This is a genomic window from Burkholderia aenigmatica (assembly GCF_048627025.1).
GTDB lineage: Bacteria > Pseudomonadota > Gammaproteobacteria > Burkholderiales > Burkholderiaceae > Burkholderia > Burkholderia aenigmatica.
The window spans coordinates 1,082,154-1,138,430 of the sequence record NZ_CP184470.1 but is presented as its reverse complement, the minus strand read 5'-3'; the positions used below and the strand labels follow the sequence as shown (position 1 = coordinate 1,138,430).

At 65.9% G+C, this 56,277-nt stretch carries 49 protein-coding genes (2 of these 49 running past the window's edge); 27 read left to right on the top strand and 22 right to left on the bottom strand.

Annotated features, from left to right (window positions below):
* A protein-coding gene (locus tag ACN8ZM_RS37480) for a LysR family transcriptional regulator (RefSeq protein ID WP_043185323.1) crosses the window boundary here: on the bottom strand, nt 1–825 show its 5' portion. 27 nt of this gene lie to the left of the window's left edge; only the first 825 of its 852 coding nucleotides appear in the window; the start codon lies at nt 823–825; its stop codon lies beyond the left edge, outside the window.
* Between the two features lie 110 nt (nt 826–935).
* On the opposite strand from ACN8ZM_RS37480, the gene ACN8ZM_RS37475 reads away from it, so the two are divergent.
* Entirely contained in the window at nt 936–1,583 is a 648-nt protein-coding gene (locus ACN8ZM_RS37475; RefSeq protein WP_089454607.1) for a LysE family translocator, read from the top strand.
* 43 nt (nt 1,584–1,626) lie between these two features.
* Here ACN8ZM_RS37475 and sfnG read toward each other — a convergent pair whose 3' ends face one another.
* Nucleotides 1,627–2,730, bottom strand: coding sequence for a dimethylsulfone monooxygenase SfnG (gene sfnG, locus ACN8ZM_RS37470; RefSeq protein WP_420212985.1), 1,104 nt, complete (start codon nt 2,728–2,730; stop codon nt 1,627–1,629).
* A gap of 36 nt (nt 2,731–2,766) precedes the next feature.
* On the bottom strand, nt 2,767–3,327 hold the full coding sequence (gene msuE / locus ACN8ZM_RS37465) for an FMN reductase (protein WP_420212984.1): 561 nt from the start codon (nt 3,325–3,327) through the stop codon (nt 2,767–2,769).
* Nucleotides 3,328–3,833: 506 nt separating this feature from the next.
* Between msuE and ACN8ZM_RS37460 the strand changes: the two genes are divergently transcribed.
* The 3 genes from ACN8ZM_RS37460 (at nt 3,834) to ACN8ZM_RS37450 (ending at nt 8,189) form a co-directional block, all read left to right on the top strand.
* Nucleotides 3,834–5,156, top strand: coding sequence for an acyl-CoA dehydrogenase family protein (locus tag ACN8ZM_RS37460; RefSeq protein ID WP_420212983.1), 1,323 nt, complete (start codon nt 3,834–3,836; stop codon nt 5,154–5,156).
* Complete coding sequence (locus ACN8ZM_RS37455) at nt 5,153–6,241, top strand: sigma-54 interaction domain-containing protein (protein WP_420212982.1); 1,089 nt, start codon at nt 5,153–5,155, stop codon at nt 6,239–6,241. Before ACN8ZM_RS37460 ends, ACN8ZM_RS37455 begins: the two co-directional genes overlap by 4 nt.
* Nucleotides 6,242–6,488: 247 nt before the next feature.
* Complete coding sequence (locus tag ACN8ZM_RS37450; protein WP_420212981.1) at nt 6,489–8,189, top strand: dihydroxyacetone kinase family protein; 1,701 nt, start codon at nt 6,489–6,491, stop codon at nt 8,187–8,189.
* Between the two features lie 143 nt (nt 8,190–8,332).
* Here ACN8ZM_RS37450 and ACN8ZM_RS37445 read toward each other — a convergent pair whose 3' ends face one another.
* From ACN8ZM_RS37445 to ACN8ZM_RS37435, 3 genes are all read right to left on the bottom strand, one after another.
* Entirely contained in the window at nt 8,333–8,794 is a 462-nt protein-coding gene (locus ACN8ZM_RS37445) for a hypothetical protein (RefSeq protein ID WP_143331234.1), read from the bottom strand.
* A gap of 58 nt (nt 8,795–8,852) precedes the next feature.
* Nucleotides 8,853–9,140, bottom strand: a complete 288-nt coding sequence (locus ACN8ZM_RS37440) for a DUF1330 domain-containing protein (protein ID WP_301767612.1) — start codon at nt 9,138–9,140, stop codon at nt 8,853–8,855.
* Nucleotides 9,141–9,336: 196 nt separating this feature from the next.
* Complete coding sequence (locus ACN8ZM_RS37435) at nt 9,337–10,197, bottom strand: FAS1-like dehydratase domain-containing protein (protein WP_420212980.1); 861 nt, start codon at nt 10,195–10,197, stop codon at nt 9,337–9,339.
* Nucleotides 10,198–10,495: 298 nt separating this feature from the next.
* On the opposite strand from ACN8ZM_RS37435, the gene ACN8ZM_RS37430 reads away from it, so the two are divergent.
* From ACN8ZM_RS37430 to ACN8ZM_RS37410, 5 genes are read left to right on the top strand one after another with little or no spacing between them, the layout of a single operon-like run.
* Nucleotides 10,496–10,975 carry a MarR family winged helix-turn-helix transcriptional regulator gene (locus ACN8ZM_RS37430; protein WP_420212979.1) on the top strand — a complete coding sequence of 160 codons (480 nt, stop codon included), beginning with the start codon at nt 10,496–10,498 and terminating at the stop codon, nt 10,973–10,975.
* Nucleotides 10,972–13,104: an FUSC family protein gene (locus ACN8ZM_RS37425; protein ID WP_420212978.1), complete on the top strand. Its 2,133-nt coding sequence runs from the start codon at nt 10,972–10,974 to the stop codon at nt 13,102–13,104. The genes ACN8ZM_RS37430 and ACN8ZM_RS37425 overlap by 4 nt, the downstream gene beginning before the upstream one ends.
* 34 nt (nt 13,105–13,138) lie before the next feature.
* Entirely contained in the window at nt 13,139–13,351 is a 213-nt protein-coding gene (locus ACN8ZM_RS37420; protein WP_039369242.1) for a DUF1656 domain-containing protein, read from the top strand.
* 1 nt (nt 13,352) lies between these two features.
* Nucleotides 13,353–14,348 (top strand): efflux RND transporter periplasmic adaptor subunit, encoded by a 996-nt coding sequence (locus tag ACN8ZM_RS37415; protein WP_420212977.1) that lies wholly within the window; start codon nt 13,353–13,355, stop codon nt 14,346–14,348.
* A complete protein-coding gene (locus tag ACN8ZM_RS37410) occupies nt 14,345–15,862 on the top strand; it encodes an efflux transporter outer membrane subunit (protein WP_420212976.1) in 1,518 nt (505 codons plus the stop codon). The genes ACN8ZM_RS37415 and ACN8ZM_RS37410 overlap by 4 nt, the downstream gene beginning before the upstream one ends.
* A gap of 15 nt (nt 15,863–15,877) precedes the next feature.
* On the opposite strand, the gene ACN8ZM_RS37405 is transcribed toward ACN8ZM_RS37410, so the two are convergent.
* The 7 genes from ACN8ZM_RS37405 to ACN8ZM_RS37375 form a co-directional block, all read right to left on the bottom strand.
* Nucleotides 15,878–16,969, bottom strand: coding sequence for a porin (locus ACN8ZM_RS37405; protein ID WP_420213327.1), 1,092 nt, complete (start codon nt 16,967–16,969; stop codon nt 15,878–15,880).
* 182 nt (nt 16,970–17,151) lie between these two features.
* The gene (gene dmpG, locus ACN8ZM_RS37400) at nt 17,152–18,174 is read right to left on the bottom strand and encodes a 4-hydroxy-2-oxovalerate aldolase (protein ID WP_420212975.1); all 1,023 of its coding nucleotides are present in this window, start codon (nt 18,172–18,174) and stop codon (nt 17,152–17,154) included.
* Between the two features lie 13 nt (nt 18,175–18,187).
* Nucleotides 18,188–19,135 (bottom strand): acetaldehyde dehydrogenase (acetylating), encoded by a 948-nt coding sequence (locus tag ACN8ZM_RS37395; protein WP_420212974.1) that lies wholly within the window; start codon nt 19,133–19,135, stop codon nt 18,188–18,190.
* A gap of 8 nt (nt 19,136–19,143) precedes the next feature.
* Nucleotides 19,144–19,932: a fumarylacetoacetate hydrolase family protein gene (locus ACN8ZM_RS37390; RefSeq protein WP_420212973.1), complete on the bottom strand. Its 789-nt coding sequence runs from the start codon at nt 19,930–19,932 to the stop codon at nt 19,144–19,146.
* 53 nt (nt 19,933–19,985) lie between these two features.
* Nucleotides 19,986–20,831 (bottom strand): alpha/beta fold hydrolase, encoded by an 846-nt coding sequence (locus ACN8ZM_RS37385; protein WP_420212972.1) that lies wholly within the window; start codon nt 20,829–20,831, stop codon nt 19,986–19,988.
* 69 nt (nt 20,832–20,900) lie between these two features.
* Nucleotides 20,901–21,803 carry a VOC family protein gene (locus tag ACN8ZM_RS37380; protein WP_420212971.1) on the bottom strand — a complete coding sequence of 301 codons (903 nt, stop codon included), beginning with the start codon at nt 21,801–21,803 and terminating at the stop codon, nt 20,901–20,903.
* Nucleotides 21,804–21,814: 11 nt separating this feature from the next.
* Complete coding sequence (locus tag ACN8ZM_RS37375) at nt 21,815–23,383, bottom strand: bifunctional 3-(3-hydroxy-phenyl)propionate/3-hydroxycinnamic acid hydroxylase (RefSeq protein WP_420212970.1); 1,569 nt, start codon at nt 23,381–23,383, stop codon at nt 21,815–21,817.
* Nucleotides 23,384–23,537: 154 nt separating this feature from the next.
* Here ACN8ZM_RS37375 and ACN8ZM_RS37370 point away from each other — a divergent pair, with 154 nt between their 5' ends.
* From ACN8ZM_RS37370 to ACN8ZM_RS37360, 3 genes are all read left to right on the top strand, one after another.
* Nucleotides 23,538–24,212, top strand: a complete 675-nt coding sequence (locus tag ACN8ZM_RS37370) for a TetR/AcrR family transcriptional regulator (protein WP_051890049.1) — start codon at nt 23,538–23,540, stop codon at nt 24,210–24,212.
* 303 nt (nt 24,213–24,515) lie between these two features.
* Complete coding sequence (locus ACN8ZM_RS37365; RefSeq protein ID WP_043185362.1) at nt 24,516–24,941, top strand: TOBE domain-containing protein; 426 nt, start codon at nt 24,516–24,518, stop codon at nt 24,939–24,941.
* Between the two features lie 84 nt (nt 24,942–25,025).
* Nucleotides 25,026–25,616, top strand: a complete 591-nt coding sequence (locus ACN8ZM_RS37360) for a nitrogen fixation protein NifQ (RefSeq protein ID WP_420212969.1) — start codon at nt 25,026–25,028, stop codon at nt 25,614–25,616.
* Between the two features lie 523 nt (nt 25,617–26,139).
* Here the strand turns inward: ACN8ZM_RS37360 and ACN8ZM_RS37355 are convergent.
* Nucleotides 26,140–27,201, bottom strand: a complete 1,062-nt coding sequence (locus ACN8ZM_RS37355; protein ID WP_043185367.1) for a DMT family transporter — start codon at nt 27,199–27,201, stop codon at nt 26,140–26,142.
* A 501-nt stretch (nt 27,202–27,702) separates the two neighbouring features.
* Complete coding sequence (locus ACN8ZM_RS37350; RefSeq protein WP_420213326.1) at nt 27,703–28,368, bottom strand: ProQ/FinO family protein; 666 nt, start codon at nt 28,366–28,368, stop codon at nt 27,703–27,705.
* Between the two features lie 753 nt (nt 28,369–29,121).
* Between ACN8ZM_RS37350 and ACN8ZM_RS37345 the strand changes: the two genes are divergently transcribed.
* Nucleotides 29,122–29,706, top strand: a complete 585-nt coding sequence (locus tag ACN8ZM_RS37345) for a DUF2889 domain-containing protein (RefSeq protein ID WP_043185373.1) — start codon at nt 29,122–29,124, stop codon at nt 29,704–29,706.
* Between the two features lie 130 nt (nt 29,707–29,836).
* On the opposite strand, the gene ACN8ZM_RS37340 is transcribed toward ACN8ZM_RS37345, so the two are convergent.
* Genes ACN8ZM_RS37340 through ACN8ZM_RS37330 form a run of 3 tightly spaced genes read right to left on the bottom strand, consistent with a single transcriptional unit; the run spans nt 29,837 to nt 31,176 of the window.
* The gene (locus ACN8ZM_RS37340) at nt 29,837–30,328 is read right to left on the bottom strand and encodes a flavodoxin family protein (RefSeq protein ID WP_085042978.1); all 492 of its coding nucleotides are present in this window, start codon (nt 30,326–30,328) and stop codon (nt 29,837–29,839) included.
* Between the two features lie 6 nt (nt 30,329–30,334).
* Nucleotides 30,335–30,481, bottom strand: coding sequence for a hypothetical protein (locus tag ACN8ZM_RS37335; RefSeq protein ID WP_420212968.1), 147 nt, complete (start codon nt 30,479–30,481; stop codon nt 30,335–30,337).
* Between the two features lie 41 nt (nt 30,482–30,522).
* On the bottom strand, nt 30,523–31,176 hold the full coding sequence (locus tag ACN8ZM_RS37330; RefSeq protein WP_089454631.1) for a TetR/AcrR family transcriptional regulator: 654 nt from the start codon (nt 31,174–31,176) through the stop codon (nt 30,523–30,525).
* 83 nt (nt 31,177–31,259) lie between these two features.
* Here ACN8ZM_RS37330 and ACN8ZM_RS37325 point away from each other — a divergent pair, with 83 nt between their 5' ends.
* From ACN8ZM_RS37325 to ACN8ZM_RS37305, 5 genes are all read left to right on the top strand, one after another.
* Nucleotides 31,260–32,384: an MBL fold metallo-hydrolase gene (locus tag ACN8ZM_RS37325; protein ID WP_420212967.1), complete on the top strand. Its 1,125-nt coding sequence runs from the start codon at nt 31,260–31,262 to the stop codon at nt 32,382–32,384.
* A gap of 123 nt (nt 32,385–32,507) precedes the next feature.
* Nucleotides 32,508–33,500, top strand: coding sequence for an AraC family transcriptional regulator (locus ACN8ZM_RS37320; RefSeq protein ID WP_205823799.1), 993 nt, complete (start codon nt 32,508–32,510; stop codon nt 33,498–33,500).
* Nucleotides 33,501–34,873: 1,373 nt separating this feature from the next.
* The gene (locus ACN8ZM_RS37315) at nt 34,874–35,332 is read left to right on the top strand and encodes a hypothetical protein (RefSeq protein WP_143331235.1); all 459 of its coding nucleotides are present in this window, start codon (nt 34,874–34,876) and stop codon (nt 35,330–35,332) included.
* Nucleotides 35,307–36,002: a ParA family protein gene (locus ACN8ZM_RS37310; RefSeq protein ID WP_011350423.1), complete on the top strand. Its 696-nt coding sequence runs from the start codon at nt 35,307–35,309 to the stop codon at nt 36,000–36,002. Before ACN8ZM_RS37315 ends, ACN8ZM_RS37310 begins: the two co-directional genes overlap by 26 nt.
* A complete protein-coding gene (locus ACN8ZM_RS37305) occupies nt 35,995–37,026 on the top strand; it encodes a ParB/RepB/Spo0J family partition protein (RefSeq protein WP_420212966.1) in 1,032 nt (343 codons plus the stop codon). Before ACN8ZM_RS37310 ends, ACN8ZM_RS37305 begins: the two co-directional genes overlap by 8 nt.
* 94 nt (nt 37,027–37,120) lie before the next feature.
* Here ACN8ZM_RS37305 and ACN8ZM_RS37300 read toward each other — a convergent pair whose 3' ends face one another.
* Nucleotides 37,121–38,437 (bottom strand): replication initiation protein, encoded by a 1,317-nt coding sequence (locus ACN8ZM_RS37300; RefSeq protein ID WP_043185389.1) that lies wholly within the window; start codon nt 38,435–38,437, stop codon nt 37,121–37,123.
* A gap of 2,573 nt (nt 38,438–41,010) precedes the next feature.
* On the opposite strand from ACN8ZM_RS37300, the gene ACN8ZM_RS37295 reads away from it, so the two are divergent.
* Nucleotides 41,011–41,319 carry a hypothetical protein gene (locus ACN8ZM_RS37295; protein WP_043185391.1) on the top strand — a complete coding sequence of 103 codons (309 nt, stop codon included), beginning with the start codon at nt 41,011–41,013 and terminating at the stop codon, nt 41,317–41,319.
* 178 nt (nt 41,320–41,497) lie between these two features.
* On the opposite strand, the gene gcvA is transcribed toward ACN8ZM_RS37295, so the two are convergent.
* Complete coding sequence (gene gcvA / locus ACN8ZM_RS37290) at nt 41,498–42,403, bottom strand: transcriptional regulator GcvA (RefSeq protein ID WP_420212965.1); 906 nt, start codon at nt 42,401–42,403, stop codon at nt 41,498–41,500.
* 140 nt (nt 42,404–42,543) lie between these two features.
* On the opposite strand from gcvA, the gene ACN8ZM_RS37285 reads away from it, so the two are divergent.
* The 3 genes from ACN8ZM_RS37285 (at nt 42,544) to ACN8ZM_RS37275 (ending at nt 46,321) form a co-directional block, all read left to right on the top strand.
* On the top strand, nt 42,544–43,842 hold the full coding sequence (locus ACN8ZM_RS37285) for an adenylosuccinate synthase (protein WP_301767629.1): 1,299 nt from the start codon (nt 42,544–42,546) through the stop codon (nt 43,840–43,842).
* Between the two features lie 299 nt (nt 43,843–44,141).
* The gene (locus tag ACN8ZM_RS37280) at nt 44,142–45,083 is read left to right on the top strand and encodes a LysR family transcriptional regulator (RefSeq protein WP_420212964.1); all 942 of its coding nucleotides are present in this window, start codon (nt 44,142–44,144) and stop codon (nt 45,081–45,083) included.
* Between the two features lie 266 nt (nt 45,084–45,349).
* Nucleotides 45,350–46,321, top strand: a complete 972-nt coding sequence (locus tag ACN8ZM_RS37275; protein WP_420212963.1) for a sulfonate ABC transporter substrate-binding protein — start codon at nt 45,350–45,352, stop codon at nt 46,319–46,321.
* Between the two features lie 261 nt (nt 46,322–46,582).
* On the opposite strand, the gene ACN8ZM_RS37270 is transcribed toward ACN8ZM_RS37275, so the two are convergent.
* Nucleotides 46,583–47,512: an AraC family transcriptional regulator gene (locus ACN8ZM_RS37270; protein ID WP_244912198.1), complete on the bottom strand. Its 930-nt coding sequence runs from the start codon at nt 47,510–47,512 to the stop codon at nt 46,583–46,585.
* Between the two features lie 623 nt (nt 47,513–48,135).
* Between ACN8ZM_RS37270 and ACN8ZM_RS37265 the strand changes: the two genes are divergently transcribed.
* The 4 genes from ACN8ZM_RS37265 (at nt 48,136) to ACN8ZM_RS37250 (ending at nt 55,271) form a co-directional block, all read left to right on the top strand.
* Nucleotides 48,136–49,020, top strand: coding sequence for a LysR family transcriptional regulator (locus ACN8ZM_RS37265; RefSeq protein WP_420212962.1), 885 nt, complete (start codon nt 48,136–48,138; stop codon nt 49,018–49,020).
* A 231-nt stretch (nt 49,021–49,251) separates the two neighbouring features.
* Nucleotides 49,252–50,529 (top strand): efflux RND transporter periplasmic adaptor subunit, encoded by a 1,278-nt coding sequence (locus ACN8ZM_RS37260; RefSeq protein ID WP_420212961.1) that lies wholly within the window; start codon nt 49,252–49,254, stop codon nt 50,527–50,529.
* 15 nt (nt 50,530–50,544) lie between these two features.
* Complete coding sequence (locus tag ACN8ZM_RS37255; RefSeq protein WP_420212960.1) at nt 50,545–53,736, top strand: efflux RND transporter permease subunit; 3,192 nt, start codon at nt 50,545–50,547, stop codon at nt 53,734–53,736.
* On the top strand, nt 53,736–55,271 hold the full coding sequence (locus tag ACN8ZM_RS37250; RefSeq protein ID WP_420212959.1) for an efflux transporter outer membrane subunit: 1,536 nt from the start codon (nt 53,736–53,738) through the stop codon (nt 55,269–55,271). Before ACN8ZM_RS37255 ends, ACN8ZM_RS37250 begins: the two co-directional genes overlap by 1 nt.
* A gap of 139 nt (nt 55,272–55,410) precedes the next feature.
* Here ACN8ZM_RS37250 and ACN8ZM_RS37245 read toward each other — a convergent pair whose 3' ends face one another.
* Nucleotides 55,411–56,124, bottom strand: coding sequence for a dienelactone hydrolase family protein (locus ACN8ZM_RS37245; RefSeq protein ID WP_301770819.1), 714 nt, complete (start codon nt 56,122–56,124; stop codon nt 55,411–55,413).
* On the opposite strand from ACN8ZM_RS37245, the gene ACN8ZM_RS37240 reads away from it, so the two are divergent.
* On the top strand, nt 56,123–56,277 hold the 5' portion of the coding sequence (locus ACN8ZM_RS37240; RefSeq protein ID WP_420212958.1) for a hypothetical protein. 85 nt of this gene lie beyond the right edge of the window; 155 of the gene's 240 nt are visible here — the first part of the coding sequence; its start codon is at nt 56,123–56,125; the stop codon falls past the right edge of the window. The genes ACN8ZM_RS37245 and ACN8ZM_RS37240 overlap by 2 nt on opposite strands.

Below are 56,277 nucleotides of genomic sequence, written 5' to 3'. Positions count from 1 at the left end.
CTCGGCCAGGTAGTCGCACGGCGGGCGCGCCGACTGCGCGCTGCGCGCGAGCACGACCTCGAGTTCGCCCAGCGGCGGCAGCCCGTGGCTTTCCGACAGCTGCACGAGATGATCGGGAATGCAGCAGCGCGCCAGCGGCGCGACCGCGAGCCCGGCCTCCACCATGCTGAGGAGGCCGAGGTGGCTCGGGCTTTCGTATGACATCCGGTACGGGATCTTCCGCCGGTTCAGCGCCTTGACCGCCCGATCGCGCGCCATGCTGCCGCCGTACGTGAAGAAGGCCACCGGCAGCGGCCGCTCTTCCCATACGTTCCGTTTCGACGACCCGGTCCAGACGAGCGGTTCGAGCCGGATCAGTTCGCCGGTCACGCCCTTGATCCGCGTGAGGCATGCGAGGTCGACCGTGTTGTCCTTCAGCATCGGCACCAGCGCGCTGCTCGGCTGGCCGATTACGCGCAGCTCCACGCGCGGATGCATCGCGGCGAACTTGCCGAGCACCTGCGGCAGCAGCGACGAAATGTAATCGTCGGGCACGCCGATCGTCACGCGGCCGCGAATCTCCGGGCGCACGACCGACGCCCATGCCTCGTCGCGCATCGCCAGCATCCGGCGGCCGTATTCGGCGAGCATCGTGCCGTCGTCGGTCGGCGTCACGTTGCGCGTGTCGCGGATGAAGAGCGGCTTGCCGAGCGCATCTTCCAGCGCCTTGATCTGCATGCTCACCGCCGACGGCGACCGGTGCACCACCTGCGCGCCCTGCGCGAACGATCCGGATTCGGCAACGGCCACCACCATCGCGAGCACATCGAGGTCGAGCTTTTTCATCGCATTCAGAAAAACTGATCAATCGATTCAGTTTATCCCGTTTTACTGTTCTTCTCCACGGTCGGACAATGAATCCCGTCAACCCTCACTCGTTGCAGGAATCAGCAGATATGCACACGTCCGGATCGCTCTACGGATTTCTCGTCATCGGCGGCATGCTCGCGGTCACGCCCGGGCCGAACATGGTCTACGTGATGTCGCGCTCGATTGCACAAGGACGCACGGCGGGGCTCATTTCACTCGGTGGCGTGATGATCGGCTACCTGTTCTACATGTTCGGCGCGGCGTTCGGCATCACGACGCTGTTCATGAGCGTGCCCTATGCGGGCAGCGGGCTGGCCGTGGTCGGTGCGGCGTACCTGTTGTATCTGGCGTGGCAGGCCGTCAGGCCCGGCGGCCGTTCGCCGTTCGAAGTGCAGGCGTTGCCCAGCGAGCGGCCGCTTCGACTGCTGGCGATGGGCGCGACGACCAGCGTGCTGAATCCGAAGCTCGCGATGCTGTTCATTTCGTTGCTGCCGCAGTTCATCGACTACGGGAGCGGCAGCGTGCTCGGGCAATCGCTGTTTCTCGGTTCGCTGCTGATCGCCGCGTTCGCTTCCGCGAACGGGCTGGTGGCGATCTGTTCGAGCAGCATCGCGAAGTTCCTGCATGGGCGCCCGACGCTGCTGCTCGCACAGCGCTGGGCGATGGGGCTCGTGCTGGGTGGGCTTGGCGTGCAGATGGTGGTCGATGCGTCGAAGATGGCGGGGGTGGCGTAACGGTCGCGAGCGCGCCCCTGAAGCGGAGCGGCCCGCCGCCGCATCACGCGGCAACCGCCTGCCGCTGCGCCTCGAGTTCGCGCACGAGCGGCAGCACGCGCTTGCCGAAGTACTCGACTTCCTCGATGAAATGCAGGAACCCCGCGAGCACGAGATCGACGCCGATCGCCTTCAGCGCGACGATCCGCTCGGCGATCTGCTGCGGCGTGCCGATCAGGTTCGTGCGGAAGCCGTCGTTGTACTGCACGAGATCCTCGAACGTCGATTTCGCCCAATTGCCCTCGCCTTCCGGCGACGCGCTGCCGGCCTGCTTCACCGCATCGCCGAACGCATGCACGGCCTCGACGTGCGCGTGCCGGATGATGTCGTCGAGCACCGCCTTCGCCTCTTCCTCGGTATCGCGCGCGATCACGAACGCGTTGACGCCGATCCGCACCCGATGGTTGTTCGCCGCCGCCTTCGCGCGGATGTCGTCGATCTGCGCCTTCAGGTTCTCCGGTGTATTGCCGTTCGTGAAGTACCAGTCCGACACGCTCGCCGCATTGTCGCGCGCCGCCCGCGAGCTGCCGCCCTGGAAGATCTCCGGATGCGGCTTCTGCAGCGGCTTCGGGCTCAGCGTGTAGTCGTTGAAGCGGTAGAAGTCGCCCTTGAACGTGAAATTGTCCTGCGTCCAGATGCCCTTCAGTGCCTGGATGAATTCCTTCGAGCGCCGATAGCGTTCGTCGTGCTCGAGCCACGGCTCGCCGATCGCGGTGAATTCGCCCTTGAACCAGCCGCTCACGACGTTGATCGCGATGCGCCCGTTCGAGATGTGGTCGATCGTCGCGAGCTGCTTCGCGACCACGGCCGGATGCCACGGCCCCGGCAGGATCGCGGCGAGCACCTTGAGCGTCGTCGTCGCGTGCAGCAGCGCCTGGCTGAACGACACCGACTCATGCTGGTATTCGGCGCCGTAGCCGGCCGTGAAGCGGATCTGGCTCAGCGCGTAATCGAAGCCGGCCGCTTCGGCCGTGCGCGCGAGCTGCTGGTTGTATTCGAGGCTCCAGTCGGTGCGCTGCTCGATCGTGCTGACGACGAGGCCGCCGCTGACGTTCGGCACCCAGTAGGCGAACTTGACGCCGTCGGCGGAAGGATCGGTATGGCTCATGAGTGTGTCCTGGTCGAGAGAGAAAACGCAGGCGGCCTACGCGGCCGCGACGGAAAGCGCATGCGGGCGCAGTTGCGGCACCGCGCGATCGACGGCGAGCGCGATACGCGCGCGCAATGCCGGGTTCGCGATCTGGTACTGGTCGAAATCGCTTTCGGATGCGTACACGCCGATCGGCAGCGTGCGGGCCTGGAAGAAGCTGAACAGCGGGCGGAGCTGATGGTCGATCACGAGCGCATGACGCTCGCTGCCACCGGTGGCCGCCAGCAGCACGGGCACGTCGATCAGCGCTTCGTGATGCACGAGGTCGAACAGGTGCTTGAAGAGGCCCGTGTACGACGCGCGATACACGGGGCTCGCGACGACGAGCGCATCGGCCGTCTCGATCGCGCGGATCTGCGCGTCGAGGTCGGCCGGTACCTGCTTGCGCGTCAGCGCGCCGGCCAGCCGGCCGCCGATCTCGCAGAGTTCGATCAGCCGCGTGTCGATCGGCAGCGCGGCGCCGAGTGCCGCGACGATCGCGTCGGTCAGCACCCGCGTGCGCGACGGCCGTTGCAGGCCGCCCGAGATCGCGACCACGTTGAGGGTGTTGCTCATCGGTTGCATTCCCATTGTCGAGTCGGGTCCCGACGCACCCGTCACGTCATGGGTCAGCAAGGAGCGTGCCATTTCGACGATCGCGACGAAAAACGATCGTCTGCATGACGAAATGCATTGCGATCGACGGCATGTCGCAGCGATTCCGTCGATTGCGGCACGTTGATAAGCCTGCCAGCCGCGCCATCACATCCATATTCCGCAGCGCGATGAACCGGGGGAAACAGCGCTGCTGATGCGCTGCTGCGTGATCAGCAGCGCAGTGCGCGCCAAGCACGTTTTTCCGTTCCGACACGGATTCCGGCAGGCACGCGGCGTCCGCTTTCCGCGTTCATGCGCCCGCGCGACGCATCGCATCCCTGCGGTAGCGTCGGCATGGCTGCTGCATCGTCACTTTGCATGCCGCCGATCGCTGCGCCGCACGACCTCGCCGCGCGCGGCTGCGTCCAGAGCAGCAATCCGGCATTGGTTATCAGAAATCGATGTTTCCGGCGTTGCACAAAACGATGAACACTCTGCTGATCACGCAGCACCCGGTCAGCAACGCCCATCGCGACCTGACCGTTTTCGTGCAGCGACCCGACGCATTCATCGCCATGACCTCCATTTCCGTATCGCCCCGCGCGGAAAGCCTGCGCGTCGTCACGCCGCCCCGCGACGAACCGGCGCCCCCTGACGCCCTGCAGATCGCCGAGCGCCTGGCGGCCGGCTTTGCCCGCACCGCGGCCGAGCGCGACGAGCAGGGCGGCACGCCGAAGGCCGAGCGCGACCAGTTGCGCGACAGCGGCCTGCTCGCGCTGAGCATCCCGGCCGCCTACGGCGGCTTCGGCGCGAGCTGGCGCACGACGCTCGACGTCGTCCGCGTGCTCGCGGCCGCCGACAGTTCGCTCGCGCACGTGTTCGGCTTCCATCACCTGATGCTCGCAACCGTGCGGCTGTTCGGCGCGCCCGCGCAGTGGGAATCGTGGTTCGAGCGCACCGCGCGCCAGCAGTGGTTCTGGGGTAACGCGCTGAATCCGCTCGACGCGCGCACGGTCAGCCGCTCGCGCGGCGCATGGCACGAATTCAGCGGCCAGAAGAGCTTCTGTTCGGGGGCGCTCGATTCGCAGATGCTGATCGCGTCCGCGCACGACGCCGACACGCGCGCGTTCCTGATCGCCGCCGTGCCGACGCAGCGCAGCGGCATCTCGATCGCCGACGACTGGAACAACATCGGCCAGCGCCAGACCGACAGCGGCACGGTCACGTTCGAGCAAGTGCGCGTCGAGGATCACGAACTGCTGACGGACCCCGGCCCGCTGTCGACGCCGTTCGCGTGCCTGCGCCCGCTCGTCGCGCAGCTCGTGCTGACGAACGTGTATCTCGGCATCGCCGAAGCCGCGTTCAACGACGCGCGGCACTACACGCTGCACGAGGCACGGCCGTGGCCCGGCGCGCAGGTCGCGAGCACCGGCGACGATCCGTACATCCTCGGCCAGTACGGCGAATTCTGGGTTGGGCTCGAAGCCGCCCGCGTACTCGCCGATCGCGCGGCGGACCGCCTCGATGCCGCGTGGGCGCGCGATGCGGCGCTCACGCATGCGGAGCGCGGCCAGGTTGCGCTCGCCACGGCAGCCGCGAAGGTGTCGGCCGCGCGCACCGGGCTCGATCTCTGCACCCGCATGTTCGACGTCGCCGGTGCTCGCGCGACGCACGGCGCGCTGCGGCTCGACCGGCACTGGCGCAACCTGCGCACCCATACGCTCCACGACCCGCTCGCCTACAAGATTCGCGAGATCGGCGAATGGGCGCTCAAGCGAACCTATCCGACGCCGGGCTTCTACTCGTGAACCACTCCCCTTCCGATGCGTGGCCCGACGCCGCGCCCGTCCTCACGCTGCCCGACCGGCCCGCGCTCGCGACGTCCATTCGTGCCCGCGCGCAGGTGTTCGTCGATCCGCGCTCGGTCGCGCTGCTCGAACGGATGCGCCTGGTCGCGCCGAGCGACGCAAACGTGCTGATCGTCGGCGAGACCGGCACCGGCAAGGAACTGATCGCGCGACACGTGCACGGCCTCAGCCGCCGCAGCAACGGGCCGTTCGTCGCGGTGAACTGCGGCGCGTTCTCCGAAACGCTCGTCGAGAGCGAACTGTTCGGCCACGAGAAAGGCGCGTTTACCGGCGCGTTCAGCGCGAAGCCCGGTTGGTTCGAAGCCGCGAACGGCGGCACGCTGTTTCTCGACGAGATCGGCGACCTGCCGCTGTCGATGCAGGTCAAGCTGCTGCGCGTGCTGCAGGAGCGCGAGGTCGTGCGGCTCGGGTCGCGCACGGGCGTGCCGATCGACGTGCGCGTGGTCGCCGCGACCAACGTCGATCTGCAGCAAGCCGTCGCGAACGGACAGTTTCGCGGCGACCTGTTCTACCGGCTCAACGTCGTGCAACTCGCGGTGCCGACGCTGCGCGAACGCCCGGGCGACATCCTGCCGCTCGCGCGCCACTTCTTCGACGACTACCGGAGCCGCCTCGGCTACGGGCCGCGCAGCATCGACCCGCACGCCGAGCGCCGGCTCGAGGCTCATGGCTGGCCCGGCAATATCCGCGAACTCGAAAACGTGATCCACCACGCGTTGCTCGTGAGCCACCACGACGCGCTGCAGGAGGCCGACCTGCACATCACGTCGCCGGTCCTGCCGGCGACCGCCACGACCCCGCCGGAGACGGCCGCCGGCGCGCAGGCCGCGCTCGAACGCGCGCTGCGCGACCTGTTCGACGAGGATCACGGCAACCTGTTCGAACGCATCGAGGACACCGTGATGCGTGTCGCGTTCGAATTCAGCCACCGCAACCAGATCCAGGCCGCGCGTCTGCTCGGCATCAGCCGCAACGTGCTGCGCGCGCGGCTGATTCGCGCGAAGGAAATTGCGGCGATGAAGTAGCCGCGTATGGGAGCGCGCCGCCACCCCGCTCCGGTGCGATCGCGCCGCGATCCGTGCAGCAACGTCCGAACCTGATGTATCGTGGCGCGAAGCGTGCGCCGCGTCTCGCCCCTGCATACGGTCATCCCATAGATGGCCGCCTGCCCCCGGCGACAGCGCGCCCGCACGATCCTCCGCAACACGAAAGGCCGTCCGGCGCCCGTGCAGGCCCGGCCGAGCCTCGTTCACCCGTCCGGAATCCGTCGCCATGAAAAAGCTTGTCAACCGCCCGTCCGATGTCGTGCGAGAAATGCTGGAAGGCATCGCACGGCAGTCGCCGCATGTCGCGATCCTCGGCGACGAGCACGTGCTCGTCCGCCAGCCGCTGCCCGAGCCGGCACAGCGCGCCGTCGCCGTCCTCTCCGGCGGCGGCAGCGGCCACGAGCCCGCGCACGGCGGCTACGTCGGCGAAGGGATGCTGAGCGCGGCCGTCTGCGGCGAAGTGTTCACGTCGCCGTCCACCGACGCCGTGCTCGCCGCGATCCGCGCCAGCGCCGGCCCGAACGGCGCGCTGCTGATCGTGAAGAACTACACGGGCGACCGGCTCAATTTCGGGCTCGCCGCCGAGCTCGCGCGGGCCGAAGGCATTCCGGTCGAAACGGTCATCGTCGCCGACGACGTCTCGCTGCGCGGCCGCGTCGAGCGTGGCCAGCGGCGCGGGATCGCCGGCACCGTGCTGATCCACAAGCTCGCCGGCGCGGCCGCCGCGCGCGGTCTGCCGCTCGCCCGCGTCGCGGCGATCGCGCGCGACGCGGCGGCCGAGCTCGGCACGATGGGTGTCGCGCTCGACGGCTGCACGATCCCGGGCGCCGACAAGTCGGGCTTCAGCCTCGCCGATCACGAGATCGAGCTCGGCCTCGGCATCCACGGCGAGAAAGGCGTCGAACGCCGCGCGCCGCTGCCGGCCGATGCGCTGGTCGACACGCTGCTGTCGAGCATCGTCGCCGATCTCGTGCTCGACCGCGGCGAGCGGGTCGCGCTGTTCGTCAACGGCCTCGGCGCGACGCCCGACATGGAACTCGCGATCGTGCTGCGCGCCGCGTACGACAACCTGCACCGGCGCGGCATCGTCGTTGCGCGCGCGTGGGCCGGCACGTTCCTGTCGGCGCTGAACATGCCCGGCTGCTCGATCTCGGTGCTGCGGCTGAACGACGAACGCGCGGTGCTGCTCGACGCGCCGACGCAGGCGCGTGCATGGCCGGGCGGCGGTGCCGTGAATACGCAGATCCGCGTGGCCGCGGCCGCTGCGCAGGAAGCACCGCTGCCGCCGCTCGATGCGGCCGGCCGCGCGTGGGCGGCGCGCCTGCAACCGGCGCTGCACGCGGTCGCGCAGACGCTGATCGATCACGAGCAGACGCTGACGGATCTCGATGCGGCGGCCGGCGACGGCGATCTCGGCGCGAGCATGCTGCGCGCCGCCCAGGCAATCCTCGCACTGCCGGAAGCCGCATGCGGCACGCCGGCCGGCGCACTTGCGGCGCTCGGCGCCGCGTTGCGCCGCGCGATCGCCGGCAGTTCGGGGCCGTTCTATGCAACCGCGCTGCTGCGCGCGTCGCGCCGGCTGGCCGATATCGCCGAGCCATCGGCACGCGACTGGGCCGCGGCGTTCCGCGGCGCGGTGGATTCGATCAGCGAACTGGGCGGCGCACACGCCGGCGACCGGACGATGCTCGATGCGCTGGTACCGGCCGTCGCGGCATTCGAGCGTGCGCTCGACAACGATCGCGATCCCGCCGGCGCATGGGCGGCCGCGGTCGAAGCCGCCGAGCACGGTGCGCAGGAAACGGCACGCATGACGCCGCGCGCGGGGCGCGCGAGCTATCTCGGCGAACGCGCGATCGGCACGCCGGACGGCGGCGCGGTGGCGGTGTCGTATTGGGTGCGTGCGTTACAGACGCACGTCGGGTGAAGCGTGAAGGTTGAAGGCGCGGAGCGCGCCTTCAATGCATCGGCACGCGTGACGTCACGTAGCGTCACGTGCCGATGCCGCGAATCGCCGCGATGCGGGCGGCGTCACCTCCGCCGACTCCGCCTCGAACCGTCCGCACTCCATCAGCGCGTTTTCGTCCGCCCGGGCAACAACGCCGCGCCGACCGACGCCGCGCCGAAGCTCGCGAGCCAGCACCAGTAGCCGATCGCATCGAGATGCACGGGTTCGACGTCCCCTGCTTCGTTGACGGCGATCTGGTGCTGCGTCAGGAAGCTCAATCCGAACAGCAACGCCAGTCCGGCCAGCACGACCGCCTGGGCGCGGTAGCGCTTCGCCGTCAGCAGCCAGGCGGCGAACACGAGCGGATTCGCAAGCCATGCATAGATCCCGCCAAGCACGCCCATCCAGCCCGTCAACAGCACTTGCCAGCCGTCGGCCCACGGATGCGGAACGGGCGCGCCGGTACGGAACGGCGCGGTGAACATGGCGACCAGATAGCACAGCACGCTGATCGCGAGCAGCACGGTCGTGGCACGGCCCATCGGCGGGCGAACGGGTGCAGTGGCGGGGATCGATGTGTTCATGGGCGGGGCGGGTGCCCGGCGTCGCAACGCGCCGCCGGAAACGCTCGATGCGGGTCGTTCAGACGCCTTCGACCAGCACGGCGCGATAGCGCGCGCCCTTGAAACGGTGCTGGGCGACGGTCTGGTATTCGGGGCCGTGATACCACGCGTGCGCGGCTTCCTTCGACGGGAACTCGACGATCACGACGCCTTCCGGGCCTTCGCCCTCGAGCGTTTCCTGCGCCCCGTAGGCCGCGAGCACCTTCACCGGATGCCCGGCGAGCGTCGCGCCGACCTTGTTCTGGTAGAGGTCGAATTCTTGCGGGTCCTGCATGCTTTCACGTGTAAACACAATGTAGGTGGCCAAGATACGTGCTCCTGATGCGATGCGTGGAAGGTGGACGGGCCGGCCGCAGGACGATACGCGACCTGCTCGCAGCTTACAGGGGTTTGCCGACGAACGTCGGGGCCCGCCCAGGTGCACGCCCGGGCGGCAACAGCGTGCGGCAACGCCCATCCGCTGACGGATCGTGCCACATCGCTGATGAACGAACTGGCGCCCGTTACGCCAGGGTTGCGGTGGCCTGCATCGTCAGCCAGCCGTCGCGATCCTTCGCCCACAGCTCGATCGAATTGCCGTCGTCCGACGGCTTGCCGCACAGCGTGAACGGCTCCCCGTCGAAGGTCGGACGCACCGCGCGGAACGCGAAGCTCGCGAGCGTCGCCCCGGGCCGTTCGCGATGCACGAGATCGACGAGCAGCGTCGCGATCAGCGGGCCGTGCACGACGAGCCCCGGATAGCCTTCCTCCTGCGTCACGTAGCTGCGGTCATAGTGGATGCGGTGACCGTTGAAGGTCAGCGCCGAATAGCGAAACAGCAGCACGGCGTCGGCCGTGACCGTGCGCGACCACGTTTCGCCTGCCGGCGCCGCGATCGGCTTCGGCGCGGGGGCGCCCGGCTGCGGCGCATCGCGATAGACGATGTCGTGCTCTTCCTCGACGCACAGCGCGCCGTCGCACTCGATCCGGTGCTGCACCGTCACGAATACGAGCCGGCCGCTGCGGCCCGTCTTGTCCTCGAGGTTCGCGATCGTCGATTCGCGCGTCGCGCGCCGCCCCGTGCGCAGCGGTGCATGGAACGTCAGGCGGCCGCCGGCCCACATGCGGCGCGGCAGCGGCACGGGCGGCAGGAAGCCGCCGCGCTTCGGGTGGCCATCGGGGCCGAGTTCGGCCAGCGGCGCGACCGGCAGGAAATACAGCCAGTGCCACATCGGCGGTACCACGTCGCCAGGCGACGGACGGTCGAGCGTGGCGGCCAGCGCGTTCAGCGGGAACGCGGTGATGTCGTCGCCGAGCGTTTCGGTCTTGCCGAGCCACGCGTCGAGCGATGCCGGGGCGGGGGGCTGCGAGGATGAGATAGACACGTGCGAAGTCTCCGGGATGCTTGCAACGGTCCCAATATGCACGCCACGCGCCGTTTCGCGAAGCCGGATTTCCCGAACCCCGGCTTCCGATCTGCCTGACCCGCCGGACGACTTTCGTCTGACCATTCGATCGCGGCCGCCGCGCGCACCGCCGGTGCCGTCAACCTTACAGCTTGACCATCCCCGGCACGCCGCCTAAATTGCTTCAAACAGGCTGGCCGTGCCGTGAGCGACGTGTCATGCGGGTGACAAAAACGATAGTTTGCTATCGAATTATTTTGCCCCTATCATCTCGCCCATGACCAATCTGCACGACCTCCGCCTCGCCGTCAGCAGCCTGCTCGTGCTGTCCGCGCGCAAGTGGCGCCGCACCAGTGACGGCGTGCTGAACGCGTACAACGTGTCCGAAGCGTGCGCGACGCCGCTGCTGATCGCCGGCCGCCTCGGCGAAGGCGTGCGGCAAGGCACGCTCGCCGAACACGTCGGCATCGAGGGGCCGTCGCTCGTGCGCCTGCTCGACCAGCTGTGCGCGGCCGGCCTCGCGCGCCGCGACGAGGATCCGCACGACCGCCGCGCGAAGACGATCTCGCTGACGACCGCCGGCCGCGCGGTCACCGCGAAGATGGAAGAAGACCTGCGCGCGCTGCGCGCCCAGGTGCTCAAGGGTGTCACGCGCGCCGACCTCGAAGCGACGCTGCGCGTGCTCGACGCCTTCAATGCATCCGAGTCGCACACGCCCGCCGCGCGCGCGTCCCACACCGGCAACGCCACGTCATGACCTATCCGAGCCTGCGCGACTGGCTGTTCTCGGGCAAGACGTTCGCCGCGTCGATGCTGGCGCTGTACCTCGGCCTGTATTTCCAGTTGCCGCGCCCGTACTGGGCGATGGCGAGCGTCTACATCGTGTCGAACCCGTTCGTCGGCGCGACGCGCTCGAAGGCGCTGTATCGCGCGCTCGGCACCGCGCTCGGCGCGGCCGCCGCGATCTTCTTCGTGCCGCCGTTCGTCGAGACGCCGCTGCTGTTCGCGATCATCGTCGCCACCTGGTGCGGCACGCTGCTCTACCTCGCGATCTCCGACCGCACCGCGCGCAGCTATGTGTTCATGCTCGCCGGCTATACGATGCCGCTGATCGCGCTGCCGACCGTCACCGATCCGTCCACCGTGTTCGACGTCGCGATCGCGCGCACCGAGGAAATCGTGCTCGGCATCGTGTGCGCGAGCGTGGTCGGCAGCGCGATCTTCCCGAACCGGCTCGCGCCGACGCTGATCGAGCGCACCGACGCGTGGTTCAAGGATGCCGCGTTCTACGGCCGCGAAACGCTGTCCGGGCACATTGCCGGCAAGGCGCTGTCCGCTTGCCGGCAACGCCTCGCGGCGACCATCACGGGTCTCGAATTTCTGCTGAGCCAGCTGAGCTACGACCATGCGCATCCGCGCATCCTCGCGCGCGCGCAGGCGCTCGCGGGCCGCATGCAGCTGTTCCTGCCGCTGATGTCGTCGCTCGCCGATCCGTTGATCGCGCTGATGCGTGACCTGCACATCCGGCCGGCCGGGCTCGACGAGCTGCTCGCCGATGCCGCGAAATGGTTCGACGCGCCGCTGCCGGCCGTCAGGGCCGGCAGCGACGGCGACCTGACCGACGACCCGGTCGCGGAACGCCTGCGCGAACGCATCGTCGCGCTGCAGCCGGGCGACGATGCACTGACGAGCTGGGACGGCGCCCTGCTGTCGAATGCGCTGTGGCGGCTGCGCCAGGTCATCGACATCTGGCAGGACTGCCGCTCGCTGCGCGCGCTGATCGGCAACGAAGCGGGCGTCTGGCAGCCGCGCTACCGGCACTGGCGGCTCGGCGGCACCGAGCGCTTCTTCGATCGCGGGATGATGCTGTTCTCGACGCTGACCGTCGTCGCCGCGATCGTGTTCGCGAGCTGGCTGTGGATCGCGTCCGGGTGGCACGACGGCGCCGCGGCCGTCACGCTCGTGGCCGTGTCGTGCAGCTTCTTCGCCGCGCTCGACGAGCCGGCGCCGCTGGTGTTCAAGTTCTTCCTCGCGACGACCGCGAGCGTCGTGTTCGCGGGCCTGTACCTGTTCGTCGTGCTGCCGCACGTGCACGATTTCCCGATGCTCGTGGTGATGTTCGCGGGCCCGTTCATCCTGATCGGCACCCTGCTGCCGCGCCCGCAGTTCAACATGGTGACGATGCTCGTCGCCGTGAACACGGCCACCTTCATCAGCATCCAGGGTGCGTACGACGCCGATTTCTTCGTGTTCCTGAACAGCAACCTCGCGGGCGTCGCCGGGCTGCTGTTCGCCTATGTGTGGACGCGTGCGACGCGGCCGTTCGGCGCGGAACTCGCGGTGCGACGCCTGCTGCGCTCGGGCTGGGAAGATGTCGCGCGCTCCGCGTCGACGCAACCACTCGACGACCAGCGCAACCACGCGTCGCGGATGCTCGACCGCGTCACGCATCTGCTGCCGCGCCTCGGCGCGTCCGACGACCATCGCCATCCGTCGATCGAGAGCTTCCGCGACCTGCGCATCGCACTGAACGCGCTCGACCTGCGCCGCGCGCGCCGCAAGCTGTCGGGCGACATGCCCGATGCGATCGACCGCGTGCTGGCCGGCGTCACCGACCACTACACGCGCTGCGCCGCCGCGAACGCGCGCCAGCCGGCGCCGCCCGCGCTGCTTGAGACGATCGACGATGCGCTGCAACGCGTCGCGGGCCGCAACCTGCCGGGCGCCACGCAGGCGGAAGACGGCGCGGCGCCCACGGCGCCGGCCACGCCCGCCACGCATCGCCGGCTGCGCGACACGCTGCACGCGCTGGTCGGCCTGCGCCTGTCGCTGTATCCGGCCGCGGCGGGGCAACCGCCGCAGGCGTCGGACGGGGCACGCGCATGATCCCGCTTTTCCATCCGTCTTTCCGACCGCGACCATGATCGGCGAAATCGACATCTTCGGCGTATTCGTGCCGGCCCCGCTCGTGCTGATGCTGATCGCCTACCTGATCAACATCGTCGTGCGCGCCGTGCTCGAGCGCGTCGGCTTCTACCGCCTCGTCTGGCACCGTTCGATCTTCGACCTCGGCATCTACGTGTTCGTGCTTGCCGCCGTCGTGATCGTTTCCCACCATCTCGTGGCTACCTAACGTGAAAAAAACCTGGCTCTCGGCAGGGCAAATCCTGCTCACCCTGATCGTCGTCGTCGTGGCTGCCGTCGTGCTGTGGCGCATCGTCAACTACTACATGTTCTCGCCGTGGACCCGCGACGGTCACGTGCGCGCCGACGTGATCCAGGTCGCGCCGGACGTCGCGGGCCTCATCACGTCGGTGCAGGTCGCCGACAACCAGGAGGTCAAGCGCGGCCAGGTGCTGTTCGTGATCGACCAGGCCCGCTACACGCTCGCGGAACGGCTCGCCGAAGCCACGCTCGCGCAGCGCCGCGCGACACTCGCCCAGGCGAAGCGCGAATATGCGCGCAACCTGCAGCTCGGCAACCTGGTCGCGAGCGAGCAGGTCGAGGAAAGCCGCACGCGCGTCGAACAGGGCGAAGCCGCCGTCGCCGACGCGCAAGTGTCGCTCGATACCGCCAAGCTGAACCTGCAGCGCACGACGATCGTCAGTCCCGTAGACGGCTACCTGAACGACCGCGCGCCGCGCGTCGGCGAATACGTACCGGCCGGCCGCGCGGTGCTGTCGGTGGTCGACCGCAATTCGTTCCGCGTCGACGGCTACTTCGAGGAAACCAAGCTGCGCGGCATCCACATCGGCCAGCCGGTCGACATCATCGTGATGGGCGAGCCGCATACGCTGCGCGGCCATGTGCAGAGCATCGTCGCCGCGATCGAGGATCGCGACCGCACGCAGGGCGCGAACCTGCTGCCGAACGTGAACCCGGCATTCAGCTGGGTGCGGCTCGCGCAGCGCGTGCCGGTGCGCGTCGTGCTCGACGAGGTGCCCGACGATTTCCGGATGATCGCGGGCCGTACCGCGACCGTGTCGATGCGCGAAGCCGACACGCGCCGCCACGACAACGCGAAGCCGGCAGGCGGCGCGTCGGCGGCGGCCGCCATCCCGGCATCGGCCGTCGCGCCGGTATCGACGGCTTCCGGCACGGCCGCCAGCGCAGCAGGAGCATCGCAATGAAACGGCACGGTCTGCGCCTCGCCGCGACGCTCGCGCCGCTTGCGCTCGCACTCGGCGCGTGCAAGTCCGTCGGCCCCGATTACACGCTGCCGCAGCAGGCCTACGTGAATGCGCCGCTCGCGAACCATGCGCTCGACGATGCGAACGGCACGCTCGTGTCGCGCGACGCCGTACCCGGGAACTGGTGGCAACTCTACGACGACCCCGTGCTCAACGGGCTCGTGCGCGATGCACTGAAATCGAACACCGACCTGCGCGTCGCCGCGGCCAACCTCGCGCGCTCGCGTGCGGCGCTGGAAGTCGCGAACCAGCAGGGCGGCTTCTCCGGCGGCGCTGAAGCCGCCGTGCAGCGCGCGCAGGAATCGGCCGAGCAATACCTGCTCGAGAACAAGCTGCCGGTCGTCAACGAAGGCACGGTCGGCATCAACGTGTCGTACGAAATCGACCTGTTCGGCAAGCTGCGGCGCGGCGTCGAAGCCGCGCGCGCGGACAGCGACGCCGTCCGGGCCGCCGGCGACCTGGCGCGCATCACGGTCGTCGCCGACGTCGTGCGCGCCTACGTCGAATCGTGTTCGGCCGGCGACGAGCTGGCCGTCGCGAAGCAGTCGCTCGCACTGCAGAAGCAGCGCGTCGCGCTGTCGCAGCGGCTGCGCGATGCCGGGCGCGGCAACCAGACCGACGTGACGCGCGGCGTGACACAGGTGCGCACCCTCGCCGCCGATATCCCGCGCTTCGAAGGCCGCCGCAAGGTCGCGCAGTACCAGCTCGCCGCGCTGCTCGCGCGATCGCCGGCCGACCTGCCGAAAGCCGTTGCCGAATGCGAGCACCTGCCGAAGCTGCGCCAGCCGATTCCGATCGGCGACGGCGCCGCGCTGCTGCGCCGCCGCCCCGACGTGCGCGAAGCCGAGCGGCAACTCGCTGCCGCGACCGCGCGTATCGGCGTGGCGACCGCCGCGCTGTACCCGTCGATCAGCATCGGCGCGTCGGCCGGCTCGGTCGGTGTCGCCGCCGACCTGTTCTCGTCCACGACGAATCGCTGGTCGTTCGGCCCGCTGATCAGCTGGTCGTTCCCCGTCAACGGCCAGCGTGCACGGGTGCGCGAAGCCGAAGCCGCAACGGGCGGCGCGCTCGCGCACTTCGACGGCGTCGTGCTGAACGCGCTGCGCGAAACGCAGTCGAGCCTCGCGACCTACGCGGCCGACGTGCAGCGCACGGAAGCGCTGCGCACGGCCTACGAATCGGCGCGCAATTCCGCCGACGAAACGCACCGCCTCTATCTGGCCGGCCGCGAGTCGTTCATCTCCGATCTCGACGCGACGCGTACGCTGACGAGCGTGCAGGCACAGGTCGCAGCGGCCGAAGGCCAGGTCGCGGCCGACCAGGTGCGGCTCTTCCTCGCGCTTGGCGGCGGGTGGGATGACGATGCGGCGGCCGACGCATCGAAGCCGATGTCGAGGCAGGCGCCGGCAAGCGATGCATCGGCGGCCTCGGCCGCCGTTACCGCAGCCGAGTAACCCGCCGACGAAGACCTAGAAACGCGTCTGCAACCCCACGCGCGCCAGCAGCTGATTCGGGCCGCTGGCGGTGCCGTTCGGGTCGATGATGCCGCTGACGAGTGCCTGCGCGTTGGCGTTCGCGCGCTGGTACACGGCGACCGCGTAGACGGTGGTCCGCTTGGAGAGAAAGTAGTCCACCGACGCGCTCAGCTGGTGCGCGTGATTGTTCTCGAGATACGCGTTGCCCTTCATGTACATGTAGCTCGCCCCGAGCTCCAGCGCGGGGGTGACGAGGAACGTCGCGCCCAGCTCGCCCTGGGCGATCGCCCCGCCGTTCGCCCCGTTGCGCACGGTCGTGACGAGCGCGCTGGTCGCGAGCCGGCCGAAATCGTAGCGCGCGCCGACGCCCCAGTTGCGGATGCCGACCTGCGGCCCGCCCGGCTGCAGATACTTGACTTCGGTGAACGCGGCGGCGGCGCCGAACGCGCCGTGATCGTAATTCAGGCCGGCACTGACGCTGTTTCCGCTTCCCATCGATCCAGGCACGCCACCGAATCCATACATCGCGCCCATTCGGAAACCGAAAATGGATGGCGACTGATACTTGACCGAGTTCGCGACCGTCTGGCCGGACATCCGGTCCCAGTCGAACTGCGCCGCGTACGGCGGGTTGTACGGAAGCGCGATTTTCTGGAACGGGCCCGCGCGAAAATCGTACAGGCCACCGACTGCAAACGCCGCATCGGTACGGCCGAAGAACAGCGAGTCGATCATGAAGTCGTACTGGTTACCGAACTTGATCGACCCGAACCGGTTGTCGGTCAACCCGACCCATGCGTTGCGCCCGAAGAGGCCTTTGCCGGGCGGCTGGATCGCCCCCGTTCCGACCGCAATCTGGCTGACGAGATCGAAGACCGCGTGCGTGCCGCCACCGAGATCCTCGTCCCCCCGGATACCCAGCAGATTGGGCGCCATGATGCCGTCGTCGAACTTCAGGGTGCCGTGCCCACCCGAATTGCTGACGTAGGTGATGCCCGCATCCAGAAAACCATACAGCGTAACGCTGCTACCCGTTCCCGCCTGAGCGTCGTGCACGCATGCCGATGCGCCCAGGGCAATTCCCATCCAGACCACACTTTTCATTGCTCGTCTCCATTGACCTGATTTCCAGTTTATTTAGTTATATTGATTATTATTTGCGTACTGCCGCATCGAATCGATGCGTGCCGGCATGCGTGAACGCATCCCGCGGGTGCCGGCGGTGCCTGTCCGGCGTGGACAGGCACGACTGCCTCGCGATCGAACCGCTATCGGGCGGCGGAACGCGTGTTGAGAAGATCCAGCGCGACGTCGACGATCATGTCCTCCTGCCCGCCGACCATCCGGCGCTTGCCGAGTTCGACGAGAATATCGACCGTCTTCAGCCCGTACTTCCGTGCTGCCGCTTCCGAGTGGCGAAGGAAGCTCGAATAGACGCCGGCGTAGCCGAGCGCGAGCGTCTCGCGATCCACCCGAACCGGCCGATCCTGCAACGGGCGGACGATGTCGTCGGCCGCATCCATCAGCAGGTGAAGATCCGTGCCGTGATGCCAGCCCAGACGCTCGGCTGCCGCGATGAACACTTCGAGCGGCGCATTGCCCGCGCCTGCCCCCATGCCGGCAAGACTCGCATCGATCCGGTCGCAGCCTTCCTCGACGGCGACGATCGAGTTCGCGACGCCAAGACTCAGGTTGTGGTGCGCATGCATGCCCGTCTGCGTATCGGGGTTCAGCACGGCCTTGATCGCGCGGAAGCGGTCGCGCACGTCGTTCATGTTCATCGCGCCGCCGGAATCGACCACGTAGATGCAGGTCGCGCCGTAGCTTTCCATTTTCTTCGCCTCGACGGCCAGCCGGTCCGGCGTCGTCATATGACTCATCATCAGGAAGCCGACCGTGTCCATGCCGAGTGCGCGCGCATGCTCGATGTGCTGCTTCGAGATATCGGCCTCGGTGCAGTGGGTCGCGACACGCACGACGCGTGCGCCCGCATCGTATGCGGCTTTCAGGTCGTGGATCGTACCGATGCCCGGAATCAGCAGCGTCGCGATCTTCGCGTGCGTGACGACCTCCGCCGCGGCCGCGATCCATTCGGGATCGCCATGCGCGCCGAACCCGTAGTTGAAGCTCGATCCTTGCAGGCCGTCGCCATGCGCGACCTCGATGCTGTCGACCTTCGCGGCATCGAGCGCGCGGGCAATCGCCTGCACGTCGTCGAGCGAATACTGATGCCGGATCGCATGCATGCCGTCGCGCAACGTGACGTCGGAGATATAGAGTTTCTTGCTCATGCTGAAGGTCCCGTTACGCGCTCGCGCGCTGCAGCGATTGCGCCATGCGCTCGGCGGTCGCGAGCGCGGCGGACGTCATGATGTCGAGATTGCCCGCGTACGCCGGCAGGTAATGCGCCGCACCTTCGACCTCGATGAAGATCGAGGTCTTCAGCCCGCTCATGCGGCCGAGGCCCGGGATATTGAGCGGTGCGGAGGCCGGGATCACGTCGAACTGCACCGCCTGCTTCAGTCGATAGCCCGGCACGTACGCCTGCACCGCACGGGCCATCTCGTCCACCGACGCGGCGATCCGCGCCTCGTCGGCCGGCTCCGACAGCACGTAGACGGTGTCGCGCATCATCACCGGCGGCTCGGCCGGATTCAGGATGATGATGGCCTTGCCGTGCGCCGCGCCGCCCACCGCTTCAATCGCCTTCGACGTCGTCTCGGTGAATTCGTCGATGTTCGCGCGCGTGCCGGGCCCGGCCGACTTGCTGCTGATCGACGCGACGATCTCCGCGTAGTGCGCTTTCGCGACGCGCGACACGGCCGCGACCATCGGAATCGTCGCCTGGCCGCCGCAGGTCACCATGTTCACGTTCGGCGCGTCGAGATGTGCGTCGAGATTGACGACCGGGACACAGTACGGACCGATCGCCGCGGGGGTCAGGTCGATGCAGCGAATGCCGGGCTTCAGCGCGCGCAGGAATGCGTCGTTCTTCACATGCGCGCCGGCCGACGTCGCATCGAACACGAAGTCGATGTCGTCGAACACCGGCAATCGCGCCAGGCCCTCGACGCCCTCATGCGTCGTCGCGACGCCGAGGCGTGCCGCACGCGCAAGGCCGTCGGACGCCGGGTCGATGCCGACCATCGCGGCAACGTCGAGATGCTGGGCATGCCGCATGATCTTGATCATCAGGTCGGTGCCGATATTGCCCGAGCCGATGATCGCGGCCTTGAGTTTCGGATGACTCATGAAAATCCTCAATCGATGAAAGTCGCGCGCACGTCGCCGAGGCCGGCGACATGCGCGACGAACGTGCCGGCGGACCGGACGGCGACCATCGGCCCGAGCGCGCCGGTCAGGATCACGTCGCCCGCGCGCAACGGCGTGCCGAGCCGCACCATCCGGTCGGCGAGCCACGCGGCCGCGTTCAGCGGATTGCCGAGGCAGGCGGCGCCGTTGCCGCGCGACAGCACGCTGCCGTCCGACGACAGCGTCATCTCGCAGCCGGCGAGATCGACGTCCTTCAGCAGCACGGGCCGGCTGCCGAGCACGAAGCGTGCGCTCGACGCGTTGTCCGCGACGGTGTCGACGAAGCGGATGTCCCAGTCGGCGATCCGGCTGTCGACGACCTCGATCGCCGCCAGCGCATAGGCGCACGCACGCTGCAGGTCGGCGAACGTGTGCTTCTCGTGCACGAGGTCGTGCTCGAGCACGAGTGCGATCTCCGCTTCGACCTTCGGCTGGATCAGTTGCGACAGTCGCATCGGCTCGGCATCGCCGGCCGCCATCGACGCGAACAGCGTGCCGAAATCGGGCTGGTCGACGCCGAGTTGCCGCTGCACCGCGAGTGACGTCAGGCCGATCTTGCGCCCCACGATGCGCTCGCCGTTGCGGACCCGCAGGTCGGCGTTGGCTTGCTGCACCGCATACGCGACCGCACCGTCGTCGGTTGCGATCTCGTCGCGCACCGGCGCGGTCGCCCGGCATTGCGCCTCCGCGTGGCGAAGGCGCGCGGCCAGCGTGTCGACTACTGTGGAATCAGCCATCTCCAAGGTTCTCCTGCACTCGGTCGGCGGTGGATAGGAAGCGCGCGTGCCCATCAGGCGTTCGCGATGAAATCGGCGACCAGGCGGTTGAACTCGTCCGGATGCTCGATCATTGCCCAGTGCCCGCAGCGGTTCAGCAGCACGAGACGCGAATCCGGAATGTTCGCGAGCAGATACAGCGACGTCTCGAACGACACGACGCGATCGTCGCGGCCGTGGATCAGCAGCGTGGGCGTCTTGATCGCCGGCAGCAGTTCGGGCTTCACCCACTTCGGCAGCGGCGCACCGGCCGGCAGGCCCGCCACGTAGTTGCTCAGGTGTTCGGGGCGCAGCAGCGCGGCATCCGAGCGTGCCTGGCACAGTTCCGGCGTCGCGAAACGCGCCTTGTCGTACACCATGATCTCCACCAGCCGGCGCATGTGTTCCGGCGACGGATCGCGGTACGCCTGGATCAGCACCTTGAGCCCTTCGGACGGGCCGTCGCCCGCGCCGAACAACGTCGGCATGCGGCCGACCGGCGGCCCCATCGTCACGAGGTGCGTGATGCGTTCCGGATGCTCGGTCGCGAGCCGCAGCGACGTCTGTCCTCCCATCGAATTGCCGACGAAGGCGGCCCGCTCGATGCCCAGCGCATCCATGAACTGGATCGCCGCGTCGACATGGTCGAGCTGCTCGACCGTCGCCGAATCGGATTGCCCCCAGCCGGGCATGTCGACGGCATACACGTGGAACTGCTTCGCGAGGGCCTCGATATTGCCGCTGAAGTTGCTCCACCCCGTCGCGCCCGGGCCGCTGCCGTGCAGCAGGATCACGGGATGACCGCTGCCGGCCTCGTGGTAATGGAGTTGCCAGTCCCGCGTCTTGACGGTGCGGCTGGTCTGAGCCTGAGTAAGCGCCATGATGGTTCCTTTCCCGAAAGTGATTGAGGTGTGTCGCAGCGACGCTGCGGTCGCGCCCGAGCGGGGGCATCAGCCGCGCAGCAGGTCCGCGACGACATGCGGAGGCCGGTGCCCCCAGGTACTGAGCCGGTCGAGGTGCTGAACTTCCCAGCTGGATTCGTCGATGACGAGCCCGCCCCAGCCGAACTCGACATTGAAGCCCGACGGCGTACGAACGTAGAAGCTGAACATCCGGTCGTTGGGGTGCATGCCGAGGCTCATCTCGAGCGGCTGCTTCGCTTCGAGGCAGCGGTCATGCGCGAGCCCGACGTCGCCGAGATCGGCGGCCTCGATCATGAAGTGATGCATGCGCTTGCCGAACGGCATGTTGGCGAACGCGACCGTGTGATGCCGCGGGTTGCAGCGCAGGAACGCCACGCTGGCGACGATGCCCGGCGCCACTTCCTCGTCGATGACGTCCGTCGTGCGGAAGCCGAGCAGTCCGTACCAGTCGACGAGCACGCGGCGGTCCGCGCCGTTCTCGATCAGCACCTGATGACCCGCGCCGATTCCACCGGTGACGAAACGCGACACGCGTTGCGGAGACTGGAACGGCGTATCGGCCGCGGCCAGCCCGACATAGAGTTCGACGCGGTTGCCCAGCGGATCGGCCGTCACGGCGAGGCGGCGAACCGACCGTTGCGCGCACAACTGCGCGTCGCCTTCGACGACTTCGGTGCCGGCTTCGCGCAGCCTGCCGACAATCGCATCGAGATCCGCGTCCGTTGCGCAACCGAAACCGGTGAATGCGAGATCGTCGGCACGGCCCCGGACGATGATCCAGCGATGCGCCGCGTCGTCCATCCGCAAGCTCAACATGTCGTCGGTGCGGCGGCCGACCTGCATGCCGAGCAGGCCGGTGGCGAAGCGTTCCCACGCGGCAAGGTCGCTTGCCTCGATGCCGACGTATCCGAGTTCCGTCACTGTACTCATCCTGCTCTCCTTCATTGATTCGTCCCGCATCGGCTGACGGTGCGATCGGGTACGGCGAGGCCGCTCACATCGGCGGCCGCGACGAACCGGTCCGGGCGCAGCGCGACCGCGCGCGCGCCGAACTTGCGCAGCCACGGCTGCAGCACGCCGTCGAGATCGACGAATTCGTCGGGCCCCTGCGTATGCTCATGTTGCTGGCGCACGGCGACGTAGCGCGCGCCCAGCCGGTCCCATGCCGCCTTTTCGTCGTCGCTGAGCAGGCTGGCCGGATCGACGTCGTCGCCGAGGAGCACGAAACCGTCACCCAGCAGGTCGTCCAGCCGCGCCATCGCGCCGCGGTTGTCGCCCACCACCGGCTGCGGCACCATCCGACCGACGACGCTCTCGCCGCCGAGCGGGCCGCGCAGCCATCCGGCCGCGAGCACGGGGGGCGCAATCAACGGCGGCTCGGGCGCATCCGGGCCGGGCGGCACGGCCAGCGCGGCCTGCTCGTCTTCCGTCAGTTCCTGTTTGATGATGCGACCGAGCTGAACGGCGAGCTGCGTGTAGAACGTCGCGTTCGGCCGGCGTTCCGTCTCGTAGGTATCGAGAAAATCTTCGGACAACGTACCGTTCAGCACACCAGAAAGTTTCCAGCCGAGATCGAAGGCATCGCGCATGCCGGTCTGCATGCCGGCGCCGGCCCATGGCGGCATCAGGTGCGCGGCGTCGCCGGCGAGAAACGCACGGCCGGCGCGCCAGGTATCGGCCATGCGCGTGTGATGCCGGTAGAACGCGTACTGATGGATCTCGACGTCGTCCTCGCTCACGCCGAGCGCCTTCAGCAGCGGCCAGACCTGCTCGTGGGTCGCGAAATCGGCCTCGCTTTCGCCGGGCTTGAGCGGCAGTTCCCAGCGATGATTGCCGCCGGACAGCGCGATATCGACCACGGGCCGTTCCTTGTCGGACCAGAAGGTCAGCAGGTTGCGATCCGGCCACCAGCGCTTCACGCGGCAGTCGATCACGATCCATTGCACGTCCAGCGTATCGCCGAGCAGCTTGATGCCCAGCATGCCGCGCGTCGCGCTGCTCCCGCCGTCGCATCCGATCACGTAGCGCACGCGCGTGTCGTTCGTTTCGCCGGTGGCCGTATTTCTCGTGCAGACGGTGACGCCCGTGTCGTCCTGCGTCAGCGAGACCACCTCGAAGCCGTAGCGCACGTCGATCTCGCGTTCGTACTTCGCCGCGCACTCACGCAATGCCGCTTCCATCGTCGGCTGATAGATGTTGAAGAAGCGCGGCTTGATGCCGAGCGTCGACGGCGGGTGTTCGATGCGCATGATCTCGGTGCCGTCGTAGCGCATCCAGCGCAGCGCGCGCTGAGGATCGATGTGCTTCAGCACCGCCTCGTCGACGCCGAGATTCTGGAAGATCCGCATCGTCCAGTCGTTGACCGTCACCGCCCGCGCCCGCGGGTAGATCTCGCGATGCCGTTCGAACGCCACGCAGGAAATGCCGTGCCGGGCCAGCGTGAGCGCGGCGATGACGCCGGTCGGACCATAGCCAACGATCGCAACGTCGGCGTCGTACTCGTGAGTCATGGGTTGTCTCCTTCTCCTGTAGTGCGTTCGCCACGCGGTGTGACGGTTCACGTCTTCGATGAACGGATTGTACCGATAGGTCCAAAACTGAAAATCTAGGGAAAACGCGTATTGGACCAATCGGTCCAATACTCGGGGAGCGTATACTTTTGGAATGGACAATCCACAACAAATCGGTAACCGGCGCGGTCAGAAATCGCGCCAGGAAATCCTCGACGCGGCGGCCCGCGTCATGTCGGCCTATGGCTATGCCGGCACATCGATGTCGGCGCTGGTCGAAGCGACCGGCATCCCGAAGAGCGCGATCTACCATCACTTCGGTTCCAAGGCAGGCTTGCTCGCGGAAGTCATGGCGCAAGGCGCGCACGGTTTCTTCGACGCGATGCGCAATGCGCACGAGAACCCGCCCGACGGCACGCCGCGCGAGCGGCTCGGCTGGTATCTGCAGAAGACCGGCGAGGTCTTCCTGCACCGCGAGAATTTCCTGCGCCTGCTGTTCGTGATGGTCATGAGCAACGAGGCGGCGGAGCCGGAAGCGATGCAGACCGTCGTCGACGTGCGCACCGAAGGCCGCGACTACATGCGCGAGATGATTCGCAACGCGTTCAGCCAGGATGGCAAGGGCATGACCGCCGCCACCGCGGATGATCTCGCGTACTTCGGCATGATGGGTTTCGACGGCGCCTTCGTCTCGTTGCAGTCGGGCGATCCGAGATCGATGACAAAACACATGGCGCAACTGACCGATGCGCTCGTCGCGCTGGGCGAGGCTCGGGTCACTCCGGCCCGCAAGGCAGCGGCGCCGCGCGGCACGTCGAAGCGCGGCTAGGCGCAGTCAGGCGCGCTGGCCGCGAACGGGCAGACGCTTCGCGCCGTCCCGCAGTGCAGCATGCGGCGCGGAACGACCGTGACGCCGCCGTTCTATTCACCGGGCGGTGCGCACGAGACCACTCCGGGCTCACCAGCGGCTTCCGACGGGCGGACCACCGGGCAAGCACACGAGCGTTCGCCACCCGAATGTCGGGCATCGCAAACCCGAGCCGCATTTCGCCGGCTATTGACGGTAAACTCGTCCGCAATTCCCGTCTTCTACCCACCGCCCGCCGGGCGGCTCATTTTCCGGAGATTCATCATGCGAACCAGCGCCCGCAACCACTTCGCCGGCCAGGTCAGCGCCGTCAAGACCGGTGCCGTCAACGACGAAATCACGCTCCGCACGCAGGACGGCCTCGACATCGTCGCCGTGATCACCCACGGCAGCGCGGCTTCACTGGGCCTCGCGGCCGGTTCGAAAGCATTCGCACTCGTGAAGGCGTCGTCGGTCATCGTGATGGTCGACGTCGACAGCAGCAAGGTGTCGGCCCGCAACTGCGTCGCGGGCACCGTATCGTCGGTCGTGAAAGGCGCGGTCAATTCGGAAGTCGTGATCAAGGCCGCGGGCGGCGCCGAGATCGTCGCGATCGTCACCAACGACAGCGTCGATCGCCTCGGCCTCGCGAGCGGCTCAGCGGCATCCGCGATCTTCAAGGCATCGAGCGTGATCGTCGGCGTCGAGTAAACGGGTGACGATCGCGATGGCGATCCGTTTGGCACCGCTCATTCACACGAATCGCGTCATGCGGCTGTCGGGCCGGTGCGCACGATGACCGCCGCGTTCGATCACGCGCAACAACGGGCGCTGGCGTCGCTGCTGTCCGCGGCGGCCGGCGCCGACACGCCCGATGCGCGCCTGTTCGGCGCGCTCGTTACGGCACGCGCGCGCCGCAACGAACTCGGGCTGCTCGGCCTGTCTCACGCACAGCTGGCCGGCCTGCTGGCACGGCAGTTTCCGCGCCTGCCTGCGGCCGATGCCGCGGCACTCATGACGGTGGCCGCAGTCGCACTGCTGCCCTCCACCCACGCGACGTTCGTCGCGACGCTGCACGCGCAGCTGATGGACGACGCGAATCCCGCCGCCGACCGCGACGACGCCGGTTGTCTCGCGTCGATCATCGCGCACGCATGCCTGCGCCCCGATCATCTGTGGCGCGATCTCGGGCTCGACGGGCGTGATGCGGTATCCGCGATGCTCGATCACTATTTCCCCGCGCTTGCCGCGCGCAACGTCGCTCACCTGCGCTGGAAGAAATTCCTCGCACAGGAGGTGGCCGCGGCGCTCGATGTGCCGCCGGGCCCTGCCCCCGGGTGCCCGGGCTGCGAGGATTTCGGCTTCTGTTTTCCCCACGCGCGATAGTCACCACGACGGCCCGTGCCGCCCATGCGATTCGCCGCATCGCCATCCGGAGCAACCGCGTTGACCGACGGCCGACGCGCGATTTCGAAGTCACCACCGGCTTCTACGAAGAACCGGGATTCGCTGAAACCTGACGCGACGACGGCGGGATGATCCTCAAGCACGGTGACCTGTCGCCGGCATGCTTTCCGCACCCCGAACGCGAACCGGCGATGAGCGGGTTCAGTTGCTGCTTCCGGCTTGCGGACGTCCGCACGTTCTTCGACGACGTGCCCGCAGATTCCCGAGCAGGCGACCGGCTGGCCACGTGCACACCGGCCGACGCGCGAAGCCCGGGGCGCCACGGTCGGCGCACCGATCGATCCGGACAGTTCGCCGATCCGGTTGATCGAGACCGAAGATCAGGCTCGCATACGCTGCTGCCGCCGCGATCGGGCGGTGCCGCAACCAGAGGCGCGCGATGCGGCGCATGCCCCATAGACGGTTACCTTGCGATCCGTAACGTCCGCCGTTCACGACACGGTCAATGCCGGTGCCGATGATGAATGTCCGGAAAATGCGCATGGCTGTGCGTGATCGGCAGATGCACGTGCGGATGCGTGTGCGGTTCGTTGCCGTCGTACGCAAAATCGTGCGCATGCTGGTGATGTTCGTCGTGCCGATGGCGGTGCGTGTGCTCGAGCCGCTCGTGCGCATGCGTGTGTTCATGCCGTTCGCGAACGTGCAGCCAGATGCCGAGCGCCATCAGCGCGGCGGCGATCCAGAACGTCGCGGGCGGCAGTGCGGGCCAGATCAGCAGCGACAGCACGACGCCGAACAGCGGCGCGATCGAGAAATATGCACCGGTGCGCGCACTGCCGAGATGACGCAGCGCGACGACGAACAGCACGAGGCTGATCCCGTAGCCGCCGAGCCCAGTCAGCATCGCGGCGGCCGTGACCGGGACAGCCGGCAACGTCGCACCGGTCGCCAGCGCGATGCCGATGTTCACGGGTCCGGCGATCAGCCCCTTCACGCACGCGATGACCATCGCGTCGTTCGCGGCGACCTTGCGGGTCAGGTTGTTGTCGATCGCCCAGCACAGGCATGCGCCGACGATCAGCAACGCGCCGACCGGTATGCCGGCCCGGCCCGGCGTCCACGACAGCAGCGTGCCGCCGGCGACGATCGCGACCATCCCGAGAAACACCTGCGTATCCACGTTCTCGCGAAACACGACCCACGCGATGACGGCTGTCAGCACGCCTTCGAGATTGAGCAGCAATGCGCTCGTCGCTGCGGGTGTGCTCGACAGCCCGAGCATCAGCAAAGCCGGGCCGGCCACGCCACCCGCCACGATCGCGCCGGCCAGCCACGGCAAGTCGGCGCGCTGCAGCGGCGCGGCGTCTGCGGTCGGTGCATGACGGTTGTGCAGGCGGCGAAGCAGGATCCCGATACCGAGCCCGACGCCGCTGCCGAGATAGAACAGGCCGGCGACCATGAACGGCGACATCGCGCCGATCAGCGCCTTGGCGAGCGGTGTCGCGGCGCCGAACAGCGCGGCAGCGGTGAGCGCGACGAGAATCGCGGAATGTCTCGAGTGCATGATCCGGTTTGAATTGACGTTGAAAGGCGCCGGCCGTGGCGTCGAGTCGTGTCGCAGTCGGCTTTCCGTACCTTTCGAAATGCAAGCTGCATCGCACCGGCCAGCTTGCTGCGCGACCCCACGACCCGGTCGGGATTATCGCGCGTCATCATGTCACGATGGCCGGGTGCGAACATCCACACGCCAATCGATGGCTCCGGTACGACTCTATTTTAGGAAACCGAATTAATTGAATGAAGCGTGGCCGCGTTGAGGATGGGCGTACCGTCCGTGCGCATACGACAACGTCGACACCTCGCGCATGCAGCGCCGATCGACGAACTTTCTTCGTTCGGTCGCGTGGTCGGTTCGAGGCGGGATGGATAAGGGCCCGGCACGTCGAGCGCCGGTGGGAGCAGTCCTGACCTGCCTCTGTCGAGGCAGGTCAGCCTGCCGTGTCATTCGCCGCACACGATATGCATGCGAGGCAGCGCCGTGCGGGATGCAGCGGCGCGGTGCCGGTTACTCGTTTCCGGCCGTTTGCTGCTCGACCTGCGGCGCTGCGTCGGCTTGCGCTTCCACGTTCGCCGGTTGCGGCTCGGCTGCGGCGGCCTCGGCTTGCTGCTCGGCCTTCGGCTGCTGCGGCGCACCCTTGGCCGATTGCGCCGCGCCCTTGCCGGGGCGGCGAGCCTTCAGCCGGCGCGCCCGCGCAGCGTCGTCATGCGTGACGCGCCCTGCTTCGTTACCCTGCAGATCGACCCGCACCGCGTCTTCGACGAGGCACGACCAGTAACGGTTACCACGGCACCACGTCGACATCGCTTCGCGCAGTTCGGCTTCGTTGAGCCCGACGGCCTGTGCTTCACGTGCGAGGTCGTCCCAGATACCGACCTTGAGCGGCACTTTAGGGGCCGGATTCTTCGGGAACGCACGCGGAAACTTACGCTGCAGTTTGCCAATCGCAACGATGACCGGATCCACCGGCGCCGACGGCTTCGCCGCAGCGGGCTTCGCGCGATGCGGTGCTTTGCCGCCGGCCGCAGCCGGCTTGGCGCCACGCTGCGGCTGGTCACCGGACTTCGGCTTCGCGCCGGTGTCCGCCGGTGCTGCCGGCCGCTTCGCGTTGCGCTCCTGCTTGGCCTTCGCTGCGAGCTGCGCCCGCAATTCGGCAAGTTGTTCAAAACCCATAAATTCAATCCACCAGGAATATAAGGTGTGGTTCGTGCGGCCATGCCGCGCGGCGCAAAAGCTTCGCCGCCATGCGGGCGACCCGTCTGCCGCCGATGCGGAACCCAACGGGGCCGCATCGCGCACGCCACTCTGTTTTCAGGCACCCGGCCACGATGCCGGACAAGGCAGGAGTGGAAGTATACCGGTACGCGCGACGGCCGGTTGACTCGCTGGTCTGCATTAGCCCGATTCGGGGCACCGGAAATGCGTCCGTGCGGTCGTGTTGCGCATTATATGGATACGTTTCCGGAAGTCACGCCGTTCATCCGCATCGGCGGAAATCGGGGCCATCTTGCGCATGGCGATCGACCCGGCGGCACCGGTCGACACCACGCGCGCGGTGTGCCGCCACGGGACGTCGAACGCGACCGTGCCGCCTTGGGACGTCGCGGGCCTCGCACGACTCAGCATCCCGGAAAACACCGGCGGCGCGTGTGACGCAACGATCACGGCAATGCGAGACGCACGACGATGGACCGGCGCAAGTGTCGCGACGTGCGGCCCCCCCTTCGATGACATCGGTGCCCGTACACGACTCGTTGCGTCCGCATCGATCCCGTGGCGTACGAGGATGCCGAAAAGTGCGTAGTATGGCCGGATCGATGTCGTCGGCAACCTGCTCCGGCCGTTTCGCTGCGCACCTGGCCAGGCCAGCCGTCGACATCCCGCTTGCCTGCGAAAAGAACCGGTTGTACGAAACGGAGCAGATACATGGTTCCCCCACCCGATATTCCGCACGACGGCATCACGCGTGAGGAGATTCACCATCGGCAGATCGACATGCGCGGCTATCGGCGCAGCGACGGCCAGTTCGAAGTAACGGCCTGCCTCGCGGATCGCAAGACCTTCGATTTCACGCCACCAGGCGGCACGCGGACGGTCGCTGCGCTGTCGCCGATCCACGATCTCGGTGTGACGCTGGTCTTCGACGCCGACATGGTCGTCCGCGCCGTATCGACGTTCCTCCGGTCGCATCCGTATGAGCAGTGCCCGGGCGGCGGCGACTCGCTGCAGGCACTCGTCGGACTGAGCATCGGTGCCGGCTGGAACAGCGAGGTTCGCAAGCGCCTGCCGTCCTGCGATACGTGCACGCACCTGAAGGAATTGCTCGGCCCGATCGCCACCACGGCCTACCAGACGATGGTCGGCATGCGGAAGTCATCGCTCGAGGCGCGCGACAGCGAGGGAAAACCGCTCAAGATCGACAGCTGCCATGCCTATGGCGCATCGCGCGGTCTCGTGAAACGTCTTTGGCCCGAATACCATCGGCCTTCGGCGGCGACAAAAGGCAGCTAAGGACGCGGCGTTCGGCCAATCCGGTGCCCGCAGGATCGGACCCGCACGAGCATGCACGGGTGGTGTGCATAAACGGGCTGCTTCGCCCCGGTCTCGCTCTGGCCGGCCGTCGCGGTCACGGCGCCAGTGATCAGAAAACGCCCAGCGCGAGTCCCGCTGCAAGACCGGCGCCCAGTTCGGCGCAACGCGCGAGGTCATCGCCGTCGATCGTCTTCGCCGCGAGGATGCGCTCCGGCGTCTGCGCGTGCGTACAGACGATCAGGCCCGGCGCCACGTTCTTCAACCGCCATCCGGTCGCGATCCGGTCGATCTGGCGCAACGCGTTCTGTCCGTCACTTCCCGCGCAGATCATCACCGCATACGGGCGGCCGTTCACGCGATCGAGCGCCGCGTAGTAGCAGCGGTCGAAGAAATCCTTCATCAATCCGGACATGGCCGCGAGATTCTCCGGCGTTGCGAACAGGTAGGCGTCGGCGGCGAGCACGTCGGCGGCGCTCGTCGCGTCAGCACGCTGCAGCCTGACGTCGACGCCAGGTTGCTCGCGCGCCGCGCCGGCAGCCGCTTCGGCCATCTGCTGCGTGCCTCCGGTCATCGTGTGATAGACGATCAACAACGTCTTCATGCGTCGTCACCCGCGTTCGGTTTCAGGTGCGCCGGCGGCATCGCCGGTTTCCGCTGGATGGCCCGCCTGCATACGCGGCGGTTCCGCGTTCGCTTTCGCAGATTTGCCGGTTTGCCGGCTCGCCGGTGCCTGGCGCGCATCGATCTTGCGCATCGCGCCCGTTTCGATCCGCGCATGTTCGACCGGATGCACGATCAGCTCGTTTCACCGCGTGATGCGTCGCGGTCTTCCGGTCGCGCGTAGTACGCGAGAAACATGTCGGCTGCCGATTCCGCGACTTTTTGTTGCTCGGCCGCCTCAAGCGGCGGCTGGCCCATCGTTATCTGCGGCCAGAACGCGAATACCTTCACGACACCGTGCAGCTGATGCGCGGCAAACACCGGATCGGTGACGGCCAGGCGTCCGGCCGCCGCGGCCGTTCGCACCCAGACCGTCATGTCTTCCTCGCGCTCGCCGAGACGCTCGACCATGTCGCGCGCACGTTCCGGCGAATGGATGGCCGCACCGATCGCGACGCGTGCGAGCGCGAGAAATGCCTCGTCGCTGAGCAGGCGCATCTTGCGATCCAGCAACGCAAGCAATTGCTCGCGCAGCGGCACGTCGGCACGATAGGTCGGCGAACCGCCAGTTCGGGTCGCCTCCCACAATTGTTGCAGGATCGCGGCGAACAACGTTTCCTTGCCCGGGAAATGGTTGTAGACCGTGCGCTTCGACACGTCCGCGCGCGCGGCAATGCGGTCCATGCTGGTCGCGTCGTAACCCGATGCGAGAAATTCCTCGATGGCCGCGTCGACGATGGCCGCGCGCTTTCGATCGGTCAAGCGCTGAGGGGGCGTGCTGGTATCCATTCAGAAATTTTACACCGGGCAGTTTACTTATCCCAAAAATAAACTACACTGTTTAGTGTACTTTTATCTCCGGACGAACCGACATGGCATCGCCTCTCGTTTTGATTCATCGCATTCTGGGTTTTGCGGCCGCCCGACGCGGCCGCGCGCTGTCTGGCGGCTCGCCGCAGCACAATGGCGAGCGCTTCAGCAATGTCGCGCCGCGTCCGGTCGAGGGATTGGGCAAGACGCTCGGGATCGTCTGGAACATGTTGGTCAACAAGCCACGCAATACCGTCCCCGTGGGCGTGCTGCCCGTCGATTCGCTGACCCGCGCGGAACTCGATGCGGCCCCCGATCGCAGCCTGTACCGGCTTGGCCATTCGACGCTGCTGCTCAAGCTGCGCGGCGAATTCTGGCTGACCGATCCGGTGTTTGCCGAGCGCGCGTCGCCGTTTCGGCGCGTCGGCCCCAAGCGTTTCCATGCGCCGCCGATTGCGCTTGAAGATCTTCCGCCGCTGCGCGGCGTGATCCTGTCGCACGACCACTACGATCACCTCGACCGCGACACGGTGCTCGCGCTTGCGGCAACCACTGGTGTGTTCGTGACCACGCTGGGCGTCGGCGACCGCCTGATCGAATGGGGCATCGACGCGAAGAAAGTCCGTCAGCTCGACTGGTGGCAGAGTGTCGACGTGGCCGGCCTGACACTGACCGCGACACCTGCCCAGCATTTTTCCGGGCGCAGCCTGTTCGATGGCAACAGCACGCTGTGGGCATCCTGGGTCATCGTCGACGACGACTTGCGCGTATTCTTCAGCGGCGACACGGGCTACTTCGACGGTTTCCGGACGATCGGCGAGCGCCTCGGACCGTTCGACGTCACGCTGATCGAAACGGGCGCATACGACGCACAATGGCCGTACGTGCACATGCAGCCGGAAGAAACCGTGCAGGCGCACATCGATCTGCGCGGACGCCGGCTGGTTCCGATCCACAACGGTACGTTCGATCTCGCGATGCACCGCTGGCAGGAACCGTTCGAGCGCGTCACGGCGCTGGCGATCGTGCGAGGCGTCGAGCTGTCGACGCCGAGGATGGGCGAGCGCCTCGCGCTCGATGCGCCGCACCGTGGCGAGCGGTGGTGGCGCACGGTAGACGAGCGCGCGACGTCCGTTGCCACGAAATCGCGCCGCTGGTCGCTTTGCGCGTCGCAAGCGACGAAGTAGGCCCACCGGTCGTTGCGCATTTTCCCGGGCGCGCAGTCATGCCGCGCCTCCGGGAGGCGGGTTGCCGGCGTACCCGCACGCCGGCTGCCCGCCTATAGACCCGATTACCTGAGTAGAGAAGTCATGCATCCGGCATCCGGCCAATCAGACGCCGCCATCGCTGCGCTCAACCTTGCAGCCCCCCGCTCAACCAGCCCTAGCCGGGAGAACGACCTGCGGCAGACGCTCGCGGAGCGCGTCGCGAGGTGGACAAAAGGCGTCGACCACCTCACCACGGCCATTCCGAACCTGAGCCTCCATCGAAGGGAAGCGACGACGCAACCGATGGACTGCATGGTCGAGCCGAGCTTCGGTCTCGTCGTTCAAGGCACGAAGCGGATCATTCAGAGCGGGGATGTGTATCTCTGCGACGCCAACCGCTTTCTGATCACGTCGCTCGACTTGCCCGGATCGACGCAGGTCATCGAGGCCAGCCGTGAAAGACCGTTTCTCGGCATCGGGCTCAAGCTTGATTTTCGCGTCATGGCCGAACTGATGGCGCAGGTCGCGGCGGATCAAGAGGAAGCTCCCGCAGGCCGCGGTCTCGTCGTCGGCGAGATGACCGAACCGCTCTACGACGCGGTGAACCGGTTGCTGACGTTACTGGATGACCCGAACGCCATTGCCGTTCTCGCACCTTATGTCGAGCGGGAAATCTACTATCGGCTGCTGACCAGCGACCAGGGTGGCCGTCTCCGTCAGATCGCGTCCGCCGGCAGTCAGGGCAACCGGGTGTCACGGGCGATCCAGTGGTTGCGAACCCATTACGACGAGTCGCTGCGCGTCGACGATCTGGCGGCGCAGGTTCAGATGAGCAGTTCGACCTTCCACCACCACTTCCGTCAGCTCACCGGCATGAGTCCGCTGCAATACCAGAAATGGATGCGGCTCAATGAAGCACGTCGGTTGATGCTGTCCGAGCGGCTCGACGCAGCGTCGGCATCGTTCAGGGTCGGATATGCGAGCCCGACCCAGTTCAATCGCGAATACAGCCGGTTGTTCGGCAATTCGCCGCGGAGAGATATCGATAGCCTGCGGAGCGGGGCGGACGTCGTTCTGTCGGTGGCGGCGACTTAACGATCGCGGGACGGTACCGTCGAGATGAAAATCCGATCGTGGTGATACCCGCACATTGGGTGGATCGGCTTCACGCGTGAAGAATCGATCCAGGTGAGTCAGACGAGCGCAGCGGGATGTGCCCTTCTTGCCAACTCAGGATTGATTGGTCGGAGCCCGGCTGGGAATTTCTAATTAAGTATCGAGCGGTGGGTGGGCGTCTCGCGACGTCGAACGTGTACCCGAACTCCGAGCATCAATCGGCCACATGTAAGCCGGCGCATATCGACCTCATGAGTTGATGAGGGTTTCACCCCTTCAACGATCGAGTCGCCTTACTGTCCTCCGGACGCTCGACCACAAATTCTTTGGTGCCGAGATTCCTGCGGCACGCTTCAATCCAACGAACGGTGCAACCGGAACTCGCGTTGTCACGTGACAACTCGCGATGATCACTTGCGCGGCACATCTAACCAGCAACTCGAAATCGTGCCGTCATGTATATGATTTTCGGCAGTTCGATTTGCCTCCGACGTCTGACCAACCGAAAATTGTTTCAAATACCACATAATACGTATCATACGAGACGACTCTTAATGCCTTCGCGCAAACTTCCGAGCACGGAACGTGAAATGATCATGCGCCCCTATTTACAGGGATGATCTCATCAATTTTGCGTGAAACAACATGAAGAATATGGCACAACCCATTGCTGGACAAGGATTTCCACGATCGCCGTATTTCTTGAAAATGTTTCACGATCCGGCCCGTTTGAGTTGCCTGATGGCTCTTAGTGCTGGAATTTGTTGTCAATCGGGTCCTCGGATACACGGCTGTTGTGTAGAAGCGCCTGACTGCGTTGGCCGTCAGGCTGGCTACTCGTGACAAAGCCATACCCTCCCCTGCCGGCCACCGGATGCGACCAAGTTGGGTTTGAGCCCTCGAATAAATGGGGCCACATCAAAGCATCCGCGACACACATCGTGAGGTGTCGTTCAGCAAGCCGACCGGCACGTCTCCGCTGGGACTTGAATGTGGCTAGCCAGCGATGAACGCAGCGGACCTAAACTACTTGATGAACCAGACTCCGAGACGAAGGTGCGTCCCAACCGACACGCAGTGCACGTACCACCTTGACACTCAATTTCGCCAATACGACTCCCCAGTTGTCACGTGACAACCCACCACCCAACCCGCCCGGGAAGCGGCACCTCGCGACGAACCAATGGTGGCGAATCCCTCCTTTAACGATCCACCTGTTCGCGCCCACCAAAACTCCTTCTAAGAGGTGCCTCAGTGCTGACACCGCCTCCCGTTCCGAGTCGATTGTCACGTGACAACTCGACTCACTGGAAGCAGTCGCGCCAAACCCAATACAGATATTGGGCATTGAAATGATCTCGCCATATCCGCAAACGCGATCAATCAACGACTTGCTGGTGCCGGATGGCGCCGAGAAGAATCAAATCCCCAAGACTTGTCACGTGACAACCGGTTCTACCGACGGCATCCGTGCAACCAAGTTGCTGGAATCACAGCAAGTTCCGTCAGAAGCAAAAGAAGATCGAGCAGCTAATCTCTACGCGCTAACTCTGGCATCGACGCTTAAGCTTGCCGAATTTTCTCTCGATCGTTGTACGTCATTTTCGAACGCAGCCGTCAATTTTATTTTTACTCGAGCATCAGCTACGACTGCCTCGTTAGCCATTCGGCCCACTTGTCACGTGACAACCACATCGATCACAAAGATATGCATCGCATCGAAGGCTTTTCTGGACATTTTTGTAATAACTGCATATATTACGCAAAACTCCGTGGAGGAATTTAATGGCTTTCAAGATCGCCGTCAGTAATCAAAAAGGTGGGACTGGGAAGACAACCATTTCCGTCAATATCGCGGCTGCGTTCGAGGCCGGCGGCAACAAGGTCGCCCTGATCGATGCCGACCCTCAAGGCACGTCCGTCCGGTGGGTGACGAGCGGCGAAAACACGCTGCCGATGACGGTCCTTTCGCTGGCCCCTGCCGGTCGCGGCATCGGCGGCGAGATCAAGAAGCAGGACGCGAACTTCGACGTGATCGTCGTCGACTGTCCCGGCAACCTCGAAGATCCGCGAATTGCATCCGTGCTCGAAGTCGCCGATTTCTGCCTCGTGCCGCTGTCGCCGTCGCCGGCCGATCTCTACAGCACCGTCGCGATGATCCGCATGATCGAGTCGATGCGCTCCGTTCGTAACCCAAATCTTTCTTCCGCATTAATGCTGAATAGTGTTAATGGAAAAACTAAAATGCGTGAAGAAATTTTAAAGATTCTAAGGGCAGAAGAAATAGGGGAGCATCTGCTCGACAGCCAGATCGCGCAACGCGAGGTCTACCGTCAGACGTTTGCGCTCGGCACCACGATCCATCATCACAATCGGTACCTGAAGGGCCTGAAAGAAGCCCGAGCGGAAATCGAAAAGCTGGTCACGGAAATGGCCCAATACATCGCGTCGACGCGCGCTACCGGAGCCGCCCATGGCTAAGGACACCTCGAAAGACAAGAAGCCGACCGGCAACCTGCATCTCGCAGCCGGCCTGCTGCGCGGACTCGCGCAGGAAAATGCGGCGCTCGAAACGCGGCTGCCCGAACCGGCCGCCGCACCGAATGCCGTCGTCGACACCGCACCCGCCAACGCCCCGGCTGCGGCCACGCCCGCCGGCACGTCGGATCTTGGCGCGCCGCAGAAGGTGCTGGTCAAGGATTGCATCCCGAACCCATTCAACCCGCGCGTGTTCTACTCGGAGTCGAGCCTGCACGAGCTCGCCCTGACGCTGAAACGGGAAGGGCAGATCGAGCCGATCAAGGTGACGCGGCTCCCGGAGTTTCCCGGCAAGCTCGTGGTGATCGACGGGCAACGCCGGCTCCGCGCGACGAGCATCAACGGCGATGAAACCATCAACGCCACGTTCCGCACCGACCACACGCCCGAGCAGCTCTATACGATCGCGTATCGCGCGAACCACGACCACGAACGCCAGACGATCTTCGACGATGCGGTTGCGTGGAAGCGTCTCCTCGACGAGAAGGTCTTTTCCGACCAGAACACGCTGGCGGAAAAGATCGGCAAGGACAAGGCGTCGATCAGCAAGACGCTGTCGCTCAACGCGCTCCCGAACACGCTCCTGGAACGGATGGCCAGCGCGAACGACGTGGTCGGCCTGCAGGCGGCGTACTTCCTGAAGCTGATCTTCGAACGTCTGGGTGAGCCGACGGCCGACCGGCTGCTGACGGCCGTGATCGACCGGAAGAAATCGGTTCGTGATCTCGAGAATTTCCTGCGTGCACAGAGCGACGGCAGCAAGAAAGCGGGACGCACGCGTTACAGCGTTCGTCACGACTTCGCGCTCGAATCGCGCGCGATCGGCCAGTTGAAGACCTATCCGGACGGGCGTCTGGATCTGCAGCTCAAGGGCGTCGACGCATCGCACCAGGAGGCGCTCGCCGACAAGCTCAAAACCGTCATCGATGCGTACGTTGCCGAACTGGCAGCGGCCACGCAACAGTAACGCGCCAAAAGCAGAAGGCCTCGCATCCGCGTCGCATCGCGAAGCCGGACGACGACGTCCGGCGCGCGATACGCACCCGGCTGCGAGGCCTCGTTCAGTTGCCTGCGAGACTGCTTTTCAGCAGGAATTCCAGCAAGTCGTCCGAGGTCGGTTCGCCCCACGTATCCAGCGCCAGCCATCGGAAGAAGCTGGTCTGCGCAAGCTTGCTCGCCTTCTTCTTCGGCGACAGCGTCAGGTCCTTCGAGCCCGCCACCGTCTCGTTGTAACGATCGATCAGCTTGGTCTGATCGTCGATCTCCAGTTCGCGGAAATACGCGCCGGCTTCCTCGACCTTCGCCGCCAGATATTTGTCGCGAATCTGCTCCTGCTTGCTCTGCGCGGACTCTTTCGCCGGTGCGGCCGCCTCCGTTCCCTGCCCGTCGGCCAGCGTGTAGCCGTGCGTCAGCGCCTTGCGGAAATACGCGGCGACATTGTCGACCGGCGCCGCATTCTTCTTCGTAGTCCGATTGAGCGTATAGGCAATCGCCGCCTTGATGCGCTGCACACCGTACTGCGTGATCAGCCGCCGCGCTTCCGAACGCGGAATGCCGAACTTGGCGACCTCCTCGACCAGCGCTTCGTTCTTGACGTCGCCGTCCTCCACCGTATCGGCGCTCTGCTTGCGCGTCACCTTGAACTGGACGGCTTCCACGCTCCGGCCGGACTTGTGTTCGATCAGCTCGAGCGTGTGATCCGATACTTCGTTCACCTCCTGAATGCACGGCACCAGGACCTTGCTCTTGAACAGCTTGTATTCCTTGTACGACTGCGACGCCTTGTCCTGACCGAGAATGAGGTCACGAAATTTCGGCAGCGGGATCTTCGCGGTGATGCCGATCCCCTCGTAGCGCACGGTGTTTTCCCATAACGCGAGCGAGTGCGACCGCCGGAACTCGCGGGCGATCCGCATATCGATCAGTGCGTAGATCTCGGGGTTGAGCAACTCGCTGCGAATCTGGTCGGAGAAGCTGTACTTCAGCACCGATTGCTCGAGCTCCGCGCCCGCGAGCAGGCCCGACGCTTTCCAGACCGTCGAGCGATCCGCGGCCAGGTAGTCCCAGTTGACGACGGTACTGATCAGCGAGTTGACCGTGTCCTTCACGTACTTCGTGTTGTTGCTGTTCAACCCGCTCTCGTGCGAAAGCGACGCGATCGAGATCGAGAAGCTCGTCCGGCCCGGCTCGAACGCCTCCTGCCGAAGCGCGTTCTTGATCAGCGAGCTGAACATCTTGCGTTGCTGCAGACCGATCTTTCCGGACTTGGGCGCGATATGAATCGCCTGGACCGCCTTGCGCAGCAAGTCGGGAGGCTCGGGTGTCTGAAACAGCGAAACCTGTTTGTCTGAGCCTTTGCTTGCGGGCTTGCGCGGCATCGTAATGTCCGGATAAGGTGACCTTGTTGAGAGCGGACTTTATACCTTTTCGCGTCGAGGAGCAACGCCCCTGTTCCTGCTTTACTTCCACTATCTTAGCTAACCTCCAGATTCAAAAGGAAAATTCACAATCAGACAATCTGTGCGGAGCCCCATATCCATCTACCTTTCGACAAAAATGCCTCCCACAAGCCGCTACCTTAGATACCCGGACACGGAAACCCGGCACGAGATTTGCCCTCGGGAAGGTAACCATCCATGGGAAGCAAATGCGCGGAATCGAGATCGTTGGGCGAAATCGTGGTGCTCTGCAGCACAGTCGTGTTTTCTTCCCATAACTTGCTACCTTGATCGATTCCCACAGGAGGGTACCTATCGATCCGCGTCAGCTGCGTTGGCAGCGCGGATTTTGGCCCTGAAGGCTGATATCGCTCCCATAAACGGCAACCAGTTGTTTTCCCCATAAATGGTTACCTGTCTGTGCCATCGATCCTGTCCATGGGAACCCGTCGCCAGGAATCTTGGTGAAATGCAATCGAGCCGCCACAAATACCACCCATAACCGGGTACCTTAGAGGTTCCCCATAGCCGACTACCACAAGAAAAACGCTGTGCACCCGCCCATTCACGGATCGAAAAAAGGCCCCCATAAAAGGCTACCCGCAGGGATTCCCATAGACGACTACCCAACACGTTTCCAGGCCAATTTCCCATAACCGGGTACGCTTACCCCATATCCACAACCCCGATTCCCCACAACGCGGTACCCCAAACCCCAAATCCACAGACCTTAAACCCCAGACCCTTCCACCTGTGCTCCCATAAATGGGTACCGAACACCCTTCAAACCCTTGTCAGATAAGGCTGTGAGCCGTCTAAAAGTAGTTAAAGAAGTAAACGTGGTTTACAAAAGATGTAAACACACGTGCGCCTCCACAAAAAGACGAGCCCCATAAACCGCTACCAATGGGTAGCCGTCTATGGTGTAGAAAGCACCGCGATGCTTCGATTCAGCCCTGGGAAACCATGGCCTGGCTCCTCGATCCACAGTGGTTTCAGGCCCGACAGGGCTCCCAGAAGAGGTGAGTACACACTCACATCAACGGAAACGTAGAAACCTATGGGAGAAAAACCTCTGTTTACAGACACAGGTTCCCATTTATGGGATCAAAAAAACCGGCTCCGCGACCTTACGAGCTCTCCTTGTCGGCCAGCCAAGCCAATCAGCGACAGGAAACGCTGATCTCTTCGGTCTCGTTCACAGCAGCTTGAAATCATCCGGGATGGCGGGCGAAGGGTTTTTTTGCACTCGTGCATCGCTGTCGGCAGACAAGTTTTTTCGATTGCCTACCTGGGTCTCTCGTCAAATTTAGCCTGTGAGCTGTGCACAGAGGAAATCGACGCGCGTCGCTTCAGCGCCCCAAAGTCTTCCAACTTTCTACCTTTGAAGTCGCCAACCGAAGATCAATGCTGTGCCCCCGGGACGCAAGGAGAGATCCAGGATCGGCTTCCGCCGATGAACTGGGTTGTCGGCGCCTCCGATGCATGCGGCCGGCTCCTGAAGCGACCTGATGCACAACGCGAACCAAAGTGAAGATGGGGGTGACCACGAAGCTCACCGCACTCGAATTCGAGCGACGATCCCGAAGATGCTCACCGTCGAACACTTCCGAATCCCGTAAAAGCTCACCGACGAGACGAGGCCACAGGAATCGGCCCGCTGTGCGGGCAACGCACCCGTCGGGATGCCGGCCAGTCAAAGCCGAGGAATCAAAAACCTGTGGTTCGTGCGTGTTCTGCGAGGCATTGCTGAGCAGAATCGGATGGATCACAGACGTTCCCGCAACCTCGACGCTACGTGCCACGTCGCTCGACGAGCATCCCGACATCGGTGCGGTACCGTCTGCGGAGTCGTGAAATGATTCCGGCGGATGTCTTCACCGCACGCGACGCGTCCACGCCTTTTGTCAGACAGACCACCGGACCACACCACACGGCGATGCGTTTTACCGGCTCAGGTAACCCTGCGCATCACAGTTCATCGATTGGTTGCCGGGTCGAACGTCGCGCGCTGTGGCAATGCGCATTGCGCGTGCCTTGATCACCGTAGAACCGATTCGTGGTCGTTTATGGGAGGAACCGTCGCTTGAACCGCGGCGACCGGCAACGTGATGCACAGGTCGACTGCTGCTGTGATCGGGATTGGTCGGATGACGGGCAGGTCGAGTGCAAGCCCGCCGGCAACACCGCCGATGTAACGGTCATTGGACCCTCGCATCGCACCGCACTGTGCGTAAATGACCGATCCGGGTCACAGAAGCGCGGCTACATCGACCGTTTTCAGTTACCGCACCAGCGCGATACACAGTTCCTGCAGTCCCCCTGTGACGGTCGAGCGGCATTCACATCTTCTCCCATACGTGTATCCCAATTCCGCTGCCACGTTGACGCCACATTTTTCGCGACGCGGTTATGATGCACAGGTCCCGATTACGGCATGACGACCAATCGGGGCAGGGGCGGTATCTCGATGGTCTTTCAATCCGTGATAAACCAGAAAAGAGAGTTCAGCGATGCGAATCCAGATCAGAAAACTCACGCTGGCTGCTACCGCAGCCGCGTTCCTGTTCGGCTCGGCAGTTCCCGCGTTTGCACAGACCGACGCCAGCGCGCCTACCGCACAGGACGCCAAGGCGGCGAAGAGCCAGGCACGCAAGGCGGCCAGGGCGCAACACAAGGCAGAGCGCAAGGCTGCACGCGCAAAGAACAGCGCCGAGCTGAAGAAACTCGAAGATGCCGGTTACAAGCCGGCGGCCAATGATCCGAACTATCCGCAGAACCTGCAGAACGCGGAGAAGAAAGCCGCCGGCGCTGGTCAGTAAGCGTCGTCCGGGGCAAGCCGCGGTTCGATCCGCGGCTTGCCGTATGCGTCGCGTCCCCGCGGCGCACATCGAAACCAACCTTCCTGGTCTCGACAAGAGCAAACGCGTTCCACACGCTTGCGTTATTTAATTCGCATTCCTGTACGTCTCGACGCGCACGACCGGCACATCGCCGCAGTCAGTACCGGCCGCCCGGCGCAGACGCGTTGCCCGTCACCTTCAACCAGTCCTTGAACGCCCGCACCGCGTCGTCGTTCGCGCGTGCGGAGGCCACATACGTGAAGTAGCGCCACGGCGGCAGCGCCGGTTCGCCGAACGGCTGCACGAGCCGACCTTCGGCGATGTCGTCTGCGACGAGGGCGATCGGCCCCATCGCGACGCCGAGCCCGTCGAGCGCGCCTTGCAGCGTCAGGTAGAAATGCTCGAGCGTGAGCGAGTGTCGGGGCACGAGATTCGGATGTCCGGCTGCCGCGAGCCATTCGGGCCACATGCCGGGATAGGTCGCCGCGTGCAGCAGCGTGAAGCCGGCGAGATCGGCGGGCGTATGCAACGGCCGCCCCTCCAGCAGCTTCGGCGCACACACCGGCAGCCGGACTTCGGACAGGAATTCCTCGGCAACGTAACCGTCGATGGCCTGCGGGCCGCCGCGAACGATCAGGTCGACCTTGTCGCGCAGCTTTTCGATCGGCTCGTTCGACGTCGACAGCCGCACCTCGATGGCTGGATGGGCAACCTGGAATGACGACAGCTTCGGTACCAGCCAGCGCAACGAAAACGTCGCAGGTGCGCTCACGCGCAGCACGCGCTGCTGCGCGTGGCCGAAATGCTGCGCGGTGGCGAGCGCGATCCGGTCGAACGACGCACCGACCTCGGCGAGATACGCGCGGCCGGTGTCGGTCAATTCGACCCGCCGGTTATGGCGTTCGAACAGCGGCCGCCCAAGCCACGCTTCCAGTTGCTGCACATGCCGGCTGATCGCACCGTGGGTCACGCACAGTTCGTCGGCGGCCAGCGTGAAACTGCCGAGGCGCGCGGCGGCTTCGAACGCACGCAGCGAGTTCAACGGAGGGAGTCGTCGGGCCATTGCATCATTTCGCGTGAAATTTACTCACGCGATAGTTCAGGTTTAATCGTTTGATCGGGCGTTCAAGCTCCGCCAATATGGCACACAAACGGCCGGCTCGGCCGAACGATTGTCTGAATTTCTCACATGGAGTGCGGAGCATGCCGAACGTGGTGGTCGTGGGCGCCCAATGGGGCGACGAAGGTAAGGGGCGCGTCGTGGACTGGCTGGCGGCACAGGCCGATCTCGTTGCACGCTACAACGGCGGCCATAACGCGGGTCATACGCTGGTCGTCGGCGGCAAGACGTACAAGCTCGCGCTGCTGCCGAGCGGTGTCGTGCGCGGCAAGCGCGGCGTGATCGGCAATGGCGTGGCGCTCGATCCGGAGGCGTTGCTCGCGGAAATCGGGCGGATGGCCGAGCTCGGGCTGTCGGTGACGCCGGACAATCTGTCGATCGCCGAGAACGCGACGCTGGTGCTGCCGATCCACCGCGCGATCGACCAGGCCCAGGAGCGTCTGCGTCGCGAGCCCATCGGCACCACGCTGCGCGGGATCGGGCCGGCCTACGAGGACAAGGTCGGGCGTCGCGGGCTGCGCGTCGGCGATCTCGCGGAACCGGGCCAGCTCGCCGCCAAACTGGATGTGCTGGTCGACCATCACAACGCGTGGTTCCGCGGCCTGGGGCTCGATGAGTACTCCCGCGACGCGATGCTGGCGACGCTGGTCGACCTCGCGCCGCGGATCCTGCCGTTCGTGCGCCCCGTGTGGGCCGATCTCAACGACGCGACCGACCGCGGCGAGCGCATCCTGTTCGAAGGGTCTCAAGCCGTGATGCTGGACATCGACTGGGGCACCTACCCGTTCGTGACGTCGTCCGGCACCGTTGCCTCGGCGGCGGCGGCCGGTACGGGCCTTGGCGCGTCGAAGCTCGGTCACGTACTGGGCGTCACCAAGGCGTATGCGACGCGGGTCGGCGGCGGTCCGTTCCTCACCGAGCTGTCCGACGCCACCGGCGAAACGCTGCGCGCACGCGGGCAGGAATTCGGCGTGAATACCGGCCGGCCGCGCCGCTGCGGATGGCTCGATGCGGCGCAGTTGCGCCAGGCCGTCAGGATCTCGGGCATCGATTCGCTGGCGCTCACCAAGCTCGACGTGCTCGACGGTTTCGAGTCGATCGAGCTGTGCGTCGGCTACGAACTCGATGGCGTGCGGGTCGATCATCTGCCGGCGAGCCTCGATGCGCAGTCGCGCGCGAAGCCCGTGTACGAGCGGTTCGACGGCTGGCGCGGCACCGTGAAGGGGATCCGCGAACGTGCGGCGCTGCCGCGCGCCGCGCAGGATTTCATTGCGCGCATCGAAGCGGTCGCGGGCGCACCGGTTTCGATGATCACGACCGGCGCGGAGCGCGACGACACGATCGTGCTGCGCAATCCGTTCGATGCGGCAGCCGCGGCGTAATGCGCGATAGGTGACGTGAAACGCGACGCGGCACCGTGGTCGCCGGGTCGCTATTGCCGATTCGATGCCGTTCGCGTGCGGGTGCGTCCGGTCGCGTCGGCGCCCGGACCGTACGCGTCGCGCACGGCGGCGCGGCAACACGGTTCGGCGTCCGGATCACGTCGCGTACGGCGAACTGGACACGCCCGCACTGCTGCTGTACTGTTCCGCACAATTCGCGCCAGACCGGCTTGCGCCGGAGCCGCCGGCACCATGGCCGCACGGTGGCGCGACGTGATCTCAATCCCGGGGACAGGTCGATGGACACGTTACAGATGATGCGCATTTTCGTCCGGGTCGCGGAGGAGGGCAGCTTCACGAGCGCGGCCCAGCGCCTGGACATCACGACGGCCTACGCATCGCGATCGGTCGCGCAGCTCGAAACGCATCTGCGCACGCGTCTGCTCAACCGCAGCACGCGCCGCATCGCGCTGACCGACGCCGGGCAGCGTTATCTCGACCGCTGCCAGCGTATCCTCGGCTATATCGACGAAGCGGAAGCCGAGGCGGCCGACGCACAGGCGAAGCCGTCGGGACGGCTGCACGTTCACGCGACGACGAGTTTCGGCCAGTCCTACGTGGTGCCCGCGGTCGTGCGCTACCGTGAACGCTATCCGTCGGTGGCGGTCGAGCTGACGCTGTCGCAGCACGTGCCCGACATCATTGACGAAGGCTACGACGTCTCTCTACAGTTGAGCACGACCGAGTTGCCCGATTCCGGGCTCGTGTCGCAGCGGCTCGGCGACGTGGGCAGCGTGCTGTGCGCGTCACCCGCGTACCTGAAGGCGCGCGGCACGCCGCGCACGGTGAGCGACCTCGAGGGGCATGCGTGCCTGCAGATCGTCACGCCGCTCTTTCCGCGCGACCGTTGGCATCTCGACGGCCCCAACGGACGCGAAACGTTCGAACTGCCATTACCGGATTTCCAGGTGAACATCGCCGATGCGCTCGGCGCCGCACTGCGTGCCGGACTCGGGATCGGTTCGCTGCCGATGTCGGCCGCGCTGCCCGCGCTCGCGAGCGGCGCGCTGGTGCGCGTGCTGCCCGACTACCGGCTGCAGAAGCTGACGGTCTATACGCTGTACGCGTCGCGTCAGTATCTCGACGCGAAGATCCGCACGTTCGTCGATTTCCTGCGTGAATACGTGCCCGAGTTGCTGGCTGCCGATGAGGCAGCGCTGACCGCTTCCTGCAAGTCCTGAAGTCGAACCTTCGGCGTACGACCCGAGGCTGCATTACAATCGTTTAAATAATACGTAGTCCTGTATTTGTCGCGGATGTCGACTGCACCCTCACGACCGACCCGGTCAATGACGTTCGGGCACCCGGCGTGCCCTTATGAAAGCGCTTGCTTTCCATATCGAACATCGTTGGTTCGATACGTGGCGCCAACCTTCTAGAATCGGCTCGACCAGCTTCATCGCATGCGTGCGCAAAGCTGCATCCTCTTCATCGAACCCGACACGACATGGCAGACCAACACTCCACAACCCGCCGCCGGCTCCTGCATGCCGGCCTGGCGATCGCGGCGGGTGCCGCCGCGCATCCGGGCTTCGCGCTGGCGAGCACGGCCGGCGCGCGGACGTTGCGCATCGGCTATCAGAAAGGGCCGCTCAGTCTGCTCAAGGCGCGCGGCACGTTGCAGAGCAAGCTCGCGACACTCGGCGTGACCGTCACGTGGACCGAGTTTCCGTCGGGGCCGCCGCAACTCGAGGCGCTGAATGCGGGATCGATCGACTTCGGCGATGTCGGCGAGGCGCCGCCGATCTTCGCGCTCGCGGCTGGTGTGCCGCTCGTCTATTACGCGCAGACGCCGGCCGGCCCCGCGGCCGAGGCGGTGGTGGTCGCGAAAGATTCGCCGGTCAAGACTTTTGCGGACCTGCGCGGCAAGCGCATCGCGCTGGTGAAGGGCTCGAACACGCACTTCCTGCTGGTCCGGCTGCTGCAGGCCGCGAAGCTCAACTATGCGGATATCACGCCGGTCTGGCTGTCGCCGTCCGATGCGCGGGCCGCGTTCGAGAACCGCTCGGTCGACGCATGGATCATCTGGGATCCGTTTCTCGCGGTGGTCCAGCAGGCGTTCGGCGCGCGCGTCGTCGCGGACGGCACCGGGCTCGTCGAGAATCGCGGCTACTACTTTGCGTCGCGCACGTATGCGCAGCGCAACGCCGACGTGCTGGACGCAGCGGTGTCGGAACTGACGGCGGTTCAGCGATGGCTCGATGCGAACCGCGCGCAGGGCGCGGCCGAGTTCTCGAAGCTTTGGGGGATTCCGGAGCCGGCGGTGGCGCTCGCATTTCGCCGCGCGCGCTTCGGTGTCGAACCCGTCACGCGCGACACGCTCGCGTATCAGCAGCGCATCGCCGACGTGTTCTATCAGGTCGGCGTCTTGCCGAAACGCGTCGACGTCAGCCAGGCTGCGCCGCCCGCGCTCGCGTGACGGTGCAGTCGGCCGGTCAATAGCTCAACGGCGGAACGGCAGCGTGACGTCGTCCGGAATCGGATATACGTACGGCCGGCCGCCGCTCGATCTCGTCGGGCAGTGGCCCGCGCGCGATGTCTATCTGCTGTTCCGCGACAGCACCGTGCTCATGTCGCCGGCCGAATACTTCGTCCGCTGCCTCGATGAAGCCGTGCAGGCCGAGCGTGCGAAGGCCCACGGAATGAAGCGCGGCACACGCCGCGCGCGTGAGGTGCCGGCCTATGGCGCGACGCGAGATAGCGGCACCGCTTCGTCGCGCAGCTTCAGGACATCGCGGCCCGGCGCATCGCCGAACAGGCGTGCGTATTCGCGGCTGAACTGCGACGCGCTCACATAGCCGACGCTGCGGCACGCCTGCCGCGCGTCCATCGCCGACAGGCACATCAGGCGACGCGCCTCCTGCAGCCGCAACACCTTCTGGCATTGCAACGGGCTCATCGACGTGACCGCGCGGAAGTGGTGATGGAACGTCGACGGGCTCATGTCCACCTGTCGCGCGAGCGATTCGACCGTCATCGGATCGAGGTAGTGGTCGCGAATCCACGCGACGGCGCGCGAGATGCGCTGTGTCGTCGAATCGGCCAGGCCGACCTGCGCGACACGTGCACCCGACGGGCCGCGCAGCAGCCGAATGAGGATTTCGTCGACGATCAGCGGCGCGAGCAGGTCGAGGTCGTCGGGTTGCGCGATCAGTTGCATCAGCCGCACGACGGCATCGACGATTTCAGGCGGTGCATCGTGCGTGTCGAGTGCGCCGTAGTCGACGGCCTTCGGCAGCCCGCGCGGAAACACGCGCGGTGTGAGTGCCGCGATGCGGGCCGGGTCGAGTTCGAGTTGTGCATAGAGGAACGGCTCGGCCGGGCTCGCGCACGTCACGCGGCCGGTGACGGGTACGTCGGCCGTCGCCACCAGCATTCGCGATGCGTCGATCACGTAGGAGTCGTCGCCGACCCGTATCGATTTTGCGCCTTGCCCGACGATGCTCAGGCACGCGTGATGCACGCCATGGTTCCAGTGCGGCGGCGATGCGGCTGCGCGCGCGATGCGCATGCCACGTACCGGGAGTTCGAACGTGCCGTCGTGCGGCGCGTAGGCGGCGATCAGCGCAGCGAGCCGGCCCGTGGGCGACCGGGGAGCGTGAGTGGGCATGATGCGCTGTAGCGGCGGCGTTCGGGCGTCGATTTCCATATTGGGTGAGCGGATGGCGGAGTGGTCCGTGCAAGGTACGCGGCGGCGATTCCCGGTGGGTGTGCCGGCACGGCGGTCACATCGTACGGCGAGTCGCGCGCACGTGATTGCCTAAACCTGTCGGAATTTAGCCCGATCATCCGGATCTGCAGGGCCGGCGACCGCATTGCCCGTCGTTGCACGGTGTGCGGCGCACAAATTCGGAAATTAAGGCAAAACAATCGTAGGATCGGGCAAGCGATTTTCCGGCGGTTTTCATACCATTGCACCTGCTGAAAGAAACGTGTTCCAGTGCGCACGGGCGATGCAGGTATGACCGTCGCATGGCCGGCAGCATCCGCCGGCGTTGCCGTTGCGAATCGCTGGAAAAGACTCAGGACTGCTATTCGTCTGTTCGTGCATCGGCCTGGCCGAGGCCGGCTTGCGTCCGTTGCATGCCGGTGCGCGTCTGGCGCGAGCGTGGCGACCGACCGGGCGTAGCCGGCGTCGGTGCCGCTGCATTGGCCGCGCCGCTGCATGTCGGTCGCGACGCGGCGGCGGGTGAGCGCGTCAAGGCAGTCGACCGCGCAGGGGAATCCGGACAAATGGACCAACTTCAATCGATTCGGGCATTCGTGACGGTGGCAAGGGAAGGCGGATTTCGCCGGGCGGCAACCCGGCTGCGCGTGTCGACGGCGATGGCGAGCCGGCTGGTCGATGCGCTTGAGACGCGCCTTGGCGCACGCCTGCTTCAACGCAGCACCTGCCACCAGTCGCTGACGGAAATCGGCGAGCTGTACCTCGCGCGCGTCGAGCGGATTCTCGGTGCGATCGACGACATCGATGGTCGTTTCGTCGCGATGGGCAGCAAGCCGGAAGGTGCGCTACGCATTGCCGCGCCGGTCGCGTTCGGGCTCAGCCAGTTGAGCGCGTTGCTCGATCGATTCGTGCACCGGTTTCCGGACGTGCGGCCGACCGTGACGCTGACCGATACCCATGTCGATCTGACGTCCGAAGCCATCGATGTCGCGTTCCTGACCGACGGCATGCCGGTGTCCGGTGCATACGCGCTGCACACGCTGGCCGCGTACGAATCCGTGCGCGTCGCGGCGCCGGGTTATGTCGCCGGGCACGGCGGTGCGGCCGCGTCGGGCGACTGGCCGGACATTGCGGCCGTTCGGCTCGATCTGCCGGCGGCCGGCGACGACGATGCGGCTGCGCTTCGACCCGATGCGACGCCCGGCGGCAGTCCGGGCGTCGGCCATCTCGAGATGGCACGGCGGCTGGCCGTCGCCGGCATGGGCGCCGCGGTGCTGCCCGCGTATCTCGTCGACGCCGATCTGGCGGCCGGCACGCTGGTGCGCGTTGCACCGGTTCGCCCGCTCGCGCCCGTCACGCTGAAGCTCGCGCATGCGCGTACCGCGCATCTGCCGGCCGCTGCACGCGCCTTCATCGAGTTCGCCGGCGCCGCGTTCCGGCCCGCGCGCTAGCGGCCCGGTTGGCCGTCGCGGCAACGCGCACCGGCCAGGGCCGCGGGCTCATGGTTCTTTTTCCACGGAAGCAGTTCGACGAACGAACGCTCCGCAGGGCGCAACGCACGCCCGACATACGCGACCGCATGCGCGGCAATCCGGAAGCGACAGCAGTCCGGCCGCGCGTGCAGGTCACGAGGAGATCTGGTGATTCCCATTGAAGGTCGTCTATTTGTGAGAGGTCGCTCCATGCGCGTCGAACGGGTTCCATACCGCTTAATCACTGCCGCAACCGCTGCCGTTTTCCTGGCCGCGTGCGGAAAAAAAGAATCGGCACCGCCGCCGCAAACGCCGGAAGTCGGCGTCGTCACCGTCCAGCCGCAGGCCGTGCCCGCGGTAACCGAACTGCCGGGCCGCACCAGCGCGTTCCTCGTTGCACAGGTGCGTGCGCGGGTCGATGGCATCGTGCTGCGCCGCGAATTCATCGAGGGCACCGACGTCAAGGCCGGCCAGCGTCTCTACAAGATCGACCCGGCGCCGTACGTCGCCGCGCTGAATAGTGCAAAGGCGACGCTTGCGAAGGCGCAGGCGAACCTCGTCACGCAGAACGCGCTGGTCGCGCGCTACAAGGTGCTGGTGGCCGCGAATGCGGTCAGCAAGCAGGACTACGACAACGCGGTGGCCACGCAAGGGCAGGCCGCGGCGGACGTCTCGGCCGGCAAGGCAGCGGTCGACACCGCACAGATCAACCTTGGCTACACCGATGTCGTGTCGCCGATCACCGGCCGCGTCGGCATCTCGCAGGTGACGCCGGGCGCGTATGTGCAGGCAAGCCAGGCGACGCTGATGTCGACGGTCCAGCAACTCGACCCGGTGTATGTGGATCTCACGCAGTCGAGCCTCGACGGGCTGAAGCTGCGCCAGGACGTGCAGAGCGGCAAGCTGAAGACGAGCGGCCCGGGCGCGGCGAAGGTGTCGCTGATCCTGGAGGACGGCAAGACCTATTCGGAGCCGGGCAAGCTGCAATTCTCGGACGTGACGGTCGATCAGACCACCGGCTCGGTGACGATCCGCGCGATCTTCCCGAACCCGGGCCGCGTGCTGCTGCCGGGGATGTTCGTGCGCGCACGGATCGAGGAAGGCGTGAACGAGAACGCGTTCCTGGTGCCGCAGATCGGCGTGTCGCATGACCAGAAGGGGCAGGCGATCGCACTGGTCGTGAACGCGTCCGACAAGGTCGAGACGCGTCAGTTGACGACCGCCGGCACGTCCGGCCAGGACTGGATCGTCGAAGGCGGTCTGGAAGCGGGCGATCACGTGATCGTGCAGGGCGTCGACAAGGTGCGCCCGGGTGCGACCGTGAAGACGGTCCCCGCGCAGCTCGCCCCGGCGGCCAATGCCGCACCGGGTGCGGCTGCCGCCACCGCCGCGCCGGCTGCCGCCGGTTCCGGCGCCGCTGCCGCTTCCGGTGCTGCCGCATCGGGCGCTGCGCCGGCGAGTGCTGCCGCTGCGTCGGCCGCGCAATAACAAGGAGTCCGTTTCATGGCCAAGTTCTTTATCGATCGCCCGATCTTTGCGTGGGTGATCGCGATCGTGCTGATGCTGGCCGGCGTCGCATCGATCTTCAAGATGCCGATCGCGCAGTATCCGACGATCGCACCGCCGACGATCCAGATCCAGGCGAACTATCCGGGCGCTTCCGCGAAGACGGTGGAAGACACGGTGACACAGGTGATCGAGCAGCAGATGAGCGGTCTCGACAACTTCCTGTACATGTCGTCGACCAGCGACGATTCGGGCAACGCGACGATCACGCTGACCTTCGCGCCGGGCACCAATCCGGACGTCGCGCAGGTGCAGGTGCAGAACAAGCTGTCGCTCGCGACGCCGAACCTGCCGCAGGTCGTGCAGCAGCTCGGCATGCAGGTCACGAAGTCGAGCAGCAACTGGCTGATGTGGTTCGCGTTCAACTCCGAGGACGGCAGCATGTCGAAGGAGGACCTGACGAACTACGTGGCGTCGCACGTGCTCGATCCGCTCAGCCGCGTGAACGGCGTCGGCCAGACGCTGTTGCTCGGCTCGCAGTTCTCGATGCGGATCTGGCTCGACCCCGTCAAGCTGACCAACTACAGCCTCACGCCGACCGACGTGACGGCCGCGATCACGCAGCAGAACGTGCAGATCGCGGGCGGCCAGATCGGCGGCACGCCGGCGAAGCCGGGCACCATGCTGCAGGCGACGATCACCGAATCGACGCTGCTGCGCACGCCCGAGCAGTTCGGCAACATCCTGCTGAAGGTCAACCAGGATGGTTCGCAGGTTCGCCTGAAGGACGTCGGCCGTGCGGCGCTCGGCTCCGAGAACTACACGTTCGACACGAAGTACATGGGGCAGCCGACGGCCGGTCTCGGCATCCAGCTCGCGACCGGCGCGAACGCGCTGGCAACCGCGACCGCGCTGCGGGCCAAGATCCAGGAACTGTCGAAGTATTTCCCGCACGGTCTCGTCGTCCACTATCCGTACGACACGACGCCGTTCGTGCGACTGTCGATCGAGGAAGTGGTCAAGACGCTGCTCGAAGGTATCGTGCTGGTGTTCCTCGTGATGTACCTGTTCCTGCAGAACCTGCGGGCGACGATCATCCCGACGATCGCGGTGCCGGTTGTGCTGCTCGGTACGTTCGCGATCATGGGCATCGCCGGCTTCTCGATCAACACGCTGTCGATGTTCGGCCTCGTGCTCGCGATCGGCCTGCTGGTCGACGATGCGATCGTGGTGGTGGAGAACGTCGAGCGGGTGATGGCGGAAGAGGGCCTGTCACCGAAGGAGGCGACCCGCAAGGCGATGGGCCAGATTACCGGTGCACTCGTCGGCGTGGCGCTCGTGCTGTCGGCGGTGTTCGTGCCGGTGGCGTTCTCTGGCGGGTCGGTCGGTGCGATTTACCGTCAGTTCTCGCTGACGATCGTGTCGGCGATGGTACTGTCGGTGCTCGTCGCGCTGATCCTGACGCCGGCACTGTGCGCGACGATCCTCAAGCCGATCCCGCAAGGGCATCACGAAGAGAAGAAGGGCTTCTTCGGCTGGTTCAATCGGACCTTCGATCGCAGCCGCGATCGCTATACGAGCGGCGTGAACCACGTGATCCGGCGCTCGGGACGCTGGCTCGTGATCTACCTGGCCGTGTTCATCGCGGTCGGCGTGATGTTCGTGCGCCTGCCGAAGTCGTTCCTGCCGGATGAAGACCAGGGCTACATGTTCATGATCGTGCAGACGCCGTCCGGCTCCACGCAGGAAACGACCGGCAAGACGCTCGACAACATCAACACGTACCTGACCACCACCGAGAAGGATGTGGTCGACTCGGTGTTCACGGTCAACGGCTTCAGCTTTGCGGGCCGCGGCCAGAACGCCGGCCTCGTGTTCGTGAAGCTGAAACCGTACGAGCATCGTCAGCGTTCGGACCAGAAGGTGCAGGCACTGATCGGGCGGACCTTCGCGCACTACGCGCAGTACAAGGACGCGATGGTGATCCCGTTCAACCCGCCGTCGATTCCCGAACTCGGGACGGCCGCCGGCTTCGACTTCGAGCTGACGGACAACGCGGGTCTCGGCCACGAAGCGCTGATGGCCGCGCGCGGCCAGTTGCTCGGGATGGCCGCGAAGGATCCTTCATTGGCACTCGTGCGCCCGAACGGCCTGAACGACACGCCGCAGTACAAGGTCGACATCGATCGCGAGAAGGCGAATGCGCTCGGCGTGACGGCTGCTGCGATCGACCAGACGTTCTCGATCGCGTGGGCGTCGCAGTACGTGAACAACTTCCTGGATACCGACGGCCGGATCAAGAAGGTGTACGTGCAGTCGGACGCGCCGTTCCGGATGACGCCGGAAGACATGAACATCTGGTACGTGCGCAACAGCGCAGGTGGCATGGTGCCGTTCAGCGCGTTCTCGACCGGTCACTGGAGCTACGGTTCGCCGAAGCTCGAACGCTACAACGGCGTATCGTCGATCGAGATCCAGGGGCAGGCTGCGGAGGGCAAGTCGACCGGCCAGGCGATGGCGGCGATGGAAGCGCTCGCGAGCAAGCTGCCGGAAGGTATCGGCTATTCGTGGACGGGCCTGTCGTTCCAGGAAATCCAGTCCGGCTCGCAGGCGCCGATCCTGTATGCGATCTCGATCCTCGTCGTGTTCCTGTGTCTGGCAGCGCTGTATGAAAGCTGGTCGATCCCGTTCTCGGTGATCATGGTCGTGCCGCTCGGCGTGGTGGGCGCGCTGCTCGCGACGATGCTGCGGGGCCTCGAGAACGACGTGTTCTTCCAGGTCGGCCTGCTGACCACCGTAGGTCTGTCTGCGAAGAACGCGATCCTGATCGTCGAGTTCGCGCGCGAGTTGCAGGCGAACGGGAACATGGGGCCGGTGCGCGCGGCGATCGAGGCGGCACGCCTGCGGCTGCGTCCGATCCTGATGACGTCGCTCGCGTTCATGCTGGGCGTGCTGCCGCTTGCGATCAGCAACGGCGCGGGCTCGGCGAGCCAGCATGCGATCGGTACGGGCGTGATCGGCGGGATGATCACCGCGACGTTCCTCGCGATTTTCATGATCCCGATGTTCTTCGTACGGGTTCGCGCGATCTTCAGCGGCGAGACGGAAAACGTCGATGACGCATGGCGTCTCGTGCAGGGTGACCTGCAGCGCGGTCACGACGACGCACACGATTCGAAGGGGCAGTAATGATGCAAAAACACGCTTTGACTGCAACCGCGGTCGCACTGGCCGCCGCGCTCTTCGCCACGGGCTGCACGATGGCGCCGCATTACAAGCGGCCCGATGCACCCGTCGCGCAGGCGTACCCGGCCGGCGGCGTCTACGCGACGCAGCCGGGTGCGGCCGGCGCGCGCAGCGCGAACGGCCAGGCGGCGACCGCCATCGGCTGGCGCGAGTTCTTCGTCGATCCGCGCCTGCAGCGGCTGATCGAGATCGCGCTGAAAAACAACCGCGATCTGCGCGTGTCGGTGCTGAACATCGAGGCGGCGCGCGCGCAGTACCAGATCACGCGCGCGGGCCTGTTCCCGACGCTCGATGCGACGGGTACCGGTAACCGTCAGCGCCTGCCGAATGCGCTGTCGGTGGCGCCGGGCCGGAACATCACGACGACCTACAACGTCGGGCTGTCGGCGTCGTGGGAACTCGACCTGTTCGGCCGCGTGCAGAGCCTGAAGGACCAGGCGCTCGCGCAGTACCTGGCGACCGCGTATGCGCGGCAGGCGTCGGAGATCTCGCTGGTGTCGCAGGTGGCCGATCAATACCTGACGCTGCTGTCGACCGACGATCTGCTGAAGGTCACGGAGGACACGCTGAAGACGGCGCAGGCGTCGTACGACCTGACGAAGCTGCAGTTCGACAACGGCACGGGCTCCGAGCTCGAGCTGCGTCAGGCGCAGACGGTGGTCGAGCAGGCGCTGGCGAACCAGCAGGCGCAGGCGCGTGCGCGTGCGCAGGCGCTGAACTACCTGGTGCTGCTGATCGGCGAGCCGCTGCCGGACGATCTGCCGGCGGGCATGCCGCTCGACGCGCAGAACCTGCTGACGGACGTGCCGGCTGGCCTGCCGTCCGACCTGCTGACGCGTCGCCCCGACGTGATGCAGGCCGAGCAGTCGCTGCTGGCGGCGAACGCGAACATCGGTGCGGCACGCGCGGCGTTCTTCCCGAAGATCTCGCTGACGGCCGCGTTCGGCACGGCGAGCCCGACGCTGGGCGGTCTGTTCAAGGCCGGCACGGCGGCCTGGTCGTTCGCGCCGAACATCGCGTTGCCGATCTTCGAGGGCGGCGCGAACATCGCGAACCTCGATCTTGCGCACGTGCAGAAGCGCATCGAGATCGCGAACTACGAGAAGGCGATCCAGTCGGCGTTCCGCGACGTGGCGGACGGGCTGGCCGCACGCGGCACGTACGACCAGCAGATCGCGGCGCTGGAGCGCAACGAGCATGCGCAGCAGCGACGTTTCGACCTGTCGGACCTGCGTTACAAGAACGGTGTCGACAGCTACCTGTCGGTGCTGACCGCGCAGACGGACCTGTACACCGCGCAGCAATCGCTGATCAACGCGCGTCTGGCACGCTGGACCAACCTGGTCACCCTGTACCGTGCGCTGGGCGGCGGGTGGATCGAGCGGGCCGGCGAGACGCCGCGCGCGCCGGATGCACCGGTCGACTACGACAGGGCGGCTGCTTCGGCGCCTGCGTCGGCAGCGGCGACGAACGGGTAAGCAAGCGCAAGGAAGGGCAGGCGCGGTGGTGTACCGCGCTTGTTCTTCGAACCGGTTGTATGCGGAAACGAAAACGCCACGGATGAAAATCCGTGGCGTTTCTTTTTACGCAGCTGCCCGCGTTGGAAGCGGCGTGACGTTACCCCTGCTTTTCCCAAAGCGTGCGGCCGAAGAACGTCAGCGTGCGATCCCACGCCATTTGCGACCACACCGGATCGAACTGCGTACCGGCGATGCGGCCGGGGCCGACGGCCGTTTCATTGGCGAACGCATGATGCGCGAGATAGCGATGGAATTCGAACCCGACCTTCGCATCGGTCAGCTTCTTCTCGAGCGCATCGACCTGGTCGATCGCAAAGAAAGCGTCCTGCGTGCCCCAGTGGCCCATCAGCGGCACCTTGAGCTTCGCCGGATCGATGTAGTCGAGCGGCGGCAGGCCGTACCACGTGACGCCCGCGTCCGCATCGGCGAACTGCAGCGACAGCAGCGTGAGTGCGCCGCCCATGCAGTAACCCGTCACCGCGACACGCGGGGCAAGCGTCTTCAGATACGTCACGGCGCCCGGAATGTCCTGCGAGGCTGCGTCGCCGAAATCGAGCCCGGTCATCAGGTGGTGCGCTTCTTCTTCCTCGACCGTCGACTTGCCGCGATACAGGTCGGGCACGAGCGCGAAGTAGCCGCAGCGCGCGAGGCGATCCGCGACGCCGCGGATCTGGTCGTTCAGCCCCCACCATTCCTGGATGACGACGACCGCGGGTGCGCCTTCGGTCTTTGCCGGCGTGGCGAGATAGCCTTGCAGTTCCTGGCCGTCCGGGCGTCGAAACGTGATCATGGAACCGGATGTTTGAGACATGAAACCGCTCCTTTTCGAAAAATGCGATGAGTGCCGCATCGGGGCCGGCCTGCGGGCGCGGCGACGATCGGGCAAGCCGGGCGTCGTGGTTTCGCTCGCGTTCGTTTCGGCCGGCGCCGACCACGCGGCCATTCTATGCGCAAACACCGGCTG

What these genes read in the sequence shown, in the direction of transcription:
- ACN8ZM_RS37475 (WP_089454607.1), top strand. Translation starts at nt 936, where the DNA reads ATGCACACGTCCGGATCGCTCTACGGATTTCTCGTCATCGGCGGCATG.
- sfnG (WP_420212985.1), bottom strand. Translation starts at nt 2,730, where the DNA reads ATGAGCCATACCGATCCTTCCGCCGACGGCGTCAAGTTCGCCTACTGG.
- msuE (WP_420212984.1), bottom strand. Translation starts at nt 3,327, where the DNA reads ATGAGCAACACCCTCAACGTGGTCGCGATCTCGGGCGGCCTGCAACGG.
- ACN8ZM_RS37460 (WP_420212983.1), top strand. Translation starts at nt 3,834, where the DNA reads ATGAACACTCTGCTGATCACGCAGCACCCGGTCAGCAACGCCCATCGC.
- ACN8ZM_RS37450 (WP_420212981.1), top strand. Translation starts at nt 6,489, where the DNA reads ATGAAAAAGCTTGTCAACCGCCCGTCCGATGTCGTGCGAGAAATGCTG.
- ACN8ZM_RS37445 (WP_143331234.1), bottom strand. Translation starts at nt 8,794, where the DNA reads ATGAACACATCGATCCCCGCCACTGCACCCGTTCGCCCGCCGATGGGC.
- ACN8ZM_RS37430 (WP_420212979.1), top strand. Translation starts at nt 10,496, where the DNA reads ATGACCAATCTGCACGACCTCCGCCTCGCCGTCAGCAGCCTGCTCGTG.
- ACN8ZM_RS37425 (WP_420212978.1), top strand. Translation starts at nt 10,972, where the DNA reads ATGACCTATCCGAGCCTGCGCGACTGGCTGTTCTCGGGCAAGACGTTC.
- ACN8ZM_RS37420 (WP_039369242.1), top strand. Translation starts at nt 13,139, where the DNA reads ATGATCGGCGAAATCGACATCTTCGGCGTATTCGTGCCGGCCCCGCTC.
- ACN8ZM_RS37410 (WP_420212976.1), top strand. Translation starts at nt 14,345, where the DNA reads ATGAAACGGCACGGTCTGCGCCTCGCCGCGACGCTCGCGCCGCTTGCG.
- ACN8ZM_RS37405 (WP_420213327.1), bottom strand. Translation starts at nt 16,969, where the DNA reads ATGGGAATTGCCCTGGGCGCATCGGCATGCGTGCACGACGCTCAGGCG.
- dmpG (WP_420212975.1), bottom strand. Translation starts at nt 18,174, where the DNA reads ATGAGCAAGAAACTCTATATCTCCGACGTCACGTTGCGCGACGGCATG.
- ACN8ZM_RS37395 (WP_420212974.1), bottom strand. Translation starts at nt 19,135, where the DNA reads ATGAGTCATCCGAAACTCAAGGCCGCGATCATCGGCTCGGGCAATATC.
- ACN8ZM_RS37390 (WP_420212973.1), bottom strand. Translation starts at nt 19,932, where the DNA reads ATGGCTGATTCCACAGTAGTCGACACGCTGGCCGCGCGCCTTCGCCAC.
- ACN8ZM_RS37385 (WP_420212972.1), bottom strand. Translation starts at nt 20,831, where the DNA reads ATGGCGCTTACTCAGGCTCAGACCAGCCGCACCGTCAAGACGCGGGAC.
- ACN8ZM_RS37380 (WP_420212971.1), bottom strand. Translation starts at nt 21,803, where the DNA reads ATGAGTACAGTGACGGAACTCGGATACGTCGGCATCGAGGCAAGCGAC.
- ACN8ZM_RS37375 (WP_420212970.1), bottom strand. Translation starts at nt 23,383, where the DNA reads ATGACTCACGAGTACGACGCCGACGTTGCGATCGTTGGCTATGGTCCG.
- ACN8ZM_RS37370 (WP_051890049.1), top strand. Translation starts at nt 23,538, where the DNA reads ATGGACAATCCACAACAAATCGGTAACCGGCGCGGTCAGAAATCGCGC.
- ACN8ZM_RS37365 (WP_043185362.1), top strand. Translation starts at nt 24,516, where the DNA reads ATGCGAACCAGCGCCCGCAACCACTTCGCCGGCCAGGTCAGCGCCGTC.
- ACN8ZM_RS37360 (WP_420212969.1), top strand. Translation starts at nt 25,026, where the DNA reads ATGACCGCCGCGTTCGATCACGCGCAACAACGGGCGCTGGCGTCGCTG.
- ACN8ZM_RS37355 (WP_043185367.1), bottom strand. Translation starts at nt 27,201, where the DNA reads ATGCACTCGAGACATTCCGCGATTCTCGTCGCGCTCACCGCTGCCGCG.
- ACN8ZM_RS37350 (WP_420213326.1), bottom strand. Translation starts at nt 28,368, where the DNA reads ATGGGTTTTGAACAACTTGCCGAATTGCGGGCGCAGCTCGCAGCGAAG.
- ACN8ZM_RS37345 (WP_043185373.1), top strand. Translation starts at nt 29,122, where the DNA reads ATGGTTCCCCCACCCGATATTCCGCACGACGGCATCACGCGTGAGGAG.
- ACN8ZM_RS37340 (WP_085042978.1), bottom strand. Translation starts at nt 30,328, where the DNA reads ATGAAGACGTTGTTGATCGTCTATCACACGATGACCGGAGGCACGCAG.
- ACN8ZM_RS37335 (WP_420212968.1), bottom strand. Translation starts at nt 30,481, where the DNA reads ATGCGCAAGATCGATGCGCGCCAGGCACCGGCGAGCCGGCAAACCGGC.
- ACN8ZM_RS37330 (WP_089454631.1), bottom strand. Translation starts at nt 31,176, where the DNA reads ATGGATACCAGCACGCCCCCTCAGCGCTTGACCGATCGAAAGCGCGCG.
- ACN8ZM_RS37325 (WP_420212967.1), top strand. Translation starts at nt 31,260, where the DNA reads ATGGCATCGCCTCTCGTTTTGATTCATCGCATTCTGGGTTTTGCGGCC.
- ACN8ZM_RS37320 (WP_205823799.1), top strand. Translation starts at nt 32,508, where the DNA reads ATGCATCCGGCATCCGGCCAATCAGACGCCGCCATCGCTGCGCTCAAC.
- ACN8ZM_RS37315 (WP_143331235.1), top strand. Translation starts at nt 34,874, where the DNA reads ATGATCTCGCCATATCCGCAAACGCGATCAATCAACGACTTGCTGGTG.
- ACN8ZM_RS37310 (WP_011350423.1), top strand. Translation starts at nt 35,307, where the DNA reads ATGGCTTTCAAGATCGCCGTCAGTAATCAAAAAGGTGGGACTGGGAAG.
- ACN8ZM_RS37305 (WP_420212966.1), top strand. Translation starts at nt 35,995, where the DNA reads ATGGCTAAGGACACCTCGAAAGACAAGAAGCCGACCGGCAACCTGCAT.
- ACN8ZM_RS37300 (WP_043185389.1), bottom strand. Translation starts at nt 38,437, where the DNA reads ATGCCGCGCAAGCCCGCAAGCAAAGGCTCAGACAAACAGGTTTCGCTG.
- ACN8ZM_RS37295 (WP_043185391.1), top strand. Translation starts at nt 41,011, where the DNA reads ATGCGAATCCAGATCAGAAAACTCACGCTGGCTGCTACCGCAGCCGCG.
- gcvA (WP_420212965.1), bottom strand. Translation starts at nt 42,403, where the DNA reads ATGGCCCGACGACTCCCTCCGTTGAACTCGCTGCGTGCGTTCGAAGCC.
- ACN8ZM_RS37285 (WP_301767629.1), top strand. Translation starts at nt 42,544, where the DNA reads ATGCCGAACGTGGTGGTCGTGGGCGCCCAATGGGGCGACGAAGGTAAG.
- ACN8ZM_RS37280 (WP_420212964.1), top strand. Translation starts at nt 44,142, where the DNA reads ATGGACACGTTACAGATGATGCGCATTTTCGTCCGGGTCGCGGAGGAG.
- ACN8ZM_RS37275 (WP_420212963.1), top strand. Translation starts at nt 45,350, where the DNA reads ATGGCAGACCAACACTCCACAACCCGCCGCCGGCTCCTGCATGCCGGC.
- ACN8ZM_RS37270 (WP_244912198.1), bottom strand. Translation starts at nt 47,512, where the DNA reads ATGCCCACTCACGCTCCCCGGTCGCCCACGGGCCGGCTCGCTGCGCTG.
- ACN8ZM_RS37265 (WP_420212962.1), top strand. Translation starts at nt 48,136, where the DNA reads ATGGACCAACTTCAATCGATTCGGGCATTCGTGACGGTGGCAAGGGAA.
- ACN8ZM_RS37260 (WP_420212961.1), top strand. Translation starts at nt 49,252, where the DNA reads ATGCGCGTCGAACGGGTTCCATACCGCTTAATCACTGCCGCAACCGCT.
- ACN8ZM_RS37255 (WP_420212960.1), top strand. Translation starts at nt 50,545, where the DNA reads ATGGCCAAGTTCTTTATCGATCGCCCGATCTTTGCGTGGGTGATCGCG.
- ACN8ZM_RS37250 (WP_420212959.1), top strand. Translation starts at nt 53,736, where the DNA reads ATGATGCAAAAACACGCTTTGACTGCAACCGCGGTCGCACTGGCCGCC.
- ACN8ZM_RS37245 (WP_301770819.1), bottom strand. Translation starts at nt 56,124, where the DNA reads ATGTCTCAAACATCCGGTTCCATGATCACGTTTCGACGCCCGGACGGC.